The following is a 51,834-nucleotide window of genomic DNA, read 5'->3' on the forward strand; positions in this document are numbered from 1 at the left end:
ACCGACTGGAACAGCGAGATGCCGAAGCCGACGACCAGTGCGGTGAGCAGGATCGGGGCGGCCAGCTTGCCGGTGATCAGCATGGCCTGCACGCCCAGGTCGATGATGGTGGTGTCGTTCACGCGGGTCCCTTACTTGTAGGTGCCGACCAGGGCGGTGATGATCAGGCCCCAGCCGTTGGCGAGCACGAAGAGCAGGAGTTTGAACGGCAGCGCGACGGTCACCGGGGGAAGCATCATCATGCCCAGCGACATCAGCGACGCCGAGACGACCATGTCGATGACCAGGAACGGGATGAACAGCACGAACCCGATGAGCATCGCGGCTCTGAGCTCGGAGAGCATGAAGGCCGGGATCAGGGTGCCGGTGGGCACGTCCTGCGGGTTGGCCGGTTTCTGGTCGCCCGCCACTTTCGTGAACAGGGCGATCTCCTCGGGGCGGGTCTGCTTGAGCATGAACTCCCGCAGCGGCTTCATGCCGTCGTTAAACGCCTGCGACTGGGACTTCTGACCGTTGATGTAGGGCTGTACACCTTGGGTGTTCACCTCGCTGACCACCGGGCCCATGACGAACAGGCTCAGGAACAACGCCAGGCCTGCCATCACCTGGTTCGGCGGCACGTTGGTCAATCCAAGGGCATTGCGTGTGATGCTGAGCACAACGAAGATCTTGGTGAAGCTGGTGGTCATCAGCAGCAGCGACGGCGCCACCGACAGCACCGTGAGCAGCAGCAGGATGGTGATGGACTCGCTCGGCTTGCCCGGGATGCCCACGGTGACGCTGGTGCCGCCGCTGGGCTCGGTGGGCCCGGTCGGCCCGGTCGGCTGCGCGGCGGACACCGGCTGTGTGACGGACAACGGTTGCGTGAAGGACAACGGCTGGGTGGCGGAGGCGACGCGCGTGGTCGCGGCGGTCACCTCGGGGTGCGCGCCTGCCGACCCGACCGCGCCGAGCAGCCCGATCAGGGTGATGAGCAGGGCGATGACACTGACCTTCCGCGACCGTGTCATTCCCTTGGGGGACACCGGTTCGGGTTTGGGCGCGGACAGCTCGACCGGGCGCGGCGCGGCCAGCATCGACGCCACCGACCGCTGCGTCGGCAGGAACACCGGCGACAGCGGCGCGCCGGGGAAGCCCTCCCTGGTCGGCAGCGTCCGGCTCATCGGCGGACCGACCGCTCGCGCAGCGCGTCCAGCGCCTTCTTCCAGGTGCTCGGCGACAGCGCCGACCCGGCCAGCGGGCCCGGCGGGTCGTCGTCCGGGCCGCCGGGGCCGCCGGGGTCCGTGGTGCGCTCGTGCTGCCCCTTGGCCCGCTCCGACTTGACCACCAGCGACGTGCGGGCGGGCTCCTCGGCCGTGTCGAACACGTCCGCGTCGGCCTTGTGCAGCAGCGTCACGCCCTGGTCGGTCACCCCGAGCACCAGCGCGGTCTCGTCCACCTTCACCACGGCCACCGCCGCGCCGCGGGAGAGCTGGGTGCGCGCCAGCACGTCCAGCGCGCCGCTGCGGCGGCGCAGCGGCCTGCGGGCCAGCCGGGCGGCCAGCCACAGCGCGGCCAGCACCAGCACGAGCGCGATGGTCACCCGCAGGATCGCGTCCATCAGATCGCGTCCGCCGCGGCGCCCGCCAGGATCTCGGTGATCCGGATCCCGAAGTTCTCGTCGATCACCACGATCTCGCCGCGGGCGATCAGCCGACCGTTGACCAGCACGTCCGCCGGGCTGCCCGCGGCCCGGTCCAGCTCGATCACCGAGCCGGGGCCGAGCGAGAGCAGCTCGCGCACGGTCATCCTGGTCCGGCCGAGCTCGACGGTGACCTCCATCTCGACCCCGTGCAGCAGGTCAAGCGCCGAGGTGGCGCCGCGCCCGGCGTTGGGCTGCGCGACGGGCCGGGCGGCCGCGGCGGACCTGCCGCCCGCCAGCACCACCGCGGCGTGCGTGGCCCCGTTCGCGGTCAGCGGCACGACCAGCACGCCCCCGTTGCCGGACAGCGCGCCGAGCGCCTCGTCGGTGCCCAGCTGCCTGCCCGGCCCGGCGACCGAGCCGAGCACCTTGGCCGCCGCCTCCAGCGCGGGCGCCACCGCCGCGCCCAGGTCCAGCTCGCCGAGCGGGCTGCCGCGCAACGCGTCCACCAGCTCCTGGTTCACCAGCACCGCCAGCGTGCCGCCGGTCTGCCCGCTCAGGTCCGCGCAGACCGCCGCGCCCGGGAAGCTCGCCGCCGCGGGGTCGGTGCCCGCGGCGCCGACGGCCAGCGTCTCGCTGACCGGCAGCACGGCGAGGGCGGCCTCGGCCGCGGACCGCAGCGCGGCCGCCGGGTCGGTGGGGGTGCTCATGCCTGGAACTCCTCCTTGTTGGCGGAAACGACCTGGCAGGCCAGCCGGGCCCCGTGCTTGGTGGCCACCGCGTGGCCGAACACCCGGCTCGCGGTGGTGATGTCCAGTGGCCGTTCGACCGGGTGCCCGAGCGAGAGCAGGTCGCCGGGGCGCAGGTCGAACAGCTCGTTCGAGCGCAGCCGGGCGGGCGCGAAGCGCACCGCGATCTCGATCGGGACCTCGCGCAGACCCTCGGTGAGCAGGTCGCGCGCGGCCTGCTGGGCGGCGCGCTCGCCCGCGGTGGTCTCGGCGTGCTGGCTGTGCGCCTGCAGCGAGGGCAGCACGGACTGCAGCGGCACGGTGAGGGTGAAGGAGCTGGCGGACTCGCCGACGGTCAGCTCGAACCCGGTGGTGACCAGCACGTCGGCCGGGCCGCCGACCTGCACCAGCTGCGGGTTGTACTCCAGGGTGCCCAGGATGGGGTCGACCCGGACGAACTCGGCCAGCCCGACCTTCAGCTCGGCCAGCATGTCGCCGAGGAGGTCGCGGATCAGCGGGATCTCCAGGTCGGTCAGCTGGCGCGGGGTCTGCGCCCCGCCCGGCCCGCCGAGGATGTGGTCGATGCAGGTCAGCGCGGTGGCCTGGGGCAGCTCCAGCATGGCGATGCCGGGCAGCGGGTCCAGCCGCAGCGGGGCCACCACGACCGGTTCGGTCTCGCGGGCCAGGTACTCGTCGGTGGACACCTGGTCCACCGTGGCCACCGCGACCCGGCAGACCACGCGCATGTTCGAGGTCAGCAGGATGGCGACCCGGTGCGCGAACGTCTCATAGGCCAGCTGCAGCGTGCGCAGGTGCTCGCGCGGCAGCTTGGCCGGGCGCAGGAAGTCGTAGCTGGACAACGGACGGCCGTCGGTGACCAGCCCACCCGTCTTCGCGCCGCCGGAACGGCGACCCGGCGATGACTGCGGAGTCTGCACGCCGCTGTCATCGGCCGGACCGCCGGGTTCTTGAGCTTGATACGGCCAGGGTCGGCCGATCGGGTTACTGCATGACGAACTCGGTGAAGTAGATGTCCATCACTTCCTCGTCGTACGCCTTGACCACCTTCTCCTTGAGTTCACTCTTCTGGGTCTCGCGGTTGTCGTTGCTGGACAAGGTCGCCACGGTCTGGTTGCTGAACTGGGTCACCGCCAGGTCCAGCGCCTTGCTCCCGTCCGGGGTCTCGGCCGCGTCGATGGTCGCCTGCAGCGCCAGCTTGAGCTTCAGGTAGTGCCCGTCGGTCAGGTTCACGGTGATCGCGTCGAGGGCCACCACCTTGCCCGGCTCCGGCGGGGCCGGGGTCGAGTCCCTGAAGAGGAAGAAGTACGCGCCGCCGCCGCCGGCGAGCAGTACCACAAGCCCCACGATCAGCAGGAGCTTCTTCTTCGACTTCTTGCCCGGCTCGGCGCCGTCCTTCTTGTCCTTCTCGGTCTTCTCGGTCTTGCTCATGGTTCCTCCCTCCGGATCACTTCTCGGCCGCCGCGACGGGCAGCAGTGCCCGCACGTCGGCAGGCTGGTCGGACAGCACGACCACCTCGACCCGGCGGTTGCGGGTCACCGAGAGGGGGTCGCTTGGCGGGTACAGCGGTTTGGTGTCGGCGTACCCGGCCGCGGTCATCCGACCGGCGGGCACGCCCTTGTCCAGCAGGTAGCGGACCACGGCCGAGGCACGGGCCGTGGACAGCTCCCAGGAGCTGGGGTAGTTCTTGGTGGGCACCGGCAGCTGGTTGGTGTGCCCGCCCACCTCCAGGTGGTTGGGCAGCTGCAGCAGCGAGGGCTCGATCGCGTCGAGCACCTCCTTGCCCTGCGGCAGCAGCGCCGCGCTGTCGCCGCCGAACACGACCGAGCTGGTGATGATGGTGACCACCAGGCCGCGCTCGTCGATGGTGAACTGCACGCTGTCGGTCAGGCCCGCCTTCTCCAGCAGCTCCAGCATCTGCTTCTGGATCTCGCGCAGCTTGGCGACCTCGGCCTCGGCCTTCTTCAGGTTCTCCGAGGACTTGGCCCGCTCGGCGTCGGCGACCGCCTTCTGCGCCTCGGTCTGCGTCAGCGTCGAGATGGTCGGGCCCTCGCCGCCTGCCGCGGACCGCAGGTCGATCTTGTCCGGGCTCGCGCCCGAGGTGTCCGGGCTGCCCGAGGCACCGCCGCTGACCAGCGTGGTGCTCCCGCCGAACGCCCCGGCGAGACTCTCCTTGAGCTGGTCGAACTTCTTCGCGTCCACCGTGGACATCGCGAACATGACGATGAACAGCACCATCAGCAGCGTGATCATGTCCGAGTAGGTGAGCAGCCACCGTTCGTGGTTCTCGTGCTCCTCGTCATGACCTCCGCCGCGGTGCTTTCGCCTACCGCCGCCGCTCATCAGGCTGCCTTGCCCTCGGCGGCAGGCGGGACCAGGCTGCGCAGCTTGCGCGCGACCAGGCGCGGGTTGGACCCGGCCTGGATGGCCAGCACGCCCTCCAGGGCGAGCTGCATCTGCTCGCACTCCAGCTCGCTGATCCGCTTGAGCCGGTTGGCCATCGGCAGCCAGATCACGTTCGCGGTCAGCACACCGAACAGGGTGGCGACGAACGCGCCCGCGATCAGGTGACCGAGCGAGCTGGGGTCGGACAGGTTCTCCAGCACGTGCACCAGACCGAGCACGGTGCCGATGATGCCGATGGTCGGCGCGAAACCGCCCATGTCGGTGAAGATCTTGGCGCCCGCCTTGTCCACCTTGCGCTTGGTGTCGATCTCGCCTTCGAGGATCTCCCGGACCTCGTCCGAGTCGGTGCCGTCGATGGCCAGCTCCAGGCCCTTGCGCAGGAACGGGTCGTCGACCTTCTTGGCCTCGTCCTCCAGCGCCAGCAGGCCCTCGCGGCGGGCCCGGTCGGCCAGCCGCACGACCACGTCGATGATCTGCGCGCCGTCGATGGGCTTGGTCAGCGCCGCGCGCTTGATCAGCCCGACGATGCCGATGGTGTCCTTGAGCATGCCGCCTGCCATGGCGGCGCCCAGGGTGCCGAAGATGACCAGGATGATCGGCGGGAGCAGGAAGATGGAGGCCGGGTCGCCGCCCTCCATGATCATGGAGACGAAGATGGCGACCAGGGCGAGGCCCATGCCTGCCAGGCTTGCCGGATCCATCATCGCCCCCTCTCGGGTAGGTGCAACAGCGTTGCGTCGGTGTCGTTCTCGGTCTTGTGCGGGTGGGCCGCGGGCAGCGACCGGGGCCCGATCTCCGGGGCCTCGTGCGCCTGGGCCTGGCCGAGGATCACCGCGCGGTGCTGGGAGACCAGCGCGGCCAGCTCGTCCAGCGACTGCGCGACAACGTACTTCGCGCCGTTGACCAGGGTGATGACGGTGTCCGGGGTGGACTCCGCGCGCTCCAGCAGGTCGGGGTTGAGGGCGAAGGGCTGGCCGTTGAGCCGGTTCAGAAGTATCACAGCGTCCGTCCTTGGGGGTGCCGAGCGAGCCCGTCCGTGGGCCCGCCGTGGCCACAACATCGGCAGGCGGCTCATCCTGTTGAGGTGAACCGCCCGCCGCCGTCGTCACCGCTTGAGGTTCATCAGGTCCTGCAGCAGCTCGTCCGAGGTGCTGATGATCTTGGAGTTGGCCTGGAAGCCGCGCTGGGCGATGATCAGGTTGGTCAGCTCCTGCGCGAGGTCCACGTTGGACATCTCCAGCGCGCCGGAGACCAGCACGCCCATGCCGTTCGAGCCGGGCGCGTTGACCTGCGCGGCGCCGGAGTTGGCGGTGGCCCGGTAGAGCGAGCCGCCGACCTTCTCCAGGCCGGTGACGTTGGAGAACTTGGCGATCGCGATACGGCCGATGTTCTGCTGCGAGCCGTCGGAGGCCAGGATGCCCACCAGGGTGCCGTCCGGGGACAGCGAGTAGCTGGCGTACTTGGTGGAGTCGATGGTCAGCGCGCCGGTCGGCTGGGTCTGGTCGATCACGCCGTTGGTGCCCATCCAGCCCTGCACCAGACCGCCGTCGGCGGAGGTGAGGCGGCCAGCGGAGTCGGAGGCCATGGAGCCCGCGCGGGTGTAGGCCTGCTGGCCCGCGTTGTCGATGATGAAGAAGCCCTCGCCCTGGATCAGCATGTCGCCGGTCCGGTTGGTCAGCTGGCTGTTGCCCTGGGTGAAGTTGACGCTCGTGCCCGCGGTCTTCACGCCGAGGCCGACCTGCGCGGGGTTCTGTGCTGCGGTGTTCGCGCCCGCCGCGGCGGCGGTGCGGATGCTCTGGCTGAGCGCGTCCTCGAACACGACCGCCGAGCTCTTGAAACCACTGGTGTTGACGTTGGCGATGTTGTTGCCGGTGACGTCCATCATGGTCTGGTGGCTGCGGAGACCGGAGATGCCCGCGAACAGGGAACGCAACATAGGTGATCTGCCTTCTTCTCTGGGGGTGTTGGGCAAGCTTGTTTTGCTGGGTGGGGTCTGGTCGGCCCGGCGGGTGTCCGCGACGCTCTTGGCACCTTGGCGACTGTGCGCTCGTCAGGTCGGGGACGATGCCGGGTGGGGAAGTGGGGGCGGGTGGCGGGTAAGGACTACACAGGCTTCTGGCCGGTCACAAGGGAAAGCGGGACGTCCGTGTTTCCGATGCGGACGGTCGGGCTGGGGCCGAAGGTGGCGCCGGTGACCGTGCCGGAGAGCACCTCGGTGCCGGTGGCGGTGGCCTTGTAGGTGACCGTCTTGCCGACCAGGCCGCTCGCCTGCGCGCTCAGCGTGGAGGTCAGCATGCTGGTCTGCGAGTCGGACAGGTCGGTGAGCTTCTGCACCTGGGTCAGCGTCGCGGTCTGCGACATGAACGTCGTGGGGTCCGCGGGGTTGTTCGGGTCCTGGTACTTGAGCTGGGCCACCAACAGCTTGAGGAACGCCTGGGGGTCCAGGGCGGAGAGCGGGTTCGCGGCCGAGGACTTCGTGTTCGCCGCGGTGTTCGTGGCGGTGGTGTTCTGGGTCGCGTAGTTCGACGTGCTGCCCGAGATGGGGGTGGTCATGGGTCTCCTTGGTGCGGGCTCAGGCGTGTAGGTCCAGGACGCCCGCGGCGGGCGAGCGGGTCGGGATGGCGACCGGGATGTCCGGCATGGCGGGCGCGTCCGCGCGGACCGCGTCGGCGGTCCACCGGTCCCACTGGGCGCGCTGCGACTGCTGGGACTGCTGGTCGGCGTGGGCGCTCGCACCGTCGCTGAGCACGCACGAGGAGTACCCGGCGCTCTCCAGCTCGGCGCGCAGCTCCGGCAGTGCCGCGCGGATGGCCTCGCGGCCCGCCGCGGTGGCGCTGCCCAGGTCCAGGCGGATGTCGCCGCCGGAGATCCGCGCGGTGACCACGACCGGGCCGAGGTCGACCGGGTGCAGGTGCACGGTGATCGTGTGGTCGCCGTTGTGCCCGCGCAGCGGCGTGAGCTCGGTGGCCAGCCGGTGCGCGTTCTGGGTCGGCGCGCTCTGCTGCGGCGCCGGTGCCTGGCCGGGCGCGTCGACCGCCTGCGGCCGCACCGTCAAGTCCACTGTAGACAGAGCGGGCGCGGCGGTTGTAGTCTGGTTGCCGTCGGCGACGACGGGGGACTGGGCCCCCGGGTTCGTGACGGCGTCGGTGCTCTGGGCGGTGACCGGCGCGAGCGTGGTGGTGGCCGGGCCGGACTGCTGGGAGTCCTGGTCGCGGTCGCCCTTCTCGGCGGTTCCCTTGCCGTGCGCGACACCGGTCCGGGCGGTGCCCGACACAGCGGCGGCGTCGGCGGTCGCGGTGGCGTCCTGGGTGCCCTTGGCGGACTCGGCCTTCGCGGGCCCGGTCTGCGCGGCAGTCTGGCCGAGCGCCTGCGCCACGGCGGTGCCATCGGTCTGGCCGGTCACGGCCGCGGAAGCCGCAGAAGTCGCGGTAGTCGCGGTGTCGGCCGGGAGCGCGGGCGCCGGGATCGTCGGCTGCGCGGTCACGGTCTGGGTCGGCTGGGTCGGCAGGGCGGTCGCCGAGGGCGACGTGGCGGCCCCCGCGCCGGGGGCGGCGGAGGCGGCACCGAGGCCCGAGGGCGCGGTGTTCGCGGTGTTCGCGGGCAGTGCCGCGGCGGTGGTCCCGTTGTCCACGAACTGGTTGTCGGCAGCCGCGCGCGAGACCTCCGGAATACCGGCGGAGTTCCTGCCCGTGGCGCTCGCCACATCGGTTGCAACCGGGTTGACAACGCTGTTCGGGGCGCTGGTCGCGCCGCTGACGGCCTGGGCGGCCACCGGGTTGCCGATGGTCGCGGGAGCGTCCGCGAGGGCGGCAGCGGCCTGCTGGGGCGTGATCGTCGCGGCGCCGGGGGTGTCCGGTGTGGTCACCGGGGCGCCGCCGGTGGACACAGCGGCCTGTGCGGCCTGCGAGGTGACCGGGCCCTTGGCGACACCGGTCGGCTGCCAGGCACCCGGCAGTGCCATGACCGTCGCGGTCGCGCCCGCGGCCGGAGCACCGGCCGGGGCGGCGGTGGTGGAGATGGTGGCGGTGGCTGCGGTGGCTGCGGTGCCTGTGATGGCTGTGGTGGCAGCGATGCCACCGAGGGCGCCGATGGCGCCGAGCGCGCCCGCGGTGCGCGCACCCTGCGCCGAGACGCCCGGGGCGGTGGACACGCCGGGCTGGGGCTGCGGGGGAGTGGGCAGCGGGGGGACCTGGATGGCGGCCAATGCCTGGAGCAGGGCCGCGAAGTTCGGGGTCGCGTCGGCGTCGGCGCGGTCCGCGCCCGGGTTGTCGGACGAACCGGCGTCGTCGCCGCTCGTGCCGACCGCGGTGACCGGCCGCTTGCCGCCCGGCGCGGTGGGCGCGCCCGGCGCGGTGCCCGCGCCCTTGGCGGCGGCCGCCGCGGCGGAGGTCAGGGTGAAGCCGGGGATGGTCATGCAGCCGCTCCCGCGGTGAGGTTGGCCATGATCTTGCGGACGTAGTTCTGGGTCTCCGCGTACGGCGGCACGCCGTCGTACTTGCGGACCGCGCCCGGACCGGCGTTGTAGGCGGCCAGCGCCAGCGGGACCGAGCCGAACTGGTCGAGGTTGCTCTTCAGCAGCCGGGCGGCGCCGTCGATGGCCTGGGCCGGGTCGAGCGCGTTGACGCCGAGCGAGGACGCGGTGGACGGCATCAGCTGCATCAGGCCCTGCGCGCCCGCGCCGCTGACGGCCTTGGGGTTGTAGCCGGACTCGGCCTGGGCCACCGCGGACAGCAACCCGTTGGGCAGCCCGTACTTCGCGGTCGCCTGCGCGAACATCGACGAGTACGCCGACGCGCCCGAGGCACCCGAGGTGCCGCCGCCGATGGCCGAGGCATAGCCGCTCAGGCTGGTGACGTTGTCGAACGAGGTCGACGACGCGGTGTCCGGGATGACGCGCCGGATCGCGGTCGGGGTCTCGTAGACGCTGGAGATCTTGACGTTCTGGCCCGGCTCCGGCGCGTGGATCATCTTGCCGTCGCCGATGTAGATGGCGATGTGGTGCACCGGCGAGCCGAAGGCCAGCAGGTCGCCCGGCTTCGCCTGGTCCAGCGAGGCCACCGCGGTGCCCGCCTTGGCCTGGTCGCGGCTCACCCGGGGCAGGTCGATGCCCAGGTCCGAGTAGACCTGCTTGACCAGGCCGGAGCAGTCCAGGCCGGTGGCCGGGTTGGTGCCGCCCCAGACATAGGGCACACCGAGGTACTTCTTCGCGTCGGCGACGACGTCGGCGCCGGTCGAGCCGCCGCCCATCGCGCTGGAGAGCGCGGAGGCGAAGTCCGACCCGGACTCGGCGGCCTGGGTGGTGGTGGTCTGGCGGGTGGGCAACATGGCGTCGATCTGGGCCATTCGGGCCATGATCGCGTCGATGCCGTTCATCGGTCGTCTCCCCGTCGTCGGCTGCCCACTTCATCGGCAGCCCGCTGCTCGGCGGCAAGATCTTTAACCCTGCGTTCCTCGACACCGCGCTCGACGAGCTTCTCCACGCTGCGGCGGCGGCGGGCCGCCTCGCGCAGCTTGTCCACCTCGGTCTCGCTGATCTCGCGCGCGGCGTCCTCCTGGGTCCGCGCCTCGTACAGCGCGGAGGCCAGCGCCCGGCCCGCGGCGACCGCGGCCAGGTAGCCCGCGGCGTCGCCGTTGCGCGGCACGGCCCAGCGCTCCATCGCGCCCGCCCGCTCGACGGTCAGCTCGCCCGCGTCGGCGAGCCGGGCGTTGGCGCGCGCGACCTCGCCGCGGGCGATGTCCTCCTGGGCCTTGCGGGCGCGCAGCACCGAGGCCAGCCGGGAACGGATGGTCATGCCACGCCCCCGCCCGCGTGCAGCAGCGCGGCCAGGTCCTGCCACGCCTCGGCGGCGGGCACCTGCTCGTCGATGCGCTGCCGCAGGAAGTCGTTGATCCGCGGCTTGAGCTCCAGCGCCAGGTCGGCGTCCGGGTTGGTGCCCGGCACGTAGGCGCCGATCTCCACCAGCTCGCGCACGTCCCGCTGCGCGGCCAGCAGCCTGCGCAGGGTGGTGGCGTCGCCGCGCTGCTCGGGGGTGGTGATCGCGCCGGTGACCCGGGACACCGACTCCAGCACCTCGATGCTGGGGAAGTGCCCCGCGGTGGCCAGCCTGCGGTCCAGCACGATGTGACCGTCCAGGATGGACCGGGCGGCGTCGGCGATCGGCTCGTTGTGGTCGTCGCCCTCCACCAGCACCGTGTACAGCCCGGTGATGCCGCCGACCGGGGCGGGCCCGGCGCGCTCAAGCAGGGTGGGCAGCAGCGCGAACACCGACGGCGGGAAGCCGCGGGTGGCCGGGGGCTCGCCTGCGGACAGGCCGACCTCGCGCTGCGCCATCGCGATGCGGGTCAGGCTGTCCATCATCAGCAGCACGTTCTTGCCCTGGTCGCGGTAGAACTCGGCGATCCGGGTGGCCACGAAACCGGCGCGCAGCCGCACCAGCGGCGGCTGGTCGGAGGTGGCCACCACGACCACCGAGCGGGCCAGGCCCTCCGGGCCGAGGTCGTTCTCCAGGAACTCGCGCACCTCGCGGCCGCGCTCGCCGATCAGCGCGATCACGGTGATCTCCGCCTGGGTGCCGCGGGTGATCATGGACAGCAGGCTGGACTTGCCGACGCCGGACCCGGCGAAGATGCCGATGCGCTGGCCGTGGCCGCAGGGCACCATGGTGTCCAGGGCGCGCACGCCCAGCTGCAGCGGCTCGCTGATCAGCGAGCGCTCCATCGCCGACGGCGGCGCCATGTCCACCGACACCCTGGTCAGCCCGGTCAGCGCCGGGCCGCCGTCCATCGGCCTGCCCAGGCCGTCGAGCACCCGGCCGCGCAGCTCCGCGCCGACCGCGATGCGCAGCGGGCTGTCGGTGTTGACCACCGGGCTGCCGATGCCGACCCCGCCAAGCGGGCCAAGCGGCAGGCAGATGACCTTCTCGTGGTCCAGGGCCACGACCTCGGCCAGCAGCGGCTCGTCCGCCGGGCCGATGCTGACCAGGTCGCCGATCCGGGCGGCGATGCCCGCGACGGTGACGGCCAGGCCCACGACGCCGACCACCGAGCCGGTGCGGCGGGGGCGGGCGACCGGCAGCAGCGCGGCCAGCTGTTCGTCCAGCATCGTGCTCATGCGGCAAGCTCCGCTCGGATCCGGGCGACGGCGTTGGCGAGGGTGGCGTCCACGGTGGTCACCGCGGTCTGCGCGATGGCGTCACCGCGCGCGATGGCCGGGTCGGCGACCAGGGTCACCGTGCGGCCGGGGGCCGGGTCGCCCTCGGCGACCAGCTCGGCGTGGTCGAGCGGGTTGACCCGGACCACCACCGCGGCGGTGGCGGGCAGGTCGGCGATGGCGCGGGTCAGGCCGTGCCGGGCGCTCTCGGTCACCGCGGCGGTGAGCTGCGCGCCGAGCATGGCCTCCGCGAGGTGCACGGCGGCGGCGAGCACCTCGCCCGCCAGCTCCTCGGTGCGTCGTACCGAGGTGGCCTGCACCTGCCGGGCGGCGGTGTCGACCGCGGTGAGCGCGGCGTCGGCCTGCGCGGCGCGCAGCGCCACCAGTCGGTCGAGCTCGGCCTGGGCCCGCAGCCGGGCGGCCGCGGTGGCGGTGCGCGCCTCGCGCATGCCCTGCGCCCAGCCGGTGGCGTAGCCCTCGGCGTGCGCGCCTGCCCGGGTGCCGGTCTGCTCGCTCAGCGCCACGCCGACCCGGAACGGGACGGCCGCGGAGTCGCCGCGCAGGACGGATCCCACGTGCTCAGGCGACAAACTCATCATCGTCTCCTCGACGCAGCACGATCTGACCGGACTCCTCCAGCGAGCGGATCTCGCCGATGATCTTCGCCTGGGCCTCTTCCACGACCCGCAGCCGAACCGCGCCGAGCACCTCGATCTCCTCGGCCAGGTTCTCCGCCGCGCGCTCGGACAGGTTGCGCAGCACCTTCTCGCGCACGTCGTCGCGCACGCCCTTGAGCGCGGTGGCCAGGTCGGAGCCGGACACGTTGCGCAGCACCAGCTGCAGCGACTTGTCGTCGATGCCGACCAGGTCCTCGAACATGAACATCTGCGAGCGGATCTCGTCGGCCAGCTCCGGCGAGCGCTTGGCCAGACCGTCCAGGATGGACCGCTCGGTGGCCCGGTCGGACCGGTTGATGATGTCCACCAGCGGACCGACGCCGCCGATCGTGGACACGTCGCTCGGCTGCAGCAGCGAGGACAGCTTGCGCTCCAACAGGTTCTCCAGCTTGCGCACGACCTCCGGGGAGGTGCGGCCCATGGTGGCCACCCGCAGCGCCACATCGCTCTGCCGGTCCGGCGCCAGTCCGGACAGGACGGCCGAGGCCAGGTTGGCAGGCATGTGCGCGAGCACCAGCGCGACGGTCTGCGGGTGCTCCTCCTGCAGGAACGAGAGCACCTGGCGCGGGTCGGCCCGCTGCAGGAACCGGAACGGCACGTCCACCAGGGTGGCGCCGATGCGGTCCACGATCTCGTCAGCGCGGTCGTGGCCGAGCGTCTCGATCAGCAGCTCGCGGGCGTAGTCCATGCCGCCGTGCGCGACGTGCTTGCGGGCCTTGGCCATCGCGTGGAACTCGTCGAGCACCTGGTTGGTGTAGGTGGCCTCCACCGCGCCGAGCCGGGCGACCTCCGCGGAGAGCGCCTCGACCTCGGCCTCGCGCAGCTTGGAGAGCACCTTGGCGGACCCGTCCTTGCCCATCTGCAGCAGCAGCACCGCGGCCTTGCGCAGGCCGTCCGAACCCTCGGTCAACTCGGTCATGTCGTTCACGCGCCCTTCGTCGCGAGCCAGCCGCGGAGCAGTCGAGCGACCTCGTCGGGCTGCTCGTCCACCAGCGCCTCGATCTCCTTGAGCTTGCGCTCCTGCGGGTTCGGGTCGCCGCCGGTGCCCGCGCCGATGGCGGCGAGGTCACCGCTCGCGGCTGCCTCCAGCCGGGCCTTCTCCTCGGCGTTCTCCAGTGCGGCGGCCCTGGTGCGCTCCAGCTCGATCTTGATCTCGTCCAGCCGCTGCATCTCGGCGGCCTGCAGGACCCTGGCCCGCTTGCGCCTGCCGCGGGTGGCCAGCCAGGTGATCAGCAGCAGGAGCAGCACGGCACCGGCCGCGGCGGCCTGCTTGATCATGGTGAACTGCTCGGACTTCTGGTCGGTGACCTGCTGGTCGGCCAGCGCCTGGGCGTTGGCGTTCGCGGCGGTCTGGTCGAAGGCCATCGCGCTGACCGCGAGGGTGTCGCCGCGGGTGGTGTTCAGGCCGACGGCCGAGGCCGCCAGCTCCTTGATCTGGGCGAGGTCGGCGTTGGCCGCGGTGGTCTTGTCCAGCAGCACCGCCACACCGAGCTTGCGGACCTGGCCGGGGGCGTTCTGCCGGGTCTCGATGACGCTGTTGACCGCGTTGTCCCGGACGGCCTTGTCCTGCGAGTAGGAGCCATTGCTGTCGGTGCTCGACGTGCCGCTGGTGCTCGACGTGTCGTTGGTCAGCGTGGAGCCGTTGCCGTCGGTGCCGTTGGTCTGGCCGAGGACGCCGCCGTTGCTGCTGCCCGCCGCGCCCGCGCCGGTGCCGGAGTACTTCTCGCTGGTGGTGCTCTCCGACAGCGCCGGGGCGTCGGACTTGGTGTAGGTCTGGGTCTTGGTGGTGGCGGTGTCGAAGTCCAGGTCCGCGGTCACCTTGACGACCGCGTGGTTCGCGCCGACCACCTGGGAGAGCAGGGACTGCAGCGAGCTGCTCACGCGCGCCTCGTAGGCGGCGGTCTCCTGCTGCTGGGTGCTGGTGGAGCCGCTGGCGGCCTGTCCGGCGGTGGCCAGGACGGTGCCGTCCGAGCCCGCCACGGTGACGTCGTTGGGGTCCATGCCCTCGACGCCGGAGGCGACCAGGTGCACGATCGTCTGGACCTGCTCGGCGGAGAGCTTCTTGCCCGCCCCGGTGGACACCATCACCGACGCGGTCGGCTTGCTGGTGTCGTCGGAGAAGACGTCCTTGGTGGGGATGGCCAGGTGCACCGAGGCGCCGGTGACGCCGTCGATGGACTTGATGGTCTTGGTCAGCTCGCCCTCCAGCGCCCGCTGGTAGGTGACCTGCTGCATGAACTCCGAGGTGGTCACGCCCTGCTGGTCCAGCAGCGAGTAGCCGGTGTCCTCGGAGGCGGGCAGGCCCGCGGCGGCCATCGTCAGCCGCAGCGAGTAGAGCTGGTCGGCGGGCACCTCGACGGTGGTGCCGCCGTCGGCGAGCTGGTAGGCCACGCCCTGCGCGGTCAGCTTGTCCACGATGGACGAGGCGTCCTTGGCCGCGAGGTTGGTGAACAGCGGCGAGTAGTTGGTGGTGTTGACGAAGGTCATGTAGACCCAGATCCCGATCGCGACGACCAGCACGCCGCCGACGACCACGATCTTCTGGCCCACGGTGAAAGCCTTGAAACCGTTGCCGATCCGGCGCACCAGCGCCATGATGCGGTCCTGATTCATGCCTGCAGCCTCATGATCTCGTTGAAGGCGTCGATCGCCTTGTTACGCACCTGGACGGTCAGCTGGGTGGTCAGCGAGGCCTCGGTGGCCGCCGCGAGGTAGTTGTGCACGTCGATCTCGGAGCCGGTGGCCGCCTTGATGGCGAGGTCGCTTGCCCGGTCCTGGACGGCCTGGTTGCTCTCCAGCGCCTTGCCGATCAGCTGGCCGAAGTTGGTTCCGTTGGCAGCGGAGGCGGCGGTGGTGGCGGCATCGTCGACGGTGATGGGGGCGGCGACGGCGGGCGGGGCGATGGCGGCGGTCACCGCGCTGATTGGGCTGCTCACGCGTTCTTCCCGAGCTGTAGGGCCGCCTGGTAGGCCGAGGTGGCCCGGTCGACGACGGCGAGGTTGGCCTGGTAGCCGCGCTGGGCCATGATCAGGTAGCCCATCTGGTCGGAGAGGTTGATGTCCGGGTAGCGCACGTAGCCCTGGGCGTCGGCCAGCGGGTTGGTGGGCTCGTAGACGGTGCGGCCCTGCGCGTCGCCGGACTTGACCTCGGTGACGACCGAACCGTTGTGGCCGGGCAGTTCCTTGGCCACCACGAACCGCTCCTGGAAGGCCGGGCCGCTGGTCGAGGTGGCGTCGTTGATGTTGGCCATGTTGTCGGAGACCGCGTCCAGCCACTTGCGGTGGACCGAGGCGCCGCTCGCGGCGGTGTCGATGATGTTGAACATGGTCAGCGCACACCCTTCAGCACGGTGCTCACGAGGCCGAACCGGTCGTCCATCGCGCGCAGCATCGTCTGGTAGCGGAGGTTGGTCTCGGTCGAGCCGAGCGTCTCCTCGTCGAGGTTGACGTTGTTGCCGTCCTGCCGGGCCGCCAGCGGGGAGGTGGACACCGTGGCGTGCACGCCGGTCCCGTCGCCGTCGGCGATCGCCTGGCTCAGCGCGGACTCGAACTCCACGCGCTTGGCCTTGAAGCCGGGGGTCTCGATGTTGGCGATGTTGTTCGCCTGAACCCGCTGGCGCATGGCCAGGCCGTCGAGCGAGGCGCGGATGGCCTGCGAGGCGAGATCGTCGAACACAGCCGGAGCTCCTTTTGCTTGCCGGGTGGTCGCCGATCCGTGGCGGGTGGTGGTGAGCGTTCCGTGCTCACGCGTTGCTTCGTCCTAGTCTGGCTTGAGCTGATGGAATTGTCTGTGGCCGCGCTCTCCGAAACGGGTGCGTTCCGGGTACGACTCGGGTGCTCTTCCAGCAGCTCAGCGTGGACGAACCGGGATCATGCCCGACTGCTTCGGACGATCATCGCTAGATCCACACAGGACTAATATCGGGGGTGTCGGTTGACGGTTGAAGGCGATGTCGGGTGTGTTCGGGTTGTGCCGTTCCCGGAATACGAAAACGGCGGTACGGATGGTTATCCGTACCGCCGTATGTCTCTCGGGTCTGGTGTCTGTTACAGGGCGACGTCCACATAGCTCGGTCGGGCGGGCTCGCGGGCGTCGTCGCCCATCTTGCCCAGCACCAGGGAGTGCTTGGCGGCGCTGGTCATGGCCGTGGCCATGCGCGCGGCCACGTCCAGCTGCCTGCGCAGCACCGCGTCCGCGCGCGGTCGCAGGTCCAGCGGCAGCGGGCCCAGCCCGGGGGGTGGGTGCCACGGGTCGTGCGCGGGCAGGTCGCGCAGCATGTGCTCGTCGTTGAGCAGCGCCTCGGCGGAGTCCACATCGGCCTCCAGCCGGTCGAGAGCCGCGGCCCAGGCCTCGTGCCAGCGGGCCGCGTTCTCGCTCACGTCTGCCCGTTCGTCGCGGGTAGCCCCTCCACGGCCTCGCGCCAGGCGTCGCGCAGCGGCTCGACCAGGGTCAGGCACGCGCGCGCGGCACCGGCGTCCTTGCGGACGTTGGCCCGCATCAGCTGGGTGAGCAGGTACGAGTACAGGCCCGCCAGCTCGGCGCCGCCCGCCCACTCGTCCGGCTTCAGGGAGCTCTGCAGCTCCAGGATGATGTCCTGGGCGTGCAGCAGCATCTCCGACGCGGTCTCCCGGTCGCCCGAGTCGAGCGCTTCCGCGCCGCGGGACAGGTCCAGGCAGAGCCGGTCGTAGAGCATCACGAGCAGGCGACCGGGGGTCGCGGTGGTCACGGAGTCCGCCAGGTACCGCTGGCGCAACGCGGGGGACGACATTCAGACTCCTCGTCAGGCGCTCAGGCTGGACAGCTGACCGGACAACCAGCTCGACTGGTCCTTCAGCTTGCCGAGTGCGGTTTCCAGGTTGGTGTACTGGCGCTGCAGCGCCACCTTCTTCGCCGCGAGCCGGTCGTCCCAGTCGCTGATCTGGTCGGTGAGCCTGCGCACGTAGGTGTTGCCGTTCTGGATGACCAGAGTCAGCTTGCCGGTGGTGCTGTTGGTCGTGTCGTCGGAAATGGTCGAGAAGCGGCCGCCGAGCGTGGTCGACAGCGCGGCCTTGGTGCCGGTCGGATCGGCGGCCAGGGAGTTCTGGAACGCGGTCGCGTCGAACTTCACCTGGCCGTTGCGGTCCAGCGACACACCGTTGGCGGCGAAGCTGGTGCCCCCGTCGGTGCCCTTGGAGACCGCGCCGAGCAGCTGGTCGCGCAGGCTGCGCACCAGCGTGTTGCCCGCCAGCGGTGCCGAGGTCTTCGTGGTCGGGTTGTACGCGGACGCCGCGTCGATCGTGGACAGTGCCGAGTTGACCGCGGAGACCAGAGCCTGCATCGCGCTGGTCGCCTTGGACGAGTCGGGGCTGGTGGACACGGTGATCCCGGTGTCCACCTTGTTGGCGGTGACGGTCACGCCGGGGATGAGGCCGGTGTAGGTGTTGTCCGCGCTGGTGATCTTGAACCCGCCCGCGTTCGGGTTGCCGACGGTGATGACCCCGTCCGCGCCCTGCGTCATGACGGAGGTCGAGTTGGCCAACCCGTTGATGCTGAAGGACTTCGCCGCGCCGGTGCCGGTCGCGGAGAACTGCAGTACCTGCCCGTTGGTGGTGGTCAGCACGCTGGCCCGGACCCCGGCGTTGGCGCCGTTGATGGCGTCGGCGACACCCTGGGCGGTGTTGGTGGTGACGTTGACGTTGACGGTCTTGTCGGCGAAGACGATGTCGAGGGAGCTGCCGGTCGCGGGCGTGCCGTTGGCGGGCACCGCGGAGGTCAGCACGTGCGTGGTGGCCAGGGACGAGACGTCGAAGGTGGCGGTGCCGCTGAGCGCGGTGGAGGAGGTGGCGACCGAGACGCTGGACGAGGAGGCGGTGGCCTTGACCGCGGTCCAGGTGGTGGCGGTCTGCAGGTCCTTGACCGCGTTCCCCACCGCCAGCACCTTGGCGTTGATGGCCTGGTAGGCACTGGTCAGCGTCTGCTGCTCGCTCACCTTGGTCTTGAGCCGCGTCTGGGGTGCGGCCTCCAGCGTCATCAACTGGTTGATGATGCTGGTGGTGTCCAACCCGGTGACGAGACCGTCGACGCTGCTTGTCATGTGAGTGCCTTACTTCTCCGTCTATCCGTGGGCAACCGGTACATCGGCCGGATGGGCCGGAAGATGAGAAAAGCCCGGGTACTGATCTGGCTGATCAGTACCCGGGCCTTCGTGTTTACTCAGCCACGCAGCAGCTGCAGAACCGACTGCGGAGCCTGGTTCGCCTGGGCGAGCATCGCGGTGCCCGCCTGGGACAGGATCTGCGACCGGGTGAACTTGACCATTTCCTGGGCCATGTCGGTGTCGGTGATGGCCGACTTCGACGCGGACAGGTTCTCCACCTGGACGTTGATGTTGTTGATGGTGTGCTCGAACCGGTTCTGGTACGCACCCAGCTGGGCGCGAGCAGTGGACAGGCTCTTGATGGCGTTGTCGACCGCGTCGATCGCGTTGCGGGCGTTGGTGGTGTTGCTCAGCGACACACCAGCGCCCACGCCGAGGCCGGCGGAGTCGAAGCCGGTGGCGGTGGAACCGGTGGAACCGGGAACCGCCGTGCCCGCGGTCAGACCAGCGGCCGAGGAGCTGACCGTGATGGTCTCGGTCTGGGCGACCTTGGACGAGATCTTCAGGTCCGTGCCGGACTTGCTGGCGACGAACGTGGCGCTGAAGTTGCTGTTGTTGTTGAGCTGGTTGACGACGTCGTCCAGGCTCGCCGGGCTGTTCAGCGTGACCGTGGCACCGTTACCACCGATGGAGGCGGTGATGGTCTTGGTGTCGAGGGTCGCGTCGAAGGTACCCGACAGGGTGTTGTTGGCCTTGGTACCGGCAGTGCCGAACACCGACGCGTCGAGCGCGACGTTGATGCGGTCGTCGGTGGTGTTGTTGGCGCCGACCTGGAAGGAGCCGGTGTAAGCGGTACCGCCCGCGGTGCCGACGGCCAGCAGCTTCTGGCCACCGAAGGAGGTGGTCTTCGCGATCCGGTCCAGCTCGGACTGCAGCTGGCCGAACTCGGTCTGAGCCGCCGCCTGGGCGTTGGTGTCCTGCGAACCGCCGTTGGCGGCCTGCACGGACAGGTCACGCATGCGCTGCAGGATCTCGGCCGACTCGTTCAGCGCGCCGTCGGCGGTCTGAACGACGTTGACGCCGTCCTGGGCGTTGCGGGTCGCGACCTTGAGGCCGCCGATCTGGGCCTGGAGACCCTGAGCGATCGACATGCCGGCAGCGTCATCGGCTGCCCGGTTGATCCGCAGGCCAGACGAGAGCTTCTCCAGCGAGCTCGACATCTGCTTGTCGTTGACCGACAGGTTGCGGTAGGCGTTCATGGCCGCGATGTTGGAATTGATACGCAGACTCATTGTAATTCCTCCTTGAGTAGAGTCCCTCTCCCGCCCTTCCGTGGGCAGGCACCGAGTAGTTCGGCCACCTTTGGAGCTATCTGAGCCCCGCGGGGAAGATTTATTCCGAGATTTTCGAGCGGTGGTGCTTCGACAGCACGAACGGGCCTTTTCAGGCCGGTTCGGTCAGGCCGACAGGTCGACCGGCACGCCGTAGGACGTGGTCTTGGACAGGCGGGTGCGCAGGGAGCCCTGCGCGGCCACCGCCGCGTAGTAGGAGGCGCGACGGCGCGCGGCACAGCCCTCGGGCTTGTCCGCGGCGGCCATCCGCTCCGGGTCGAGCTGGGCGTTGATGCCCTCGCGCAGCAGGCCGGTGGCCTCCGCGCGCAGCTGGGACACGCGGGACTCGGTGACCCCGAGCCGCTCCGCGATCTCGGCCATCGGCCGGTTGTTGAAGTAGTACTCCTCGACGACCACGCGCAGCCGGTCCGGCAGCACGTCGACCGCGTCGCGCAGGTAGCCGACCCGCTCGCGCTCCAGGATGAGGTCCTCGGGGGTGCCGCGCTCGTCCGGCACGACCATCTCGGCGGCGTCCGGGCCGTCCGAGACGACCGACTGCAGGCTCACCACGAAGGAGCGCTGCACGTCGTCGCGGATGGCGACCACGGCGCGCACGTCCAGTTCGAGCACCTCGGCCAGCTCGGCGTCCGAGGGGACCCGGCCGTGCTGGGCGACGAAGGCGTCCCGGGCGGTCTCCAGCTTGCGGACCTTGCCGCGCACCGAGCGGCTGGCCCAGTCCTGGCCGCGCAGCTCGTCGAGCAGCGCGCCGCGGACGCGGACGGCGGCGTAGGCGGGGAACGGCACGCCGCGCTCGGCGTCGTAGGAGCGGGCCGCGGCGACCAGCGCCTCGGAGCCCGCGGAGAACAGCTCGTCGCGCCGCACGTGGGCGGGAACCCGAGCCAGCATCTCGCGCACAACGTGGCCGACCAGGGGCAGGTTCGCCGCGATCAGCGTGTCGGTGTCCGTGGTGCGGGTGGTGCCGGGGTTCTCGGACATTGTCGCTTCCTCCGCCGCTCGTCCATCTGGGACATCCGGGCGGTTGGTGGTCCGCCCTTGCTGTTATGGACAAATGTGATGGGCGAGAGGTGTGTCCCAAGTGCTCGACGGGTGCGTCTCGGGTGCGACCGTCGCAAGTGGTTGCGCGGGTTTCCTCAGGCCCGTGACCTGGGCGCCGATAGGCACGGGTGAGACCCCGTCGGACCTGCCTACCGGAGGCACAGCGCATGAACCCCGTGGAGACCTCGGCGATCCTGTGGCGGCAGCGCGAGCTGCTGTCGCTGCTGCTGTTCAAGCTTGAGGTGGAGAGCCTGCTGCTGTCCGCGGGCCGCACCCGCTGGCTGGGGTCGGCCACCTACGAGGTGGAGCTGATGCTTGAGCGTATCCAGAACACCGAGTTGCTGCGCGCCGCGGCGGTGGACGAGCTGGCCGAGGGCCTTGGCCTCCCGCCAGGCCCGAGCCTGTCCGCGCTGACCGACGCGCTGGACGAGCCGTGGAAGTCGGTGTTCGGCGAGCACCGCACGGCACTGTCCACACTGTCCGCGGAGATCGAGGCCGCCGTGGAGGCCAACCGCGACCTGCTGACCTCCGGTCGGCGCGCGGTGGCCGAGGCGCTGCGCGTGGTGCGCGGCGGCGGTGGCGCCGACGGCATGTACCGCGCCGACGGGAGCACCGCTCCCGCCCCGGTCGGTGCCCGACTGGTGGATGAGGCGCTGTAACCATGGGATTCAACGGGATCAACACCGCGCTGACCGCGCTGCGCGTGCAGCGCCAGGGCCTGGAGCTGGCCGGTCAGAACATCGCGAACGCGGGCACCGAGGGCTACACCAGGCAGCGGCTGGAGACCACCTCGATCGGTGGCTCGTCGGTGCCCGCGCTGTGGGCGAACAAGCCGATCGGGGAGACCGGCGGCGGTGTGCAGGTCACCTCGGTGAACCGGCTCAAGGACGCCTACATCGAGGCCCGCACCCGCTACGAGCACGAGCGCCAGGCCACCACCACGACCACGCACGAGGTCATGGTCGACGCCGAGCGCGTGTACAACGAGCCGGGCACCAGCGGCCTGCAGGCCCAGCTGAACAACATGTGGGCGGGCTTCGCCGACGTCGCCGACAACCCCAAGGACCCGGCCGCCCGCACCCAGCTGCTCACCCGCGCCCAGTCGGTGGCCTCCGCGTTGAACTCCTCCGCCTCGGAGCTGTCCGGCCAGTACGACAACCGGCGCACCGAGCTGGTCAGCACCGTCAACGACATCAACTCCGCGGCGAGCCAGCTGGCCGACCTCAACGGCGCGGTCATCCGCGCGAAGTCCGCTGGCGTCAGCTACAACGAGCTGTCCGACCAGCGCGACGTGGTGGCCATGAAGCTGGTCGAGCAGACCGGCGCGCAGCTGTCCCAGGCCGCCGACGGTTCGTACACGATGTCACTCGGCGGGTCGAACCTGGTCAGTGGAACCACCGCGCGAGCGCTCAAGGTCGCGGGCGGAGCGTCCATCACCGCCGCCCAGTCGGGTGACACGGCCGGTCTCAAGTGGGTGGACACCGACTCCGCCACCACCGGCGTGTCCGGCACCGCAGGCGCCATCACCAACGCGCTCACCACTGTCCTTCCCGGACAGCTGACCGGCTTCGACAAGGTGGCCGCCGCCCTGGTGAACCAGGTGAACACCGCCAACGCCGCCGGTTTCACCACCACCGGTGTCGCGGGTGGACCGCTGCTGTCCGGCAGCACCGCCATGGGCGTCGCGGTCGCCACCACCGACCCGTTCGCCATCGCCGCCTCCGGCGACAAGACCCAGGCCTATAACGGCGCCAACGCCGACGCCATGGCCCGGCTGGGCACCACCGGCACCGCCGACACGATCTACCAGACCAACGTGGCCGACATCGGCATGAAGGTGCGCGCCGCCGAGTCCGCCGCGAACACCCAGGACGGCATCACCACCCAGGTCGACGCCGCCCGCTCCGCCGCGTCCGGGGTCAACCTGGACGAGGAACTCACCTCGATGATCTCCTACCAGCGTTCCTACGAGGCCGCCGCGAAGCTGATGACCGCGGTCGACTCCATGTTGGACACGCTGATCAACCGGATGGGGGCGTAGTCCATGTCGGGTTTCCGTGTCACCGAGCAGTCGACCCAGACCCGGGTGCTGGCGGGGCTGCGCAACAGCTCCAACAACCTGGACCGGCTGCGCGAGCAGATCACCACCGGCAAGCAGATCGGCAAGCCGTCCGACTCGCCGACCGGCGTGGTGTCGGCCATGCAGGTGCGCAGCGACATCGCCGCGCGCGAGCGCTACAACCGCAGCGCCACCGACGGCCTGTCCCGGCTGGGCACCGCCGAGAACGCCCTGGACACCACGACCGACCTGCTGCAGCGCGCCCGCGACCTGACCCTGCAGGGCATGTCGCAGCCCGCGGTCAACGACCCCAACGCGCGGGCGGGCATCGCCACCGAGCTCAACTCCATCCGGGACAACCTGATCGCGGTCGCGAACACCACCTACCTGGACCGCCCGGTCTTCGGCGGCACCGCCGACGTGCAGCGCGCGTTCGACAGCAACGGCGTCTACCAGGGCGACTCCGGCCAGGTGCTGCGCCGCGTCGGCGACAGCAACCAGGTGCGCGTTGACGTGTCCGCGGACGTGTTCGGCACCGGCAGCGGCAACGTCTTCGACGTACTGAAGAGCATCACCACCGCGCTCACCGGCGACCCCTCCACCCTGTCGGGTGGTCTCACCCAGCTGGACGCGGCGATGTCGCGTGTCAACACCGAGATCGCCTCCGTGGGTACCCGATACTCGCAGCTGGAGACCGCGCAGGACGCGGCGGACACCCAGACGGTGGCGCTGAACTCGCGCCTGACCAACATCGAGGACGTCGACATGGCCAAGGCGGTGATCGATCTGCAGACGCAGACCGCGGGCTACAACGCCGCCTTGGCGGCCACGGCCCGGATCGTGCAGCCCTCCCTGCTGGACTTCCTGCGATGACCGCGACCCTGGCCCGAGGAGGCGTGACGACCAGCCCCGTGACGACCGTGACCGACGAGCGGCCGCTGCCCACCATCGAGTTCAGCGTGCCCATCCCGGGCTTCCCGAACCATCGCGAGTTCGTGCTGGTCTCGGTGACCGAGGACGGCCCGCTCTACACCCTGCGCTCGGTGACCGACCCGGAGCTGCGGTTCCTGGTCGTGCCGCCCGCGCCGTTCTTCCCCGACTACGCCCCGCAGGTCGGCGCCCAGGTGCTGGAGCAGCTCGGCACCACCGAACCGACCGACCTGCTGGTGCTGCTCGTGGTGACCGCCGCGGGCACCGTGGCCGACGCGACGGCCAACCTGCTCGCGCCGATCATCGTCGACCAGTCCACTCGGCGCGCGGTCCAGGTCATCCTGGAGGAGGATCTGCCTATTCGCGCCCGGCTGCTGCCCGCCTGAACCCCGCGGGGGAGGAGAGATCACGTGCTGGTGCTGACCCGCCGGACCGGTGAGAGCGTGCGCATCGGGGACGAGGTCACCGTGACCGTGTTGGACATCCGCGGCGACGTGGTGCGGGTCGGCATCCAGGCCCCCCGCTCCGTCGCCGTCCACCGCGACGAGGTCTACCGCGAGCTGCGCCGCGCCAACGAGCAGGCGGCCCGCTCCGCCGACTCCGGCGCGGCGCTGCTCAGCGACGCCCTGCGCCGTAGGCCCCCGGCCGGGGAGCCGGAACCGCCGCCGCCGGTGTGAGCCACCCCGCGCCCGCCGGGCGGTGTGTCCCCGCGTGGATCACCCGCCCGGCGGACCCGGATAGGGCATGCTTCGCGATGTCGAGGCGCGCGGTCGAGGGGCGGGCATGAGCACTTCCGAGTACGTCGTTCCGGCCACTGTGGAGTCCCCCACCCAGGGCGGACCCCCACGGGGCAGGCTGAACCGCTGGCTGATGGAACACCGGGTGCACCCGGTGGGCCGGGCCAGCGACGAGGAGCACGGGGAACCGCAGTCCTGGTGGAAGGTCATGTGCCTCACCGGCGTGGACTACTTCTCCACTTTGTCCTATTTGCCCGCCATCGCGGTGACCGCGGCGGGAGTGCTCTCCCCGGTGGCCACGCTGCTGATCGTGGCGCTCACGTTGTTCGGCATGCTCCCGATGTACCGCCGGGTGGCGCACGAGAGCCCCAACGGCCAGGGCTCGGTGGCCATGCTGGAGAAGCTGCTGCCGTTCTGGCGCGGCAAGATCTTCGTGCTGGTCCTGCTGGGCTTCGTGGCCACGTCCTGGATCATCACCATCACCCTGTCGGCGGCCGACGCCACCGTGCACATGGTCGAGAACCCGTTCTTCCCGTCGTTCCTGCACGGCCGCGAGGTCATCGTCACGGTGGTCCTGCTGCTGATCCTGGGCGGCGTGTTCCTCCTGGGCTTCAGCGAGGCGGTGGGCGTGGCCATCCCGCTGGTCGCCGTCTTCCTGGCCCTCAACGCCGTCATCGTGGTCGTGGGCCTGGTCCAGCTGTTCACCCACGGCGCCCAGTTCGGCGACTGGGTCGACGCGCTGACCAACTCGGGCGGGCTCACCGGCATCGCGGGCCCGGCCATCCTGGCGTTCCCGTTGCTGGTGCTGGGCCTGTCCGGCTTCGAGACCGGGGTCAGCATGATGCCGCTGATCTCGGCCACCGGCAAGGACCCGAAGGAGCGTCTGGCCTCCCGGGTCCGCAACACCCGCAAGCTGCTCACCACCGCCGCCCTGATCATGTCCGTGTACCTGGTCGCCACCAGCCTGATCACCACGGTGCTGATCCCCAAGGAGAAGTTCGCCCCCGGCGGCGAGGCCAACGGCCGCGCCCTGGCCTACCTGGCCCACGAGAAGCTGGGCGAGGCCTTCGGCACCGTCTACGACGTCAGCAGCATCCTGATCCTCTGGTTCGCAGGCGCGTCGGCGATGGCCGGGCTCATCAACATCGTCCCCCGCTACCTGCCCAGCTACGGCATGGCCCCGGAATGGGGCCGGGCCGTCCGTCCGGTCGTCCTGGTCTACACGGCGGTCTGCGTCCTCATCACCATCGCGTTCAAGGCGGACGTCAACGCCCAGGCGGGCGCCTACGCCACCGGCATCCTGGCCATGATGGTCTCCGGCGCCTTCGCGGTGATGATCTCGGCGATCCGGCGGAGACACCGCGCCTCCGCGATCGGCTTCACCGTGCTGACGCTGGTGCTCGTCTACGCACTGGTCGCCAACGTCATCGAGAAGCCCGACGGCATCGCCATCTCGCTCATCTTCGTCGCGAGCGTGATAGTCATCTCCCTGGTCTCCCGCGTCACCCGCACCACGGAACTGCGGGCCGAACGCATCGAGTTCGACGAGGAGGCCCGCAGGTTCATCACGGAGTCCCTGGAGTTCGACGGCAAACTCAACCTCATCGCCAACAAGCGCCAAGCCGGTGACGAGGCCGAGTACGCGGACAAGGAATCCGAACAGCGCGGCCTGAACCCGGTCCCCGGCACGGCGGACATCATCTTCCTCGAAATCGACGTCATCGACCCCTCCGAGTTCAGCGACGTCCTGCGAGTCAGAGGCGTGGAGGTCGAAGGCCACCGAATCCTGCGCGCCGACAGCCCCGCCGCCCCCAACGCCATAGCCGCCATCCTCCTGGCCCTCCGCGACGCGACCGGCGTCCGCCCGCACTGCTATTTCGAATGGTCCGAGGGCAACCCCATCACCCACCTGTTCAGGTACCTGATCCTCGGCCAGGGCGACACCGCGCCGGTGACCCGCGAGATCCTCCGCTCGGCGGAATCCGACCCGGTCCGCCGCCCGGCAGTCCACGTCGCCTGACACGCTCCGTATAGCGCGGGGCGGCATCGGTCACTCTTTGGAGTCGAACCGCTCAGGCCGCCGGTCACGCTGCCGAGTCTCCGGGCGGACACCCCAACGGGAAGGTCCCCCGATCCACTCCCGGCCGTCGCGCCACCCCCGACGGCCGGGAGTTTCCATGTCGGAGTGGGGCCCGATCAGATCCAGGCTCGGGCCGGAAACCCCCACGCACAAAGCAGCGGGGTGGAGCACCGAAGTGCCCCACCCCGCCGACTAGCTCAGCTCAGCCCAAGAGTCACTTGGTCTGCAGTGCGACATCGTCGATCAAGAAGCTGGTCTGCAGGCTCGCGTCCTCCACACCATTGAACTTGATCGTCACCGACTGCCCCGCGAACTGACCCACGTTGATCGACACCTGCTCGTACCCACCGTTGGCGTCGGTGTTCGAGTAGCTGGCGACCGAGGTCCCGTTCACGGTCACGGTCAGCTTGTCGTACGCGACCGCCTCGGTCTCGGCGGTCGTGATGTGCAGCCAGTACGTCAGCGTCGAGTTGGAGCAGCCTGCCGGGATGCTGACCGTCTGCGCCGCGCTGTCCGTACGAGTGCTACCCCACCCGTTCAGCCATGCCTTGTAGTTGCCCGCGTGCGGTGCTTCCTGGGCCTGGCTGTCGATCACACCGGAGGTGGTGGTCCACGGCGAGGTCCCGTTCTCGAACCCGCCGTTCTGGATCACGTCGGAACCGGTGCAGCCGCCGGGGGTGCCGCTGACGGTCAGCGTGAAGGTCGCCGACCGGGTGGCCGAGCCGACACCCGAGATGGTGATCGGGTAGGTGCCGGACTGCGTGGTCGCGCCGACCGAGATGGTGGCGGTCGAGCCCGAGCCGGTCTGGACCGACGACGGGTTGAACGACACCGTCACGCCCGTGGGGGCGCCGACGGCCGACAGGGTGATGTTCTGCGCCGAGCCCGAGGTCGTCTGGGTCGACACCTGGGTGGTGGTCGACTGTCCGGCCTGGACGGTCGCCGAGCCCGGGTTCACCGTCACCGCGAAGTCGTTGACCGGCGGCGGGGTGTTGGTGACGGCCAGCTTCCAGATCGTGTAGGCGACACCGTCGGCACTGCGGTCCAGGGCCGTGGCGTTGATGTTGCTGGTGGTGTCGCAGGCCGAGTGGTAGCAGGAGTCGTACGCGGCGTTGGCCGTGCCGCCCCACTTCTGGGCCTGGGCCGAGGTCTTGCGGGCCGAGGCGCCGGTGGCGTAGCCCGAGGACGGGATGCCCGCGTTCTGGAACGAGTAGTCGTCGGAGCGGCCCGCGCCCTCGACGTTCTCCTCGGGAGCCAGGCTCAGGCTGGTCCAGTACTCCTTCATCGGGGCGGCCGCGGCGGTGTTGATGTTGTTGATGAAGTAGCCCGCGTTCTTCGAGGCCACCATGTCGAAGTTGTAGTACGCCTTGATCTGCGCCTTGGCCGCCGCGCTGAGCTGGCCGACGTAGAACTTCGAGCCGTTGAGGCCCTGCTCCTCGTCGGTCCACCAGCCGAACCGGACGTGCTTGGCCATGGTCGGGTTCTTCGCGGCGAGCTGCAGCGCCACCTCAAGGATGGTCGCCGAGCCGGAGCCGTTGTCGTTGATACCCGGGCCCGCGGCCACGCTGTCCAGGTGCGCGCCGAACATGATCGTCTGGTTGGCGTCGCCGCCGGGCCAGTCGGCGATCAGGTTGTTGGAGCGGTAGGTGCAGCCGGTGCAGACCTGCTCGGAGACGGTGTAGCCCGCCGCCTGCAGCTTGCCCTTCACGTACGCCACCGACGCGGTGTAGCCCGCGCTGCCCGCGCGGCGGTTGCCGCCGTTCTGCGAGGCGATGGAGTTGAGCTGGGTCAGGTGCGCCTGGACCGCCGTCGGGTCGATGTTCGGGACCGTGTTGTCCGGCGGGTTGTCGTCACGGGTGACGTTGAGCTGGTAGGTCGCGGAGTGGTTGACCGAGCCCGCGGCGTTGACGGTGATCGTGTACGCGCCGGTGGCCACGTTCGCGCCGACCTGGACGGTCGCCGCCGACGTGCCGCCGGTCTGCACCGAGGCCGGGTTGAACGACACGGTCACGCCGGACGGTGCGCCGGTCGCGGACAGGGTGACGTTCTGCGCCGAGCCCGAGGTGGTCTGGGTGCTCACCTGGAACGAGCCGGAGGTGCCGACCTTGACCGAGCCCGAGGACGGGTTCAGACCGATGGAGTAGTCGTTGCCCGGCTGCGAGGTGCAGGTGGTCTCACCGGTCTGCGCGGGCAGGGTGATCGCGTCCCACGCCGCCTTGGTCTTGTTGAACAGGTTGCAGGTCGCGTCCAGGCTCTTGGCCGCGGCCAGGGTCGCGACGCGGTACTTCTTGTAGGTCATGCCGCTGGTCTTGAGCAGCATGGCGCCGTAGAAGACCTTGCCCGCGTTCTGGATGCCGACGCCGGTCACCGTGGAGTTGTTGCAGGTGGGGCTGTTCGGCTTGCCGCCGCCGGGGGCCGAGCCCTCGGCCAGCAGGTAGAACCAGTGGTTGATCGGGCCCGCTGCCTTGTGCACCTCGGTGTTGGGGATCGAGGAGCTGTAGCAGTTCGGGTCGTTGCTGACCAGCGACGGGTTGTACATGTTGCGGATCGGGCCGGACCCCTGGAGGTTGATGGCCTCGCCGACGGTGTAGTCGGGGGTGTCCTTGGAGTTGTTGGCGTACGCCTCGGTCAGCGCGCCGAAGATGTCGCCGGTGCCCTCACCCAGGCCCGCCTCCGTGGAGGTGCCGCCGGGGGTGTTCTGGTCGAGGCCGTGGCCGTACTCGTGGCCGACGACGTCCATGGACGCGATCCACTTGTTGGCCGAGTTGTGGCCGATGGTGATCGTCGAGCCGTCCCAGTACGCGTTGAGCTGGTCGAGGCCCACCTTGCCGGGCCAGCTGCGGCCGTTGCCGTCGTGACCGTTGCGGCCCAGCCAGTTCTTGAGCATGTCCCACTCTTGCTGCGCCGCGTAGAGCAGGTCGCCGCAGCCGGTCTCCTTGCTGGAACCGCTGCCCGTGCCCCAGGTGTCCGTGGACTTGGAGAAGACCTGGCCGCCGGAGTAGTCGGAGCACTGCAGGCCCGGCCGGGTGGTGTCCACGGTCCGGTAGGTGCTGCCGGACTGGGAGGTGCTGATCTGCACCTGGCCGTTCCACTCGCTGTTGAGGGTGCCGTGCGCGGCGTCCTCGACCTTGTCCAGCACGGCGCCGGTGTTCGCGTCCACCCAGACGGTCAGGTGGCTGGGCCCGCCGTCCTTGGTGTTGCCGATGAGCAGGTGCTCCCAGGCCAGCTTGGGCGAGTCGTTGACGACCTTGACCACCAGGCGGCCGGACTCGACCTTGGCGGTCTTGCCCTGCTCGGCGCGCGAGGTCTGCTCGGCGGCGGCCTTGGTGACCCGGGCGTTGGTGGAGGGGACGGCCACCTTCGCCTTGGTCGCGGCGTGGATGACCTTGACCTGGCCCTTGCCGTCGGCCAGCACGGTGGCGTCGCCGCCGACCACGGGCAGGCCGCGGTAGCTGCGCTGGTAGCTGACCGAGTAGAGGTCGTTGACCCAGGGCGTGACCAGGTCGCGCGAGTAGGCCTCGTCCGGGCCCTTGGCCAGCGCGTCCATGCCGCTGTTGGCGGCCAGGTCGGCCGCGGCCAGGGCCAGGGCCTGCGGGTTTGCCGCCGGTGGTTGCTGCTCCTGGCTGGCGAACACCGGGCTGGTGGTCAACGCGACCGCCGTCCCGGCGAAGACGGCCAGGGCGACCCCGGCCGTCATCGTTCTGCGCTTCATCGAATGCTCCTTGTGGGCAGGGTGGTGCGCGGGACGACCGGGCCCGCCTCGTGGGCAGTGCACCGGAGTGGGACGCGGACGTCACCGAGCGCAGCGAAGCATTCAGATATGGCCATGTGACAGTCAATGGATTCCATAGTGGGAACGCCCGATTGTCAACATCCGGCAAATTCCGGCGTACCGGACGGTGGACGGCAATTCGACCGTCCGTCCAGGTAATGCGCGCCGGTGCCGTTGTTCGATTTTCGGACGCACTATTCGTTATGGGGTGCGGCTATGGCCGCCGACCCGCTCGGCGAGCACCCGCACCGCCCGCGCGTCGCCCCAGTCGCGGGTCAGCCGGGCACGCAGCTTGGCCAGCTCCGCGGTGATCGTCGAGCGGCCCGCGGCCGCGGCCTCCTCGGCCACCGGCGCCACCACCGCCACCGCCGCGTCCGGCTCGCCCGCGCAGGCGTGCGCGTCGGCCAGCCGTACCAGCAGCAACAGCCGCGCGGGCCGCATCGGCTCGGGCACCAGGCCCACCGCCTCCTCGGTCACGCGGGTCGCCCGCCGGGCCGCTGCCCGGTCGCCGGTGTGCGCGGCCAGGTCCCGCAGGGCCCCGCCTGCGGCCGCGTCCAGCCGCAGTCTGCCCAGGTCACCGGCCAGCCAGGGGGCCTCCCGGTGGTCCAGCTCGCCGAACCGGGCCAGCCCGGCCTCGGCCGCGTCCAGGTGCCGCAGGCACTCGGCGCCCGCGCCGACCAGCGCGTGCCCGCGGGCCAGCGCCAGGTCGGCCAGCGCCCGCGTCCACACCCGGTCCTGGTCGGCGGCGGCCATGGCCCGACCGCAGGCCAGCGCGGTGTCGGCGTCGTCCTCCAGCCGGGCCAGCGTGCTCACCTCGGCCAGCAGCCGCACCCGCGCGCCGACGTCCCCGGTCAGGTCGGCGCGGGCCAGGCCGTGCCCGAACCAGGCCATGCCCAGCGCGTGCTGGCCGCGGTGCATCCGCAGCCTGCCCGCGATCGCCGCGAAGTGCGCGGCCAGCCGCAGGTGGGCGGGGCTGGGCTCGCCCGCGTCGCCCAGTCTGCTCAGCGTGTGCAGCAGCCACTCCACCCCGGGCAGGATCGCCGCCGACCGGGACTCCAGGCCCAGCCTGGCGTACTCGGCGCGCAGCGCGGCCAGCGCGTGCGTGAGGTCCGGCTCCAGCCCGCGCGGTGCCGTGCGCGAGTCGCCGACCAGCGCCAACAGGTCCCGGGTGGTGGCCAGGTCGGGCACCTCGCAGCCCGCCGGGCCGTGCAGCGGACAGCCGACATCGGTCACCGGCAGCGTCTCCGGCCACGACCGCACCGCCAGGGGCGCGACGCCGCCGGTCGCGCCGGGTAGGACGGACAACAGCGTGCGCAGCGGCGGGTCCGGCTCGCGGGCGGGCTCCCGGCACAGCTCGACCAGCTCGCCGTCCGCGCCGAGCAGCGCGTCCAGCGCCTTGACCAGCCCGGCGGGCGGCACCCGGACCCCGCTCTCCAGCTTGGAGATCAGGCTGTGGTGGTAGCCGACGCGGGTGCCCAGCTGGGCCTGGGTGAGCCCGGCCCGCCTGCGCCACTGCCGCATCCGGCGGCCGAACTCGGGCCAGCGGGTCGGATCCCGGGTCGCGTCGCCAGCCATGGCCCCTCCCGGTCGCGTGCACCGGCAACCGGCCCGGCGCCGTCCGGGCCGCGAAAGCGCGGAGCGTAGCACCCGAAAGGCGGCGCGCGGGGCGCCCGGAGGGCGGATCGGGAAAATGGGAATTAAACAGTCTCGGCAGCTTATTCGCGGCCGCGTGTCAATTGAGTGTATTAACCCTCTGCCTACACCCGGGCCCCTATGTTTACGCCGGTCGGCGCAATCGGAGGAAACGCCGACGGGTCGAGTGCGCGCGGATCTCGGTCGATTTGACCGATGTGTCCGCATCACCCTGGGTGATCGATTCGGCCGCTCAGGACTTGGGCACGTCGTACCGGTAGCCCATGCCGCGCGCCGCCCGGATCGGCGAGTCGTCCGCCGACCAGCCCAGCTTGCGCCGCAGCCGCAGCACCGCGAACTTGACCCGGTCGGCGCCGATCCCGGTGGGGTCGTTCCACACCAGGTTCAGCAGCTGCCGGGGCGAGAGCACCGCGCCCCGGTGCTGCACGAACGTCGACAGCAGCCGGTACTCGGTGGCGTTGACCTCGGCCTCCACCCCGTTGACGTAGACCCGGCGGGACCGGTGGTCCATCCGCACCACGCCGTCGTCGTAGACATCGGACTGGCTGGTGCCGCCGGTCTGCTCGGTGCGCCGCAGGATCGCCTCGATCCTGGCCAGCAGCTCGCTGGTGGAGAACGGCTTGGTCAGGTAGTCGTCGGCGCCGCCGCGCAGGCCGCGCACCTTGTCCGCCTCCATGCCGTGCGCGGTCAGCAGCAGCACCGGCACGTCGCTGACGTCCCGGATCCGCTCCAGCACCATCCAGCCGTCGATCACCGGCAGGCCGATGTCCAGCAGCACCAGCGTCGGCTTGGTCTCGTGCAGCGCGCGCAGCCCCTGCCGCCCGTCCGGGGCGACCATCACCTCGTGCCCGGCCCGCTCCAGGATCACCCGCAGCGCCAGCGCGATGTCCGGCTCGTCCTCGACGACCAACACGGTGCTCATGCGCGTGCCCCCGGCAGTGCGGCCGGCAGTGCGCCGGGCTTGGTCAACGGCAGGGTGATGCGGACCGTCGTACCCACGTCCTCGGTGCTCTCGATGGTCATCGAGCCCTGGTGCACGGCCACGATCTCCTTGCAGATGGACAGTCCGAGCCCGCTGCCGGGGATCCCCGCCTCGCCCGCGTTGGACCCCCGGCTGAACGCCTCGAACACCTTCGGCAGGTCCTCGGCAGGCACGCCGATGCCGGTGTCGCTGACGGCCACCGTCCAGGCCGTCTCGTCCGGGATCGCCGACACTCGCACCGAGCCGCCCGCCTGCGTGAACTTGAGCGCGTTGGCCAGCACGTTGTCCAGCACCTGGCCCAGCCGCGCCGGGTCGCCCTGGATGTGCGGGCCGGTACGCACGTCGGCGGTCACCTCGACCCGCTCCCTGGCACCGAGCGGGGAGTGGTTCTCGGTCGTCTTGAGCACCAGGTCGGCCACGTCCACCTCGGTGAACGACATGGACAGCTGGTTGGTCTCCAGTCGGGACAGCAGCAGCAGGTCGTCCACCAGCCGCAGCAGCCGGGCGGCGTTGCGGTTGATCACCTCAAGGTGCGCGGCCTGGTGCTTGGTCAGCGGCTCCGAGCTGTCCGCGAGCATCTCGCCGAAGGCAAGCACGGCGGTCAGCGGGGTGCGCAGCTCGTGCGAGACGGTCGCGACGAACCGGCCCTTGAGCGCGGCCGCCTCCTCCAGCGACCGGTTGGTCTCCTCCAGCTCGGTGCGCGCCACCGACTCCCGGGTGATGTCCCGGAAGTACCAGAGCGTGCCGACCGCCTCGGCCGCGCGCAGCGGCACCACGTCGCAGGTGACGATCCGCCCGCCCGCCAGCGCCAGCCGCACGCCCCGGTGCGGCCGGGCCGAGCGCACCAGCCGCTCCAGCAGGTCCCAGGACAACGTCGGCTCCTCGCACTCGGCCGCGATCAGCTCGACCAGGTCCGGCACCGGGGTGCCGGTCAGCTCCCGGTCCGGCTCGAAGATCCGGGCGAACGACGGGTTGTCCAGGATCACCTGGCGGCCGTCGTCGACCACCACGCCGCCCGCCAGGTGCAGCACCAGCTCGCGCAGCCGGGCCCGCTCCACCGCCAGCGCCCGCTCGGCCGCGCGCCGCTCGGTGACGTTGCGCGCGTGCACGACGACCGCGTTGATCCCGGTCGCCTCCAGCAGGTTGATCATCGTGGTGGCCAGCACGACCCAGCGGCCGTCCGCGTGCCTGATCCGGGTGTCCAGCTCCACCTGGGTGCCGGGCGCGGCCATGGTCTGCCGGAACGCCGAGCGCAGCGGCTCAAGGTCCATCGGGTGCACCAGCTCGCGCATGTGGTTGACGTCCATGGTGCCCGGCGGGTAGCCGAGCACGTCGCGCACCGCCTCCGGCGCGGCGACCATGGAACCGGCCGGGGTCACGGTGAGCACCAGCGAGCGGTCGGCGATCGGGCGCACCCCGTCGCGGGGCAGCGGCACCTCGTCCACATCGCGTTCGTGGAACGCGCGCACCAGCGCGATGACCGAGCGCAGCACCGCGCTGTCCTCGGCGCCCAGGTTGCCTCGGGCCGCCTCGTCGAGGAGGGTGGCGACCTGTTCCGGCTCGTCCTTGGCCAGCAGCCGGGTGGCCTCGTCGAACAGACCCGCGAGCGCGGGTCTCGCGCGCTGGCCTGCCTGGTCCGACGACATGGTTCACTCCACTGGCGGTATCGGGCGTCCCCGGCGCCACACTACGAGCGTGTCCCGAGCGCGCGGGCCGATCTGGTCCACTGCGGACCTTTTTCACCACATCGGGTGGCCGGTGGTAGCGAATCCGGTGCGGAACGGTTGTGCCTGCCGGGGTCCGGGTGTGTCGGCCGGACACACTGGATCACGACGAGGAGGACACATGCCCGACACCCCGGCGCGGTCCCCGTGGGACTGCGCGGCCGCGGTGCGCGCCATCGGCTGGGCCGACCGGTCCGGCCGGGCCGTGGACGCCGCGGTCGCGCTGCTGCGGAACCTGCCCGGAGTGCTGGACGCGGGCGTCGGCGAGCCGCTTCCCGGGGCCACCGCCGCGGTCTCGCTGACGGCGGGCGGGGCGGTGTCGGTGCGGTGCGACGGCACGCCGGACCCGCGGCTGGCGCCGCTGTTGGACACCGTGGCGGCCACCCTGGACGCGGCGGGCTGCGACGGCGGGGTGGTCGACTTCCGGGACGCGGTCATCGCCCAGATGCCCAGCTTCATCGCGCTGTTCTCGCCGAGCGGGCGGCTGCGCTGGAGCAACATGGTGCGCTGGCCGGACGGCACCCCGGTGCACTACGACGAGACCTCGACGTGGGCGGTGGCGGCCATGGTGCACCCGGCCGACCAGGACCCGCTGACCGAGCTGATGTCCACCCTGCACGCCCGCGACCCGGGCGGCTGCGCCCGCTACACCGCGCGCGTCCGCCGCCCGGACGGCGGCTGGATGGTGATGGACATCGACCTGTTCGACCGCGTCGCCGACCCGGTGATCGGCGGCCTGATCACCTACGGCCGGGACGTCACCGAGCTGCACGACACCGAGACCTCGCTGCGGGTCACCACGACCCAGCTGAAGTTCCTGGTCGACTCGCTGGAGGTCGGCGTGCTGCTGCAGGACGCCGATCGGGTCATGCTGATCTCCAACATGACCGCGGTGACCCTGCTGGAGCTGCGGAAGCCGCCCGCCGAGCTGACCGGGATGGCCTGGGAGGAGCTGCGCACCCTGCGCGGCATGCCGGAGTCGCACTACGCCGAGATCGACGCGTTCGGTGCCCGCTGCATGATCGAGGGCACACCGGTCCGCGGCGCGGAGATCGCCCTGGGCCCGGACCGCGTGGTGGAGGTGGACTTCGTCCCGGTCCGGGTGGGGGAGGTCCGACTGGGACAGTTGTGGGTGCTGCGGGACGTCACGGCACAGGTGGAGCTGAAACGCGCGTTGGTGCGGCGCAACGAGGAGCTGTCCCGTCTCGCGAACCTGAAGACCGAGTTCATCGCCACGGTCTCGCACGAGCTGCGCACCCCACTGACCACATTGACCTCCCTGACCCCGATGCTCGCCGACGGCGCGGGCGACCGGGTCCTGGGGCAGGCGGTGCAGCGCAACGTGAACCGGCTGGCGACACTGGTCGAGACGTTGCTGTTCCTGGCCGGACTGGAGTCCCACAGCCTCGGCCTGAGCCGGATCCAGACCAAGATGGAACCGTTGGTGGTCGAACAGATCGCCTCGCTCGCCAGCCACGCCGCCACGCGGTCGGTGGTGGTCCTGCACCGCCCGGCCCCCCGCGGCACGGTCCTGACCGGCGACCGGGACCTGTTGGCCCGCATGGTCCACCACGTGATCGCCTCCGCGATCGGCAGCTCGCCCCCGTCCGGTTCGGTCCGCGTCCGCTCCAGGACCGATGACACCCGCTGGACCCTGGAGGTGACGGACGAGAGCCCGCTGACCGTCGAGGCGGGCCGCCTGTTCACCACCATGCCCCGCGGCGAGAGCGCGACGACCGACGGAGACCCGCTGATCGGCTCCGGCCTCGGCCTCACCCTGGCCCGCGCCATCGCCGAACGCCACGGCGGCGGCATCCTGTTGATCCCCGCCTCCGACGGCGGCACCACGTTCCGGGTCGAGTTGCCGCTAAGCGGGGCCCCGGTCTGATTTTTCATAGCGTGCGGTCAGTGGACGCACAGGGTTCCCACAGGATTCGGGCCGATTCTCGGGGTATGTCGGTTCGAGCGGGAGGTGGGACGGGTGGAGCAGGCGTGGCAGGTGGCGGGCGACCAGGGCGGTCGGCACTACAACGCGGACGCGGCGGCGTCCTACCGCACCGCGGACGGGCGGCTGGTGTTCGCGCTGGCGGACGGGATCGGGGACACGCCGATCGCCGCCCGCGCGGCCCGGGTGGCGGCGGCCGCGGCGGTGCGGGCCGCCGGCGGACCCCGGGCGTCGATCGCGGCGGCGCGGGCGGCGGTGCTGGCCGAGGCGGGCGGGGACTGTGTGCTCGTGGTCGCCGAGGCGACCGGGTCGGGGTACCGGGTGGCCTGGGTGGGGGACGCGCGAGCCTATGCGTGGAACGGGGTGGAGGTGTGGCAGCTGACGAAGGACCACACCGTGGGGCAGTACTTCGCGGATCGCGGGGTGGCCGTGGCACCTCGGTTGTCGCACGTGGTCACGTCCAGCGTCCGGACCTTGCATGAGGTGGGGGAGGTCGACACCTACCAGCCCGGTGGGCTGTTGTTGATGACGGACGGGGTTTATCGGGGAGTGGGGTTGCCCCGCATCGGGGCGATACTGCGGGGAGCCTCGGAGCCCGCGGCCGCGTTGGTCAACGCGGCCGTCGGGGTCGGCAGGGTCGGCGGAGTCGGCGGAGTCGACAATGCCACCGCGTTGGTCGTGCACGGGGTGGGGTCACACGCCATGGTGGATGCCGCCTGACGCTCATTCCCCTCTGAGCGCCGGTGGCCCCGGGGTGTCGCGAACCTACCCCCAAGTTCGCGACACCCCGGGTTTTCTTGTGCCCGGCGGCCTGTGCGTCCGTCAGCCCCATTCCTTGGCAAGCAACTCGAACGACCGGACCCGCTCCTCCTCGCCGTGCACGATGGTGGTGACCATCAGCTCGTCGGCCCCCGTCACATCCCGCAGGACCCGCAACCTCGCCACGACCTCCGCCGCCGACCCCACGAACTGCGTCTCCACCCGATCGGCCACCAACGACCGCAACTCGTCCGTCCACGCGAACGCATCCGCTTCCGCCGAGGAAGGAAACGGAATCGCCCCATCCCCACTGCGGATGCTCAACACCCACCGCCCGTACGGCCGGGCCAGCTCGCGAGCGGTGGCCGAGTCCTCGGCCACCACGACATCCGCCGACACCATCACGTAAGGCCGAGCCAGCCGGGCGGAGGGCACGAACGCCTCCCGATACCCCGCCACCGCCTCCAACACCGACGACGGACTCACGTGATAGTTCGCCGTGAACGGCAACCCCAGGGCCCCGGCCGCCCGAGCGCTCTCCCCGGCGCTGGACCCCAGCACCCACACCTCGGCATCGGCCCCCGTCGCGGCGGGCGCCCGGAACTCCTGTCCCGCGTACGAATGCCCGTCACCCAGGAAGTCCAGGATCTGCCGCACCTGGTCGATGTACGCCCCCGCGTCGTCCCGGGCCCCCAACAACGTCTGCGACGCCTCCATCCGGGCGAGTACCTCCGCCCGGTCCAGCGCGGCCTTCGGCTTGCCCGGGATCACCAGCCCGTCCACCACCCGCCCGGTCGAGACCGGGGCCCCGGCGGAGTTGAACCGCTTGGCCAGATCGCGCCCCCGGACCAGCCCCGACCGCCCGAGCCCCAGGTCGACCCGCCCCGGGTGCACGTGCGCGATGGTGCCGAACTGCTCGGCGACGGACAGTGGCGCGTAGTACCCCAGCAGCACGGCCCCCGAGCCCACGCGGATGCGCGTGGTCGCCGAGGCGATCAGCGCGGTCAGGACGGCGGGCGCGGCGGCCGCGACGCCCGGGGCGAAGTGGTGCTCGGCCACCCAGTAGCGGTGGTAGCCGAACTGTTCGGCGCGTTGCGCGAGGTCGATGGTCGACCGCAGGGCCTGTGCGTTGGTGCGGCCGGAGAGCACCGGTGCTAAGTCCAGAATGGACAGTGGGGTTGGCATGGGATCCCTCCAGTTCTCCGCTGCTGCGCCGACGCTACCCCCGGGCGGGGCGGGGTCCGCGATGTGAGAAGGGCGGAATAACCGGGGGTGTTCGCCTGTTCCCGAACCATCGTGCCCACTCGATGGGAAGCCGTCGACCACACCGTGGGACGCGGCCGGATCGACCCGTTTGGCGGAGTATCGACCGGCCGGTCCGAGACGATCTTCCGGGCAGGCGCGAACTCGGGGAGAGGCATTGTCCGGTGGGGGAACGCGGTGGTTGGTGACCGGGGCGTGCGGTCAGCTCGGTGGGCATGTGACGGACCTGCTGACGCGACAGGGCGTCCCGGTGCTCGGGGTCGGCAGGCGGGCCTGCCGCGCGGGGCACGCCGACGTGGTCGGGTTGGATCTACGGCGCGCGGATGACCTGGGCGCGTTGTTGCGGCGCTATCGGCCCACCCACATCGTCCATCTGGCGGCCGTCTCCGCGCCCGCCGCGGTGGCGGCGGACCCGGGCGCGGGCTGGGTGCTCAACACCGAGGTCACCCGGCAGCTGGCCGCGCACGCGCGGGACGAGGACGCCTGGTTGCTCTACCCGTCAAGCGATTTCATCTGGCCCGGCACCGCCCACCGCCGCTACCGGGAGACGGATCGGCCGTCCGAGCGGTCCGCGTACGCGTGGACGAAGCTGGCGGGGGAGCGGGCCGTGCTCGGCGTGGGACTGGTCGCCCGGTTCTCGTTGCTGTACGGGACCCCGCTGTGCCCCAGGCAGACCACGTGGACGCGGGTCGTGGACCGGCTGCACGCGGGCGAGGAGATCCCGGTGTGCTCGGACGAGTTCCGCACCCCGGTCTCGTTTCCGGACGCCGCAAGGATTGTCGTGGGCCTGGGGGAGCGGCGGGTGCGCGGCCTCATCCATGTCGCGGGCCCGGAAGTGCTGACCCCGCGCGACATCCTGCTGCGCATGGCCGAGGGTCTCGGTGTCACCCCGAACCTGCGCCGGATCTCCCGCCGTGATCTCCCCGGCGGCGCCGACCGACCACCGAACATGGCCATGTCCGGCGCCGAGCTCGCCCGCCGCCACTCCGACCTGACCCCGGCCCGCATGCGCGTGCGAAGACCGTTCGGCGTGGTGATCCCGGTGTACCGGGGCGCGGACGTGCTGCACCGGAGCGTGGAATCCCTTGCCGCGCAACAGACCGACGCCGAGCTCCACGTCGTTCTCGCGGTCAACGACGGTCTCCCCGAGACCCTCCGGGCGGCGCACGCCCTGGCCCCGACCCTGCGCGCCACCGGCGCCCGCTGCGTGGTGCTGGAGACCCCGCCCGGCCGCGTCCCCGCCATCGAGGCCGCCGAGGCCCTTCTCCCGCCCGGTCCGCGCCTCTACCTCGACCAGGACGCCGTCCTCTCCCCGAACGCCCTCGCCGCCCTCGCGGCCGCCCTCGCCCCCGGCGCGGGCACCCACTTCGCCGTGCCCGCCGTCCGCGTCGCCACCCGCAGCGTCATCTCCCGCGCGTACTACCGCACCTGGCGCACCCTCCCGTACGTCCGCCAGTCCCCGGCCACCATGGGCGCCTATGCCGTCTCCGCCGCCGGTCGCGCCCGCTGGGAGACCTGGACCCGCGTCCGCTCCGACGACAAGTGGGTGCGCTGGCACTTCGCCCCAGAGGAACGCGCCGTCGTGCCGACCGCCACCTACGAGGTCATCGTCCCGAACGGCCCCCGCGAGCTCGTCCGGGCCCGCCTGCGCTACCAGCGCGGCAACACCGAGCTCGACACCCTGGACCTCACCCACGGCGACACCCACTCCCGCCACCGCGGCGTCATCCCCACGCTGCTGCGCAGCCCCGCCGCGGGCGCCGTCTTCCTCACCATCCACGCGATCGCCGCCGTCACCGGCCGCTGGTCCCGATGAGCCTCGACGTGGTCGTTCCCGCGCGGAACGAGGGTGCGCTGGTGGGCGCCTGTGTCCGGTCGGTCCTCGCCGACGGCCTGACGGGTGTCCGCGTCATCGTGGTCGCCAACGGCTGTGCCGACGACACCGCCGAGCGGGCCGCGGCGGCCGGGGCCACCGTCGTCGAGACCCCCGGAGACGGCAAGGCCGCCGCGCTCAACCGTGGGCTGGGGGAGTGTCGCGACGGTTCCGTGGTCTTCCTCGACGCCGACACCGTCCTCACCCCAGGCACCACCCGCGCCCTGGCGACCGCCCTGGACGTGCCGACTCCCCGCCTGGCCGCCCCGCGCCCCCTGCTCATCCGCCCCCGCGGCCCGCTCGCCCGCGGCTACGCCCAGGTGTGGACCCGCCTGCCCGGGATCGCGGACGACGTCATCGGCGCGGGCTGCTACGCCCTCAACGCCCCCGCCCGCGCCCGCTGCCCGGAATTCCCGCCGATCGTCGCCGACGACGCCTACGTGCGGACCCGGTTCACCCGCGACGAGCGGCACGTCCTCACCGACGGCACCTTTCTCCTCGTGCTCCCCGAGGGCCGCGAACTGATCCGGGTGGTCCGACGCTGGCGCACCGGGAACGCCGCCCTGGACGATTCCCCGGCCGCCACTCGTACCAGCAATATGCGGTTCGCAATTCACCCCGAGATCTGGCCGCATCTCCCGGCCTTCCTCACCGTCCTCGTCGCCACGAGACTCGCGGGCAGGCTCGGCCCGCCCGACGCCTGGGCCCGTGCCGACGGTGTCCGCGAGGTCGGACGGCAGGCGACCGAATACACCTTCCTCATCGATCCAGGCGTCACCCCCGCCCCCGACGCCCGCGCCCAGCTGGCGACCCTCGCGTCCAGGTTCCCCGATGGGGGGATTTTCGGCGCGGGCCCCGCGGCCCGGTACGCCCGCCCGCGCGCCATCGCCCTGGTCGAGACCCACCTCTGGGAGCGCACCGGCAGGCCGACGACGGTCACCGACCTGTGTGGACGGGCCAGGCGGTTCGGCGCACGCCCGATGACCACCCCGCTGGCCCGGTACACCCGATCGAGTGGCGGGCCGCCGCTGTGAGTGGGCGCGGGCGCGACCGGGTGTAGACGTACCGGCCCGCGATGCCGCATCCTTCCACGCACGCGTGTGGTGGGCCCGTTCCCTGCGGGTCAACCGCTGTGCGGTCGTTGGCAAGACCGGACCCGGTCCGGATAGCGGATACTCGCGCACATGACGGCGACGACACCCCAGGTCCGGCATCCCCTCGACCCGCTGACCGGCGAGGAGATCGCGCGCGCCCGCGCGGTCCTGGTAGCCGCCGGGCACGTCGGGGAGAGCACCCGCTTCCCCAGCGTGCTGCTGCTGGAGCCGCCCAAGGCGGAGGTGCGTGCGTTCACCGAGGGCGTGGCCTTCAGCAGGCGGGTGATCGCCGTCGTGCTCGACATCGCCACCGGCGTGGCCGCCGAGGCCGTGGTCGACCTGGTCGCCGAGGAGGTGGCCGACTGGCGCGAGCTGGCGGCGGGCGCCGGGCAGCCCGCCGTGCTGCTGGAGGAGTACGACCGCAGCGCCGACTTGGTGCGCGCCGACGAGCGTTGGCAGAACGCGCTCCGCCGCCGCGGTGTCGAGAACTTCGAATTGGCTTTCGTGGCGCCGTTGTCCCCGGGTTTCTTCGACTACCCGGAGGAGAAGAACCGCCGCGTTCTCCGCGCGTTGACCTTCCTGCGCGATCACGAGGAGGACAGCCCGTGGGCGCACCCGGTCGAAGGCCTGCTGGCCAAGGTCGACCTGATCACCGGTGAGGTCATCTCGGTCGACGATGTCGGCGATGTCCCGGTGCCCGCCGAGCACGGCAACTTCGACGCCGAGCACGTCGGCCCGGCCAGGACCACGCTCAAGCCGATCGAGATCACCCAGCCGGAAGGCGTCAGCTTCGCCGTCGACGGCAACGAGGTCACCTGGGAGAACTGGCGTTTCCGGGTCGGTTTCAACGCCCGCGAGGGCCTCACGCTGCACCGCATCGAGTTCGCCGAGAAGCCCGGCGAATACCTGTCGGTGGCGAACCGCGCGTCCATGGCGGAAATGGTGGTCCCCTATGGCGACCCGGCCCCGTGGCGTTACTGGATCAGCTACTTCGACGCGGGCGAATACCTGCTCGGAAAGAACTCGAACTCGCTGAAGCTGGGCTGCGACTGTCTCGGCGTCATCCATTACTTCGACGCCGTCGTCGCCGACGACCACGCGAACGCGGTGACGATCCCGCAGGCGATCTGCATGCACGAGGAGGATTACGGCATCCTCTGGAAGCACACGAACATCCTGACCGGCGCCACCGAGGTCCGCCGCTCCCGCCGCCTGGTGGTCTCCTTCTTCGCCACCATCGGCAACTACGACTACGGCTTCTTCTGGTACTTCTACCTGGACGGATCGATCCAGCTGGAGGCCAAGGCGACCGGCATCGTGTTCTGCGGCTCGGCCGAGCCGGGCAGCACCTCGCCGTACGCCGCCGAGATCGCCCCCGGCCTGATGGCGCCGGTGCACCAGCACCTGTTCTGCGCCCGGCTGGACATGGAGGTCGCGGGCGAGCACAACACCGTCGACGAGGTCGACGTGGTCGGCATCCCGATGGGCCAGGACAACCCGTACGGCAACGCCTTCACCACCACGACCACCCCGCTCACCAAGGAGTCCGAGGCCCAGCGGCTGGCCGACGCCAGTCGGGCACGCAGCTGGATCGTGCGCAGCGGCGACAGCGTGAACCGGCTCGGCAAGCCGCGCGCCTACCAGCTCATGCCGCATGTCGGCCCGACGCTGATGGCACAGCCGGAGGCCACCGTGTCCGCCCGCGCGGCGTTCGCCACCAAGCACCTCTGGGTCACCAAGCACGACGACGAGCAGCTCTACCCGGCTGGCAACTTCCCGAACCAGCACCCGGGCGGCTCCGGCCTGCCGGAGTGGACCAAGGCCGACCGCAAGATCGAGGACGAGGACATCGTGCTCTGGCACGTTTTCGGCCCGACGCATGTGCCGCGGCCGGAGGACTGGCCGGTCATGCCGGTGGACTACAGCGGCTTCATGCTCCGCCCGCACGGTTTCTGCGACCGCAACCCGGCCCTCGACCTCCCGGACGGCGCCAAGTCCTGCTCGCATTGCCCTCCGGGCCAGTGCACCTGCAACCACTGAGTTCGATTCCTCCCGCCGCCCACTCGCTCGTCCCCGCCCGGCATCGTCCCCGACCTGGCAGCCGCACCACCGCCAGGTCGCCGGTGCCGTAGGGGGAACCGCGGCCGAGGCTAAGGAAGTAGACGATCAGCGCCCCCGTGCCCCGGGTCCACCCCGGGGCGCGGGGGCGTTCGGCGTGTCCGGGGTCGGGCCGGTCCGATCGGCGGGTGTCCGGGCCGTGTCGTCCGGGGAAACCCCAGCTGACCGCGCCGGGCTCGCGGATGGCAATGGTTGTGTATTCAGCTATGTCCGGGGAACGGGTATCGTCGCTTCCCGGTGAAGCTTTTCCTTAAAGCAGCACCACCGGTCGGCGACAAAACTGGCGGAATAGCGACGAGAACGTGACCCGTCCTAGACATTGACCGGTGATCGTCTCGCGTGCATTCGCACGACCGGGCCCCGATGTCCACCGATCCCGCGGTATTTCGGTATTTCTACGGACACCGTGGCCCACCGCACAGGCGCAGGCTGTTCGCCACACCGCCACCCCCCGTTTGCCAAGGATGGTGCTTCCCTGTGAGTGTTCTGTCCATTGAGGACGTCTCCGTCGAGCGATCGGGTCTGCCGATCGTCCGCGGTGCGACGGTCTCGGTCGCCGAGGGCGAGGTGACCGTCCTGCTCGGCGCCAACGGCGCGGGCAAGACGACCCTGCTGGAAGGGGTGTCGGGGGCCATCCCGATCTCGCGCGGCGCGATCCGCCTCGGCGGCGCGCGGATCGAGAAGCTGCGCGCCTGGCGCCGGGCGCGCGCGGGCCTCGCGCACGTCGAACAGAACCGCACGGTATTCCGTGATATGTCCACTGAGGACAACCTGCTCGCCGCCTGCGGGCCGGAGGGGTCCATCGACGAGGTGCTGGACCTGTTCCCCGAGCTGCGCAAGCAGATCTCCGCCCCGGCGGGCCTGCTCTCCGGCGGCGAGCAGCAGATGCTGGTGGTCGGCCGGGCGCTGCTGGGCAGGCCGCGGGTGCTGCTGATCGACGAGATGTCGCTCGGCCTGGCGCCGATCGTGGTGGAGCGGCTGGCGCGGGCGGTGCGCCAGCTGGCCAACAACGGCGTGGGCGTGCTGCTGGTGGAGCAGTTCGCCACCCTCGCGCTGGGCATCTCCGACCGCGCCTACGTGATGGCCAGGGGCGAGATGGTCTACGCGGGCGACGGCCGCGCCCTGATGGCCAACGAGGCGCTGCTGCGCGCCCTCTACCTCGGCGACACCCGCCACTGACCGCGACTGGAGTCTGGAGAAAGTGGACACTGTGCGTAAGTCCCGGCCGCAGGGCGGGTTCCTGGCCGCCGCGGGTCCGTTGGGCAAGCCGCTGCCGATCACCCTGGTCGTCGCCGCGGTCGCGGTCCTGGTGCTGTCCTCGGTGTCGGACAGCTCGACGCTGTTCAACCTCACCAGCGCGGGCATCTCGATCGTCTTCATGCAGAGCTACGGCCTGATCACCGGCCGGGCGGGCGTGATCTCGCTGTGCCAGCTGTCCTTCGCCGCCATCGGCGCCTGGGTGGTGGGCTGGGCCAATGTCAACGAGGTCCCCGGCGGCCTGTACGTGTGGCTGCTGCTCGGCGGCCTGGCCGCGGTCGTGGCAGGCCTGCTGATCGGCCTCCCGGCGCTGCGCCTGCGCGGGGTCAACCTGGCGGTGGCCACCTTCGCCTTCGCCATCGCGCTGGACGTGGTCTTCGGCGGCCTGAACTACCCCGGCCAGGAGACCTACCAGCTGGTGCAGCGGCCGGAGCTGTTCGACACCGACGAGCTGTACTTCGTCTTCACCTCGATCGTCGCCGCGGTCATCTTCGTCGGCCTGTACTTCCTCGACCGCAGCAGGCTCGGCGGCGCGCTGGTGGAGATCCGGCACTCGGAGCGGGCCGCTGCCGCGCACGGCATCAGCGTCACCAGGGGCAAGCTGGCCGCGTTCGCGCTCAGCGCGTTCGTGGCGGGCATCGGCGGCGGCCTGATGGCGGGCCAGCTGGGCATCGTGACCGCGGGCAACTTCTCCTCGTTCGCCTCGGTGGCCATGTTCGCCATCGCCCTGTTCGTCGGCACCAACAACCCCGAGGGCGCCATCGCGGGCGGCATCATGGGCGCGTTCGTGCCGGTGCTGATGGACTGGGTCGGCATCCCGCAGGACCTGGCCTCGCTGCTGTTCGGCATCGGCGCCATCCAGGTGCTGCGGATGGGCATGAGCCAGACCGACCTGATGCGCACCCAGCGCCGCCGCAAGCGCGCGGCGCGGAACCCGGTCGCGCCGCTCACCCCGCCGCCGGTGTCGGTGTTCGGGCCGAGGCGTCCCACCCGGATCCTCGGCAAGGGCGCGCCCGCGCTGGAGGTGCGCGACCTGCGCGTGCAGTTCGGCAACCTGGTCGCGGTCGACGACGTGAGCCTGGTCGTGCCGCGCGGGCATGTGGTCGGCCTGGTGGGCCCGAACGGGGCGGGCAAGTCCACCCTGATCAACGCGGTCACCGGGTTCGCGCACAAGTACTCCGGGCGCGTGCTGCTCAACGGCAAGCGCATCGACAGCCTGGCCGCGCACCACCGGGCCCGTGCGGGCGTGCGCCGCTCGTTCCAGCAGCTGCGCGTGCCCACCTCCATCTCCGTCGGCATGTTCCTGCAGGTCGCCGCCGGTAAGACCTTGACCAACCGGGAGATCGACGAGCAGCTGGCGCTGTTCGCCTGCCCTCCCGCCGATACCCCTATGGAGGCCGTTGACGTGGCCACCCGGCGGTTGCTCGAAGTGGCCGGTCTGGCCGCGGGACGGCCGCCGGTGCTGATGCTGGACGAGCCCGCCGCGGGCCACTCCAGCGACGAGACCCGCCTGCTGGTGCAGCGCCTGATCGAGATCCCGGAACGCTTCGACACCTCGTTGTTGCTGGTGGAGCACGATATCGAGCTCGTGCGCGCCACCTGCGACCAAGTGGTGGTCCTGGACTTCGGTCGGGTCATCGCCTCCGGTCCGCCGGAGCAGGTCCTGTCCGACCCGTCGGTCATCGCCGCCTACCTGGGTGACGCCACGCACTGATCACTGCGTTTCTCTCCTCCCCCTGTCATCCCTCCTCCTCTGCACTTCCCGCCCCACACGGATCAGGAGAACCAATGCGAGCGCTTCACAGGATCGGCGGCGTGCTCATGGCCGCCGTCCTCACCACCTCGGCGATATCGGGGTGTGGCTCGAAGAACAGCGACACGATCAAGATCGGCGCCATCGCCGGGCTGACCGGCAGCTTCATCACCGATGAGGTCGTCAAGACCGCCAAGCGCGTCTTCGACGACGTCAACGAGCGGGGCGGCATCAACGGCAAGAAGATCGAGTACATCGTCAAGGACGACGCGGGCAACCCGCAGCGCACCGCCCAGGTGGCGCGCGAGCTGTCCGACGCGGACGTGGTCGCGATGACGGGGTCGGCCAGCTTCACCGACTGCGACGTCAACGACGCGTTCTACCGGCAGAAGAAGATCAGCTCGATCATGGCCGTGGCGGCCACCCCGAAGTGCTTCCAGAGCCCGAACGTGGCGCCGGTCAACGTCGGCCCGTTCACCCTGATCACCGCCGAGCTGCTGTTCGCCTCGGAGACGCTCAAGGACAACAAGCTCTGCAACTTCACCGTGGTGCTGCCCGGCTCGGAGGAGGCGGTCAACGCCTCGCTGGACCAGTGGTCGAAGATCACCAAGAAGCAGCTGGTGCTCAGCGACACGACCGTGCAGCAGAGCGGCGACCCGACGCCGTACCTGCTCAAGGCCAAGCAGGCCGGGTGCGACGCGGTGATGTTCAACCCGAGCGAGCAGCTGGTCGTGCCGTTCCTCAAGGCCGCGCAGACGCAGGGCATGACCGATGTGGACTTCCTGCTGCTGGCCCCGGCCTACACCGAGAGCGTGGCGAAGGCCGTCGGCGGCCTCGGCCTGAAGATCTACGCTGGCTCGGAGTTCGAACCGTTCACCTCGGACAGTGACGCCAACCGGGGCTGGAAGGACGCGGTGAACCGGGCGGGCGCGCCCGCCACCGCGTTCTCGCAGGGCGGCTACCTGTCCGCGGTGTTCATGGTCGAGGTGCTCAAGACCATCAAGGGCGACATCACCCGCGACTCGGTCAACGAGGCACTGAAGAACATGCAGCCGATCAGCAACCCGATGGTCGGCACCCCGTTCGTGTTCGGTCCCGGCGACCGGCACGCGCCCAACCAGGCGTCCAAGATGGTCGAGCTCAAGGACAGCCAGTGGGTCCCGAACGGCGACTTCATCACGGTGCCGACCGCCTCCTGACCCACCCCTTGACCTCTTCCTGCTGATCCGGAGGATCTCGTGCTCCAACTGTCCGCGGCTATCGCCGGACTGGTCACCGGCGGGGCGTACGCCCTGATGGGCCTGTCCACGCTGTTGACCTACCGACTGGTGTCGGTGGTCAACTTCGCCCAGGCCGCCGTCGGCGCGTTCGGCGCGTTCGCCATGGTCGTGCTGTACGAGGCGGGCCTGCCGCTGGTGCTGGCGGTGCCCGCGGGCATGGCGGTCGGCGCGTTGCTGCACTGCGGACTGGGCGCGATCATGGTCCGCTGGTTCTCCGAGTCCGGGGAAGGGGTCAAGGCCGCGGTCACGATCGCGATCTACACCGGGCTGGTGGCGGTGGGGCTGCGCCTGTTCGGGGCGCAGCACCCGCACCGCTTCCCCAGCCCGTTCGACTCGCCCGCGTTCACCCTGGGCGGCGTGGTGGTCACCTGGACCGCCATCGTCACCATGATCCTGGCGATCGTGTTCGCCACCGCCCCGACGCTGCTGCTCCGCCGGACCCGGGTGGGCCTGTTGCTGCGGGCCCAGTCGGAGCGCCCGACCACCGCCGAGCTCATCGGCGTCCGGGTGCCCCGGTTGTCCATGATCGTCTGGGCGGTGGCAGGCGCGGCCAGCGCACTCGCCATCATGATCATCGCCCCGCAGCTGGCCAGCGACTTCGGCTCGCAGGCCGCGCTGATCACGCCCGCGCTGGCGGCCGTGCTCATCGGCGGGTTCCGCAGCTTCACGGTCACCCTGATCGGTGGTCTCGCCCTCGGCGTGCTGCAGGGCGTGGCCAGCAGCATCCAGGATCTACAGCAGTACCGGGGCGTGCTGCCGTTCGTGGTCATCCTCGTCGTGCTCGTCTGGACGCGGCGCGGGGACCGCTGGGACGAGCCCGCCTGATCTCCGTCCGGCCTGGACTGTCCGCCTCGGACAGTCCAGGCCGGAACCGGCGGCGCGCCCGCGCCACCGGGACGAACCGACTGGAGAACGACATGTGCCACGCGGAGCGCCGCCGCCCGCCTGCCCCGCAGGGGGAGACGGACACGAGCGTCATCCGCCCGCGTTCGGCGGACGGGACGGGGTTCCACGCCCACACGGTGCCTGAGCGGGGCGCCGGGGCGAGCGTGGCCATCCTGCCCGATGCGCGTGGCGCGCACGAGCCGTACCGCCTGCCTGCGCGGAAGTTCGCCGGATCGGGTAACACCGCGGGGGTGACCCGCCACCGGGACCGGAGCCCGGACGCCGACGGGTTCGCCCGCCGCGGCGCCGTCGCGGACCGGCCCGACCACGCCGCCGACGCCCGACGGCACGTACTTGCCTTCACCAGGAAGGAATCCGCATGAGGCCACGCACCACAATGGCCGCGGTGCTGCGCGAGTTCGGCGCCCCGCTGGAGATCGAGGAGCTGCCGCTGCCCGCGGACCTCCCCGCGGGCTCGGCGCTGGTGCGCGTCACCAGGACCACGCTGTGCGGCACCGACGCGCACCTGTGGTCGGGCATCATGCCCTTCGTCGGCCTGCCCCTGGTGCTGGGCCACGAGATGGTGGGCGAGGTCGTCGCGCTCGGCCAGCACGCGGAGCGGGACGCGCTGGGCCGCCCGGTTGCGATCGGCACCCGGCTCGTCTGGTCGGAGTCGGTATGTGGCCATTGTTACGCCTGCACTGTGCTCCGCGAGCCCGTCATGTGCGCGAATCGCGGTTATGGTTTCTCCCAGCGAGCGGACAAATGGCCGTTCGTCATCGGCGGTCTCTCCCAGTACACCTACCTGCCGCCGGGTGCGCACCGCCTGGTCGTGCCCGACGACATGCCAGACACCTGGGCCGCGTCCGCAGGATGCGCGGTCAAAACCGTGTTGCGCGCGTTCGGCAACGCGGGCGGCGTCCGTCCTGAGTCGACGGTCGTGATCCAGGGTTCCGGCCCGCTGGGACTGGTCGGCACCGCGGTGGCCAAGGCTTCCGGTGCCGGGCGCGTCATCACCATCGGCGCACCCGACAACCGGTTGGCGATCGCGGACCGTTTCGGAGCGGACGTGACCATCTCCGTGGAGGAGGTCGCGGACGCCGACGAGCGGGTCGCCCGGGTGGAGGAACTGACCGAGGCCCGTGGGGCGGACCTGGTGTTCGACTTCGCGGGCTCGCCCTCGGCCAACCGCGAGGGCGTGCTGATGTGCGGCTTGCGTGGTAAGCACGTGGTGGTGGGCCTGGCGGGCCCGCAAGCCTTGCCGGTGCCGATGGATGTCGTGATGAGTCGCGAGATCCAGGTCATCGGTTCCCTGAACGGCGATGTGTCCGATCTGGACCGCTCGCTCCGGTTCCTGGACGCGTTCCGGGACCGGTTCGAGTGGGACGCCATGTTCGGCGAGCCCGTCGGCCTGGCCGGCGCGGACCAGGCCATCAAGGACATGGCGTCCATGGCCGCGATCAAGGCAGTCGTCGACCCCGCTCTAGATGTTGAGGAGATCTCCGGATGACCACCAACCCCGTCGACCCGAGCCCGCTCGCGGCCGTCGCGTCCAGCTTCATGGCCGCGAAGCAGTTCTTCGCCGCCAGCGAGCTCGGCGTCTTCGCCGCCCTCGCCGACGGCGCGCAGACCTCGGCAGGCATCGCCGAGAAGGCCGGTGTGCCGGAGCGCTCCGCGCGGATCCTCGCGGACGCGATGGTCGGCCTCGGCCTGCTCACCTACGCCGACGGCCGCTACACCAACACCGAGGCCACCGGCGCCTACCTGGCGGGCGGCGCGGGCCTGGACCTGCGCCCGTGGCTGGCCTTCTGGGACACCATGAGCTACCCGCACTGGCTCGGCTACACCGACTCCATGCGCACCGCCGAGCCGCAGCCGTTCGACATGAGCGGCGAGCGGATGGGCGCGTTCATGAACGGCGTGCAGACCTACAACACCCTGCACGCCCAGCAGCTCGCCGCGGTCTACGACTTCACCGCGCACGAGAACCTGCTGGACCTCGCGGGCCTGTCCACCGCGTTCCTGGACGAGGCGCACAAGCGCAACCCCAAGCTGCGCGGCGCCTTCGTCAGCACCGACATGATGCTGGGCATGGCCAAGCAGGGCGCGCCCGAGGGCTTCGGCGACTTCGTCGAGTTCCACGAGGCCGACCCGCTGACCTCGGACGTGCCCGGCCACTACGACTCGGTGCTGCTGGAGCACGTGCTGCACCGGTTCACCCCGGAGGAGAACAAGAAGATCATGGCCGCGGCCCGCAAGGTCGTGGACCAGGGCGCCACGCTGCTGGTGCTCGACTTCCTGCTGGACGCCGCCGACGGCCGTCGGCTCGACCCGGTGCTCGCGGGCGAGTACCTGGTCATCGACGGCACCGTGGTGTACCCCGAGGACGAGGTCAAGGGCTGGCTGGAGGCCACCGGCTGGAGCTGGGTGGAGACCCGCCCGGTTCCCGGCTCCCCGCGCGTGGTCATCGCCAAGGCGGTCTGATCCCCCGGTGGGTCCCGGCACCCGCCGGGGCCCACCGCCCGCTCTGATCGCCCGCCCGCTCTGATCACCCCTCCCGCCCACCCGCCCTGATCACCCCTCCCGCCCGCCCGCCCTGATCACCC

Annotated in this window: 49 protein-coding genes (1 of these 49 cut by a window edge); 18 read left to right on the top strand and 31 right to left on the bottom strand. The window is 71.0% G+C overall.

The window, feature by feature from the left end:
- The 26 genes from fliQ to C503_RS0128415 form a co-directional block, all read right to left on the bottom strand.
- Positions 1 to 122 carry the 5' end (the start) of a flagellar biosynthesis protein FliQ gene (gene fliQ / locus C503_RS0128290; RefSeq protein ID WP_018685591.1) on the bottom strand. Its footprint begins 151 nt before the window's first position, so only the first 122 of its 273 coding nucleotides appear in the window; the start codon lies at positions 120 to 122; the stop codon falls past the left edge of the window.
- Between the two features lie 9 nt (positions 123 to 131).
- On the bottom strand, positions 132 to 1,163 hold the full coding sequence (gene fliP / locus C503_RS0128295; protein WP_018685592.1) for a flagellar type III secretion system pore protein FliP: 1,032 nt from the start codon (positions 1,161 to 1,163) through the stop codon (positions 132 to 134).
- Positions 1,160 to 1,600 (bottom strand): flagellar biosynthetic protein FliO, encoded by a 441-nt coding sequence (gene fliO / locus C503_RS0128300; RefSeq protein ID WP_018685593.1) that lies wholly within the window; start codon positions 1,598 to 1,600, stop codon positions 1,160 to 1,162. The genes fliP and fliO overlap by 4 nt, the downstream gene beginning before the upstream one ends.
- Positions 1,600 to 2,331 (bottom strand): flagellar motor switch protein FliN, encoded by a 732-nt coding sequence (fliN, locus tag C503_RS0128305; protein WP_018685594.1) that lies wholly within the window; start codon positions 2,329 to 2,331, stop codon positions 1,600 to 1,602. Before fliN ends, fliO begins: the two co-directional genes overlap by 1 nt.
- Positions 2,328 to 3,287, bottom strand: coding sequence for a flagellar motor switch protein FliM (locus C503_RS41205; protein WP_018685595.1), 960 nt, complete (start codon positions 3,285 to 3,287; stop codon positions 2,328 to 2,330). The genes fliN and C503_RS41205 overlap by 4 nt, the downstream gene beginning before the upstream one ends.
- A 64-nt stretch (positions 3,288 to 3,351) precedes the next feature.
- Entirely contained in the window at positions 3,352 to 3,798 is a 447-nt protein-coding gene (locus C503_RS0128315; RefSeq protein ID WP_018685596.1) for a flagellar basal body-associated FliL family protein, read from the bottom strand.
- Positions 3,799 to 3,814: 16 nt separating this feature from the next.
- A complete protein-coding gene (locus tag C503_RS0128320) occupies positions 3,815 to 4,711 on the bottom strand; it encodes a flagellar motor protein MotB (RefSeq protein ID WP_018685597.1) in 897 nt (298 codons plus the stop codon).
- The gene (locus C503_RS0128325; RefSeq protein WP_026316780.1) at positions 4,711 to 5,475 is read right to left on the bottom strand and encodes a flagellar motor protein; all 765 of its coding nucleotides are present in this window, start codon (positions 5,473 to 5,475) and stop codon (positions 4,711 to 4,713) included. The genes C503_RS0128320 and C503_RS0128325 overlap by 1 nt, the downstream gene beginning before the upstream one ends.
- Entirely contained in the window at positions 5,475 to 5,774 is a 300-nt protein-coding gene (locus C503_RS0128330) for a flagellar FlbD family protein (protein WP_018685599.1), read from the bottom strand. The genes C503_RS0128325 and C503_RS0128330 overlap by 1 nt, the downstream gene beginning before the upstream one ends.
- A gap of 105 nt (positions 5,775 to 5,879) precedes the next feature.
- Entirely contained in the window at positions 5,880 to 6,710 is an 831-nt protein-coding gene (locus C503_RS0128335; protein ID WP_018685600.1) for a flagellar hook-basal body complex protein, read from the bottom strand.
- A gap of 167 nt (positions 6,711 to 6,877) precedes the next feature.
- A complete protein-coding gene (locus tag C503_RS0128340; RefSeq protein ID WP_018685601.1) occupies positions 6,878 to 7,327 on the bottom strand; it encodes a flagellar hook assembly protein FlgD in 450 nt (149 codons plus the stop codon).
- A 19-nt stretch (positions 7,328 to 7,346) separates the two neighbouring features.
- Positions 7,347 to 9,188: a flagellar hook-length control protein FliK gene (locus C503_RS0128345; protein ID WP_020608212.1), complete on the bottom strand. Its 1,842-nt coding sequence runs from the start codon at positions 9,186 to 9,188 to the stop codon at positions 7,347 to 7,349.
- The gene (locus tag C503_RS48630; protein WP_018685602.1) at positions 9,185 to 10,147 is read right to left on the bottom strand and encodes a transglycosylase SLT domain-containing protein; all 963 of its coding nucleotides are present in this window, start codon (positions 10,145 to 10,147) and stop codon (positions 9,185 to 9,187) included. The genes C503_RS0128345 and C503_RS48630 overlap by 4 nt, the downstream gene beginning before the upstream one ends.
- On the bottom strand, positions 10,144 to 10,566 hold the full coding sequence (locus tag C503_RS0128355; protein WP_018685603.1) for a flagellar export protein FliJ: 423 nt from the start codon (positions 10,564 to 10,566) through the stop codon (positions 10,144 to 10,146). Before C503_RS0128355 ends, C503_RS48630 begins: the two co-directional genes overlap by 4 nt.
- A complete protein-coding gene (locus C503_RS0128360; protein ID WP_018685604.1) occupies positions 10,563 to 11,885 on the bottom strand; it encodes a FliI/YscN family ATPase in 1,323 nt (440 codons plus the stop codon). The genes C503_RS0128355 and C503_RS0128360 overlap by 4 nt, the downstream gene beginning before the upstream one ends.
- Complete coding sequence (locus C503_RS43695) at positions 11,882 to 12,520, bottom strand: FliH/SctL family protein (protein WP_169514623.1); 639 nt, start codon at positions 12,518 to 12,520, stop codon at positions 11,882 to 11,884. The genes C503_RS0128360 and C503_RS43695 overlap by 4 nt, the downstream gene beginning before the upstream one ends.
- Positions 12,504 to 13,520: a flagellar motor switch protein FliG gene (gene fliG, locus C503_RS0128370; RefSeq protein ID WP_026316781.1), complete on the bottom strand. Its 1,017-nt coding sequence runs from the start codon at positions 13,518 to 13,520 to the stop codon at positions 12,504 to 12,506. Before fliG ends, C503_RS43695 begins: the two co-directional genes overlap by 17 nt.
- Positions 13,521 to 13,525: 5 nt before the next feature.
- Complete coding sequence (fliF, locus tag C503_RS0128375; protein WP_018685607.1) at positions 13,526 to 15,214, bottom strand: flagellar basal-body MS-ring/collar protein FliF; 1,689 nt, start codon at positions 15,212 to 15,214, stop codon at positions 13,526 to 13,528.
- Positions 15,211 to 15,537, bottom strand: coding sequence for a flagellar hook-basal body complex protein FliE (gene fliE, locus C503_RS0128380; RefSeq protein ID WP_018685608.1), 327 nt, complete (start codon positions 15,535 to 15,537; stop codon positions 15,211 to 15,213). Before fliE ends, fliF begins: the two co-directional genes overlap by 4 nt.
- Positions 15,534 to 15,926, bottom strand: coding sequence for a flagellar basal body rod protein FlgC (locus C503_RS0128385; RefSeq protein WP_018685609.1), 393 nt, complete (start codon positions 15,924 to 15,926; stop codon positions 15,534 to 15,536). The genes fliE and C503_RS0128385 overlap by 4 nt, the downstream gene beginning before the upstream one ends.
- Positions 15,927 to 15,928: 2 nt before the next feature.
- Entirely contained in the window at positions 15,929 to 16,276 is a 348-nt protein-coding gene (gene flgB, locus C503_RS0128390) for a flagellar basal body rod protein FlgB (protein WP_018685610.1), read from the bottom strand.
- A 371-nt stretch (positions 16,277 to 16,647) separates the two neighbouring features.
- On the bottom strand, positions 16,648 to 16,980 hold the full coding sequence (locus tag C503_RS0128395; protein ID WP_018685611.1) for a hypothetical protein: 333 nt from the start codon (positions 16,978 to 16,980) through the stop codon (positions 16,648 to 16,650).
- Positions 16,977 to 17,369 (bottom strand): flagellar export chaperone FliS, encoded by a 393-nt coding sequence (fliS, locus tag C503_RS0128400; protein ID WP_018685612.1) that lies wholly within the window; start codon positions 17,367 to 17,369, stop codon positions 16,977 to 16,979. The genes C503_RS0128395 and fliS overlap by 4 nt, the downstream gene beginning before the upstream one ends.
- A gap of 12 nt (positions 17,370 to 17,381) precedes the next feature.
- Positions 17,382 to 18,674: a flagellar filament capping protein FliD gene (fliD, locus tag C503_RS0128405; RefSeq protein WP_018685613.1), complete on the bottom strand. Its 1,293-nt coding sequence runs from the start codon at positions 18,672 to 18,674 to the stop codon at positions 17,382 to 17,384.
- A gap of 119 nt (positions 18,675 to 18,793) precedes the next feature.
- Positions 18,794 to 19,969, bottom strand: a complete 1,176-nt coding sequence (locus C503_RS48635) for a flagellin N-terminal helical domain-containing protein (protein WP_018685614.1) — start codon at positions 19,967 to 19,969, stop codon at positions 18,794 to 18,796.
- Between the two features lie 165 nt (positions 19,970 to 20,134).
- Complete coding sequence (locus C503_RS0128415; RefSeq protein ID WP_018685615.1) at positions 20,135 to 21,004, bottom strand: sigma-70 family RNA polymerase sigma factor; 870 nt, start codon at positions 21,002 to 21,004, stop codon at positions 20,135 to 20,137.
- Between the two features lie 227 nt (positions 21,005 to 21,231).
- Here C503_RS0128415 and flgN point away from each other — a divergent pair, with 227 nt between their 5' ends.
- The 6 genes from flgN (at position 21,232) to C503_RS0128445 (ending at position 26,810) form a co-directional block, all read left to right on the top strand.
- On the top strand, positions 21,232 to 21,723 hold the full coding sequence (gene flgN, locus C503_RS0128420; RefSeq protein WP_018685616.1) for a flagellar export chaperone FlgN: 492 nt from the start codon (positions 21,232 to 21,234) through the stop codon (positions 21,721 to 21,723).
- A 2-nt stretch (positions 21,724 to 21,725) separates the two neighbouring features.
- Entirely contained in the window at positions 21,726 to 23,105 is a 1,380-nt protein-coding gene (gene flgK, locus C503_RS0128425) for a flagellar hook-associated protein FlgK (protein WP_018685617.1), read from the top strand.
- A gap of 3 nt (positions 23,106 to 23,108) precedes the next feature.
- Complete coding sequence (locus tag C503_RS0128430) at positions 23,109 to 23,996, top strand: flagellin N-terminal helical domain-containing protein (protein ID WP_018685618.1); 888 nt, start codon at positions 23,109 to 23,111, stop codon at positions 23,994 to 23,996.
- A 23-nt stretch (positions 23,997 to 24,019) separates the two neighbouring features.
- Positions 24,020 to 24,439, top strand: coding sequence for a flagellar assembly protein FliW (gene fliW, locus C503_RS0128435; protein WP_245572605.1), 420 nt, complete (start codon positions 24,020 to 24,022; stop codon positions 24,437 to 24,439).
- A gap of 24 nt (positions 24,440 to 24,463) precedes the next feature.
- Positions 24,464 to 24,730: a carbon storage regulator CsrA gene (gene csrA / locus C503_RS48965; RefSeq protein WP_026316783.1), complete on the top strand. Its 267-nt coding sequence runs from the start codon at positions 24,464 to 24,466 to the stop codon at positions 24,728 to 24,730.
- 106 nt (positions 24,731 to 24,836) lie between these two features.
- Positions 24,837 to 26,810: an APC family permease gene (locus C503_RS0128445; RefSeq protein WP_018685620.1), complete on the top strand. Its 1,974-nt coding sequence runs from the start codon at positions 24,837 to 24,839 to the stop codon at positions 26,808 to 26,810.
- Between the two features lie 274 nt (positions 26,811 to 27,084).
- Here the strand turns inward: C503_RS0128445 and C503_RS48165 are convergent, their stop codons facing one another.
- The 4 genes from C503_RS48165 to C503_RS43700 form a co-directional block, all read right to left on the bottom strand.
- On the bottom strand, positions 27,085 to 30,582 hold the full coding sequence (locus C503_RS48165; protein WP_156893581.1) for a M28 family peptidase: 3,498 nt from the start codon (positions 30,580 to 30,582) through the stop codon (positions 27,085 to 27,087).
- Positions 30,583 to 30,843: 261 nt separating this feature from the next.
- Positions 30,844 to 32,217, bottom strand: a complete 1,374-nt coding sequence (locus tag C503_RS41215) for a helix-turn-helix domain-containing protein (protein ID WP_018685622.1) — start codon at positions 32,215 to 32,217, stop codon at positions 30,844 to 30,846.
- Positions 32,218 to 32,527: 310 nt separating this feature from the next.
- Entirely contained in the window at positions 32,528 to 33,217 is a 690-nt protein-coding gene (locus C503_RS0128460; protein ID WP_026316784.1) for a response regulator transcription factor, read from the bottom strand.
- Complete coding sequence (locus C503_RS43700; RefSeq protein ID WP_018685624.1) at positions 33,214 to 34,923, bottom strand: sensor histidine kinase; 1,710 nt, start codon at positions 34,921 to 34,923, stop codon at positions 33,214 to 33,216. Before C503_RS43700 ends, C503_RS0128460 begins: the two co-directional genes overlap by 4 nt.
- 199 nt (positions 34,924 to 35,122) lie before the next feature.
- Between C503_RS43700 and C503_RS0128470 the strand changes: the two genes are divergently transcribed.
- Complete coding sequence (locus C503_RS0128470) at positions 35,123 to 36,889, top strand: sensor histidine kinase (RefSeq protein WP_018685625.1); 1,767 nt, start codon at positions 35,123 to 35,125, stop codon at positions 36,887 to 36,889.
- Between the two features lie 93 nt (positions 36,890 to 36,982).
- Positions 36,983 to 37,666 carry a PP2C family protein-serine/threonine phosphatase gene (locus tag C503_RS0128475; RefSeq protein WP_018685626.1) on the top strand — a complete coding sequence of 228 codons (684 nt, stop codon included), beginning with the start codon at positions 36,983 to 36,985 and terminating at the stop codon, positions 37,664 to 37,666.
- 102 nt (positions 37,667 to 37,768) lie between these two features.
- Here the strand turns inward: C503_RS0128475 and C503_RS0128480 are convergent, their stop codons facing one another.
- Positions 37,769 to 38,890, bottom strand: a complete 1,122-nt coding sequence (locus C503_RS0128480) for an MsnO8 family LLM class oxidoreductase (RefSeq protein WP_033401149.1) — start codon at positions 38,888 to 38,890, stop codon at positions 37,769 to 37,771.
- Positions 38,891 to 39,152: 262 nt separating this feature from the next.
- Between C503_RS0128480 and C503_RS43705 the strand changes: the two genes are divergently transcribed.
- From C503_RS43705 to C503_RS0128530, 10 genes are all read left to right on the top strand, one after another.
- On the top strand, positions 39,153 to 40,784 hold the full coding sequence (locus C503_RS43705) for a sugar nucleotide-binding protein (protein ID WP_169514624.1): 1,632 nt from the start codon (positions 39,153 to 39,155) through the stop codon (positions 40,782 to 40,784).
- Positions 40,781 to 41,875: a glycosyltransferase gene (locus C503_RS43710; RefSeq protein ID WP_018685629.1), complete on the top strand. Its 1,095-nt coding sequence runs from the start codon at positions 40,781 to 40,783 to the stop codon at positions 41,873 to 41,875. The genes C503_RS43705 and C503_RS43710 overlap by 4 nt, the downstream gene beginning before the upstream one ends.
- 150 nt (positions 41,876 to 42,025) lie before the next feature.
- Complete coding sequence (locus C503_RS0128495; RefSeq protein ID WP_018685630.1) at positions 42,026 to 43,975, top strand: primary-amine oxidase; 1,950 nt, start codon at positions 42,026 to 42,028, stop codon at positions 43,973 to 43,975.
- Positions 43,976 to 44,530: 555 nt separating this feature from the next.
- On the top strand, positions 44,531 to 45,232 hold the full coding sequence (locus C503_RS0128500; protein WP_018685631.1) for an ABC transporter ATP-binding protein: 702 nt from the start codon (positions 44,531 to 44,533) through the stop codon (positions 45,230 to 45,232).
- A gap of 22 nt (positions 45,233 to 45,254) precedes the next feature.
- Positions 45,255 to 47,024, top strand: a complete 1,770-nt coding sequence (locus tag C503_RS0128505; RefSeq protein ID WP_018685632.1) for a branched-chain amino acid ABC transporter ATP-binding protein/permease — start codon at positions 45,255 to 45,257, stop codon at positions 47,022 to 47,024.
- A 74-nt stretch (positions 47,025 to 47,098) separates the two neighbouring features.
- On the top strand, positions 47,099 to 48,262 hold the full coding sequence (locus tag C503_RS0128510; protein ID WP_018685633.1) for an ABC transporter substrate-binding protein: 1,164 nt from the start codon (positions 47,099 to 47,101) through the stop codon (positions 48,260 to 48,262).
- Between the two features lie 39 nt (positions 48,263 to 48,301).
- Complete coding sequence (locus tag C503_RS0128515) at positions 48,302 to 49,168, top strand: branched-chain amino acid ABC transporter permease (RefSeq protein ID WP_018685634.1); 867 nt, start codon at positions 48,302 to 48,304, stop codon at positions 49,166 to 49,168.
- Positions 49,169 to 49,365: 197 nt separating this feature from the next.
- Positions 49,366 to 49,611, top strand: coding sequence for a hypothetical protein (locus tag C503_RS0128520; RefSeq protein WP_156893584.1), 246 nt, complete (start codon positions 49,366 to 49,368; stop codon positions 49,609 to 49,611).
- Positions 49,608 to 50,738 carry a zinc-binding dehydrogenase gene (locus C503_RS0128525; protein ID WP_026316786.1) on the top strand — a complete coding sequence of 377 codons (1,131 nt, stop codon included), beginning with the start codon at positions 49,608 to 49,610 and terminating at the stop codon, positions 50,736 to 50,738. Before C503_RS0128520 ends, C503_RS0128525 begins: the two co-directional genes overlap by 4 nt.
- Entirely contained in the window at positions 50,735 to 51,712 is a 978-nt protein-coding gene (locus C503_RS0128530; RefSeq protein ID WP_018685637.1) for a methyltransferase, read from the top strand. The genes C503_RS0128525 and C503_RS0128530 overlap by 4 nt, the downstream gene beginning before the upstream one ends.
- Positions 51,713 to 51,834 lie beyond the last annotated feature (122 nt).

This window comes from Actinokineospora enzanensis DSM 44649 (assembly GCF_000374445.1).
In the GTDB taxonomy this organism is placed as follows: Bacteria; Actinomycetota; Actinomycetes; order Mycobacteriales; family Pseudonocardiaceae; genus Actinokineospora; species Actinokineospora enzanensis.

What these genes read in the sequence shown, in the direction of transcription:
- fliP (WP_018685592.1), bottom strand. Translation starts at nt 1,163, where the DNA reads ATGAGCCGGACGCTGCCGACCAGGGAGGGCTTCCCCGGCGCGCCGCTG.
- fliO (WP_018685593.1), bottom strand. Translation starts at nt 1,600, where the DNA reads ATGGACGCGATCCTGCGGGTGACCATCGCGCTCGTGCTGGTGCTGGCC.
- fliN (WP_018685594.1), bottom strand. Translation starts at nt 2,331, where the DNA reads ATGAGCACCCCCACCGACCCGGCGGCCGCGCTGCGGTCCGCGGCCGAG.
- C503_RS0128315 (WP_018685596.1), bottom strand. Translation starts at nt 3,798, where the DNA reads ATGAGCAAGACCGAGAAGACCGAGAAGGACAAGAAGGACGGCGCCGAG.
- C503_RS0128320 (WP_018685597.1), bottom strand. Translation starts at nt 4,711, where the DNA reads ATGAGCGGCGGCGGTAGGCGAAAGCACCGCGGCGGAGGTCATGACGAG.
- C503_RS0128325 (WP_026316780.1), bottom strand. Translation starts at nt 5,475, where the DNA reads ATGGATCCGGCAAGCCTGGCAGGCATGGGCCTCGCCCTGGTCGCCATC.
- C503_RS0128335 (WP_018685600.1), bottom strand. Translation starts at nt 6,710, where the DNA reads ATGTTGCGTTCCCTGTTCGCGGGCATCTCCGGTCTCCGCAGCCACCAG.
- C503_RS0128340 (WP_018685601.1), bottom strand. Translation starts at nt 7,327, where the DNA reads ATGACCACCCCCATCTCGGGCAGCACGTCGAACTACGCGACCCAGAAC.
- C503_RS0128345 (WP_020608212.1), bottom strand. Translation starts at nt 9,188, where the DNA reads ATGACCATCCCCGGCTTCACCCTGACCTCCGCCGCGGCGGCCGCCGCC.
- C503_RS48630 (WP_018685602.1), bottom strand. Translation starts at nt 10,147, where the DNA reads ATGAACGGCATCGACGCGATCATGGCCCGAATGGCCCAGATCGACGCC.
- C503_RS0128355 (WP_018685603.1), bottom strand. Translation starts at nt 10,566, where the DNA reads ATGACCATCCGTTCCCGGCTGGCCTCGGTGCTGCGCGCCCGCAAGGCC.
- C503_RS0128360 (WP_018685604.1), bottom strand. Translation starts at nt 11,885, where the DNA reads ATGAGCACGATGCTGGACGAACAGCTGGCCGCGCTGCTGCCGGTCGCC.
- C503_RS43695 (WP_169514623.1), bottom strand. Translation starts at nt 12,520, where the DNA reads ATGAGTTTGTCGCCTGAGCACGTGGGATCCGTCCTGCGCGGCGACTCC.
- fliG (WP_026316781.1), bottom strand. Translation starts at nt 13,520, where the DNA reads ATGACCGAGTTGACCGAGGGTTCGGACGGCCTGCGCAAGGCCGCGGTG.
- fliF (WP_018685607.1), bottom strand. Translation starts at nt 15,214, where the DNA reads ATGAATCAGGACCGCATCATGGCGCTGGTGCGCCGGATCGGCAACGGT.
- C503_RS0128385 (WP_018685609.1), bottom strand. Translation starts at nt 15,926, where the DNA reads ATGTTCAACATCATCGACACCGCCGCGAGCGGCGCCTCGGTCCACCGC.
- fliS (WP_018685612.1), bottom strand. Translation starts at nt 17,369, where the DNA reads ATGTCGTCCCCCGCGTTGCGCCAGCGGTACCTGGCGGACTCCGTGACC.
- fliD (WP_018685613.1), bottom strand. Translation starts at nt 18,674, where the DNA reads ATGACAAGCAGCGTCGACGGTCTCGTCACCGGGTTGGACACCACCAGC.
- C503_RS48635 (WP_018685614.1), bottom strand. Translation starts at nt 19,969, where the DNA reads ATGAGTCTGCGTATCAATTCCAACATCGCGGCCATGAACGCCTACCGC.
- C503_RS0128415 (WP_018685615.1), bottom strand. Translation starts at nt 21,004, where the DNA reads ATGTCCGAGAACCCCGGCACCACCCGCACCACGGACACCGACACGCTG.
- flgN (WP_018685616.1), top strand. Translation starts at nt 21,232, where the DNA reads ATGAACCCCGTGGAGACCTCGGCGATCCTGTGGCGGCAGCGCGAGCTG.
- flgK (WP_018685617.1), top strand. Translation starts at nt 21,726, where the DNA reads ATGGGATTCAACGGGATCAACACCGCGCTGACCGCGCTGCGCGTGCAG.
- C503_RS0128430 (WP_018685618.1), top strand. Translation starts at nt 23,109, where the DNA reads ATGTCGGGTTTCCGTGTCACCGAGCAGTCGACCCAGACCCGGGTGCTG.
- C503_RS0128445 (WP_018685620.1), top strand. Translation starts at nt 24,837, where the DNA reads ATGAGCACTTCCGAGTACGTCGTTCCGGCCACTGTGGAGTCCCCCACC.
- C503_RS48165 (WP_156893581.1), bottom strand. Translation starts at nt 30,582, where the DNA reads ATGAAGCGCAGAACGATGACGGCCGGGGTCGCCCTGGCCGTCTTCGCC.
- C503_RS41215 (WP_018685622.1), bottom strand. Translation starts at nt 32,217, where the DNA reads ATGGCTGGCGACGCGACCCGGGATCCGACCCGCTGGCCCGAGTTCGGC.
- C503_RS0128460 (WP_026316784.1), bottom strand. Translation starts at nt 33,217, where the DNA reads ATGAGCACCGTGTTGGTCGTCGAGGACGAGCCGGACATCGCGCTGGCG.
- C503_RS43700 (WP_018685624.1), bottom strand. Translation starts at nt 34,923, where the DNA reads ATGTCGTCGGACCAGGCAGGCCAGCGCGCGAGACCCGCGCTCGCGGGT.
- C503_RS0128470 (WP_018685625.1), top strand. Translation starts at nt 35,123, where the DNA reads ATGCCCGACACCCCGGCGCGGTCCCCGTGGGACTGCGCGGCCGCGGTG.
- C503_RS0128480 (WP_033401149.1), bottom strand. Translation starts at nt 38,890, where the DNA reads ATGCCAACCCCACTGTCCATTCTGGACTTAGCACCGGTGCTCTCCGGC.
- C503_RS43710 (WP_018685629.1), top strand. Translation starts at nt 40,781, where the DNA reads ATGAGCCTCGACGTGGTCGTTCCCGCGCGGAACGAGGGTGCGCTGGTG.
- C503_RS0128495 (WP_018685630.1), top strand. Translation starts at nt 42,026, where the DNA reads ATGACGGCGACGACACCCCAGGTCCGGCATCCCCTCGACCCGCTGACC.
- C503_RS0128510 (WP_018685633.1), top strand. Translation starts at nt 47,099, where the DNA reads ATGCGAGCGCTTCACAGGATCGGCGGCGTGCTCATGGCCGCCGTCCTC.
- C503_RS0128525 (WP_026316786.1), top strand. Translation starts at nt 49,608, where the DNA reads ATGAGGCCACGCACCACAATGGCCGCGGTGCTGCGCGAGTTCGGCGCC.
- C503_RS0128530 (WP_018685637.1), top strand. Translation starts at nt 50,735, where the DNA reads ATGACCACCAACCCCGTCGACCCGAGCCCGCTCGCGGCCGTCGCGTCC.